The organism is Lutibacter sp., from assembly GCF_041562875.1.
Classification (GTDB): Bacteria; Bacteroidota; Bacteroidia; order Flavobacteriales; family Flavobacteriaceae; genus Lutibacter.
Genome location: NZ_JBFFOE010000015.1, coordinates 1 through 42,809, shown reverse-complemented (window position 1 = coordinate 42,809; position 42,809 = coordinate 1). Strand labels below are relative to the sequence as shown.

At 29.1% G+C, this 42,809-nt stretch carries 39 protein-coding genes; 17 read left to right on the top strand and 22 right to left on the bottom strand.

Annotated elements, in window-relative coordinates; all coding sequences use genetic code 11:
- On the top strand, nt 1–463 hold a 463-nt coding region (locus ABY863_RS03860), incomplete at its 5' end, for a hypothetical protein (RefSeq protein WP_372792949.1).
- Between the two features lie 96 nt (nt 464–559).
- Here ABY863_RS03860 and ABY863_RS03855 read toward each other — a convergent pair.
- The 7 genes from ABY863_RS03855 to ABY863_RS03825 form a co-directional block, all read right to left on the bottom strand.
- Nucleotides 560–919 (bottom strand): hypothetical protein, encoded by a 360-nt coding sequence (locus ABY863_RS03855; RefSeq protein WP_372792948.1) that lies wholly within the window; start codon nt 917–919, stop codon nt 560–562.
- A 303-nt stretch (nt 920–1,222) separates the two neighbouring features.
- Nucleotides 1,223–2,371 carry a hypothetical protein gene (locus ABY863_RS03850; protein ID WP_372792947.1) on the bottom strand — a complete coding sequence of 383 codons (1,149 nt, stop codon included), beginning with the start codon at nt 2,369–2,371 and terminating at the stop codon, nt 1,223–1,225.
- 5 nt (nt 2,372–2,376) lie between these two features.
- Nucleotides 2,377–3,075 carry an ABC transporter ATP-binding protein gene (locus ABY863_RS03845; RefSeq protein ID WP_372792946.1) on the bottom strand — a complete coding sequence of 233 codons (699 nt, stop codon included), beginning with the start codon at nt 3,073–3,075 and terminating at the stop codon, nt 2,377–2,379.
- Between the two features lie 4 nt (nt 3,076–3,079).
- A complete protein-coding gene (locus ABY863_RS03840) occupies nt 3,080–4,297 on the bottom strand; it encodes an ABC transporter permease (protein WP_372792945.1) in 1,218 nt (405 codons plus the stop codon).
- Between the two features lie 2 nt (nt 4,298–4,299).
- Nucleotides 4,300–5,520 (bottom strand): ABC transporter permease, encoded by a 1,221-nt coding sequence (locus ABY863_RS03835; protein WP_372792944.1) that lies wholly within the window; start codon nt 5,518–5,520, stop codon nt 4,300–4,302.
- Nucleotides 5,520–6,290 carry an outer membrane lipoprotein-sorting protein gene (locus tag ABY863_RS03830; RefSeq protein ID WP_372792943.1) on the bottom strand — a complete coding sequence of 257 codons (771 nt, stop codon included), beginning with the start codon at nt 6,288–6,290 and terminating at the stop codon, nt 5,520–5,522. Before ABY863_RS03830 ends, ABY863_RS03835 begins: the two co-directional genes overlap by 1 nt.
- Before the next feature lie 362 nt (nt 6,291–6,652).
- Nucleotides 6,653–7,723, bottom strand: a complete 1,071-nt coding sequence (locus tag ABY863_RS03825) for a DUF3667 domain-containing protein (protein ID WP_372792942.1) — start codon at nt 7,721–7,723, stop codon at nt 6,653–6,655.
- A gap of 305 nt (nt 7,724–8,028) precedes the next feature.
- Between ABY863_RS03825 and ABY863_RS03820 the strand changes: the two genes are divergently transcribed.
- Entirely contained in the window at nt 8,029–8,214 is a 186-nt protein-coding gene (locus tag ABY863_RS03820) for a hypothetical protein (protein ID WP_372792941.1), read from the top strand.
- A 151-nt stretch (nt 8,215–8,365) separates the two neighbouring features.
- Complete coding sequence (locus tag ABY863_RS03815) at nt 8,366–8,935, top strand: acetate uptake transporter (RefSeq protein ID WP_372792940.1); 570 nt, start codon at nt 8,366–8,368, stop codon at nt 8,933–8,935.
- A 142-nt stretch (nt 8,936–9,077) separates the two neighbouring features.
- On the opposite strand, the gene ABY863_RS03810 is transcribed toward ABY863_RS03815, so the two are convergent.
- Together ABY863_RS03810 and ABY863_RS03805 are read right to left on the bottom strand one after the other, a co-directional pair.
- A complete protein-coding gene (locus tag ABY863_RS03810; RefSeq protein WP_372792939.1) occupies nt 9,078–9,923 on the bottom strand; it encodes a DMT family transporter in 846 nt (281 codons plus the stop codon).
- A gap of 502 nt (nt 9,924–10,425) precedes the next feature.
- Entirely contained in the window at nt 10,426–10,866 is a 441-nt protein-coding gene (locus tag ABY863_RS03805; RefSeq protein ID WP_372792938.1) for a cold-shock protein, read from the bottom strand.
- A 504-nt stretch (nt 10,867–11,370) separates the two neighbouring features.
- Between ABY863_RS03805 and ABY863_RS03800 the strand changes: the two genes are divergently transcribed.
- Together ABY863_RS03800 and ABY863_RS03795 are read left to right on the top strand one after the other, a co-directional pair.
- On the top strand, nt 11,371–11,799 hold the full coding sequence (locus tag ABY863_RS03800) for a hypothetical protein (RefSeq protein ID WP_372792937.1): 429 nt from the start codon (nt 11,371–11,373) through the stop codon (nt 11,797–11,799).
- A 96-nt stretch (nt 11,800–11,895) separates the two neighbouring features.
- Complete coding sequence (locus tag ABY863_RS03795) at nt 11,896–13,125, top strand: glycosyltransferase family 4 protein (RefSeq protein WP_372792936.1); 1,230 nt, start codon at nt 11,896–11,898, stop codon at nt 13,123–13,125.
- Between the two features lie 24 nt (nt 13,126–13,149).
- Here the strand turns inward: ABY863_RS03795 and ABY863_RS03790 are convergent, their stop codons facing one another.
- From ABY863_RS03790 to ABY863_RS03780, 3 genes are all read right to left on the bottom strand, one after another.
- On the bottom strand, nt 13,150–13,554 hold the full coding sequence (locus tag ABY863_RS03790; protein WP_372792935.1) for an acyl-CoA thioesterase: 405 nt from the start codon (nt 13,552–13,554) through the stop codon (nt 13,150–13,152).
- Nucleotides 13,555–14,087: 533 nt separating this feature from the next.
- A complete protein-coding gene (locus tag ABY863_RS03785; RefSeq protein WP_372792934.1) occupies nt 14,088–14,582 on the bottom strand; it encodes a CAP domain-containing protein in 495 nt (164 codons plus the stop codon).
- A 734-nt stretch (nt 14,583–15,316) separates the two neighbouring features.
- Nucleotides 15,317–15,763: a MarR family winged helix-turn-helix transcriptional regulator gene (locus ABY863_RS03780; RefSeq protein ID WP_372792933.1), complete on the bottom strand. Its 447-nt coding sequence runs from the start codon at nt 15,761–15,763 to the stop codon at nt 15,317–15,319.
- A gap of 450 nt (nt 15,764–16,213) precedes the next feature.
- Here ABY863_RS03780 and ABY863_RS03775 point away from each other — a divergent pair, with 450 nt between their 5' ends.
- Nucleotides 16,214–16,618: a NifB/NifX family molybdenum-iron cluster-binding protein gene (locus ABY863_RS03775; RefSeq protein ID WP_372792932.1), complete on the top strand. Its 405-nt coding sequence runs from the start codon at nt 16,214–16,216 to the stop codon at nt 16,616–16,618.
- 253 nt (nt 16,619–16,871) lie between these two features.
- On the opposite strand, the gene ABY863_RS03770 is transcribed toward ABY863_RS03775, so the two are convergent.
- The 4 genes from ABY863_RS03770 to ABY863_RS03755 all read right to left on the bottom strand — a co-directional run bounded on the left by ABY863_RS03770 (nt 16,872) and on the right by ABY863_RS03755 (nt 21,198).
- Nucleotides 16,872–17,075 carry a hypothetical protein gene (locus ABY863_RS03770; RefSeq protein ID WP_372792931.1) on the bottom strand — a complete coding sequence of 68 codons (204 nt, stop codon included), beginning with the start codon at nt 17,073–17,075 and terminating at the stop codon, nt 16,872–16,874.
- A 16-nt stretch (nt 17,076–17,091) separates the two neighbouring features.
- The gene (locus ABY863_RS03765; protein WP_372792930.1) at nt 17,092–17,736 is read right to left on the bottom strand and encodes a DUF2202 domain-containing protein; all 645 of its coding nucleotides are present in this window, start codon (nt 17,734–17,736) and stop codon (nt 17,092–17,094) included.
- Between the two features lie 182 nt (nt 17,737–17,918).
- Nucleotides 17,919–19,688 (bottom strand): translational GTPase TypA, encoded by a 1,770-nt coding sequence (gene typA, locus ABY863_RS03760; RefSeq protein WP_372792929.1) that lies wholly within the window; start codon nt 19,686–19,688, stop codon nt 17,919–17,921.
- A gap of 343 nt (nt 19,689–20,031) precedes the next feature.
- Entirely contained in the window at nt 20,032–21,198 is a 1,167-nt protein-coding gene (locus ABY863_RS03755; protein WP_372792928.1) for a proline dehydrogenase family protein, read from the bottom strand.
- Nucleotides 21,199–21,285: 87 nt separating this feature from the next.
- Here ABY863_RS03755 and aroB point away from each other — a divergent pair, with 87 nt between their 5' ends.
- Complete coding sequence (gene aroB / locus ABY863_RS03750) at nt 21,286–22,353, top strand: 3-dehydroquinate synthase (protein WP_372792927.1); 1,068 nt, start codon at nt 21,286–21,288, stop codon at nt 22,351–22,353.
- On the opposite strand, the gene bshA is transcribed toward aroB, so the two are convergent.
- From bshA to dnaB, 4 genes are all read right to left on the bottom strand, one after another.
- The gene (gene bshA / locus ABY863_RS03745) at nt 22,350–23,483 is read right to left on the bottom strand and encodes an N-acetyl-alpha-D-glucosaminyl L-malate synthase BshA (RefSeq protein WP_372792926.1); all 1,134 of its coding nucleotides are present in this window, start codon (nt 23,481–23,483) and stop codon (nt 22,350–22,352) included. The two genes, aroB and bshA, sit on opposite strands and share 4 nt — an antisense overlap.
- Nucleotides 23,484–23,667: 184 nt before the next feature.
- Entirely contained in the window at nt 23,668–24,513 is an 846-nt protein-coding gene (locus ABY863_RS03740; RefSeq protein ID WP_372792925.1) for a transketolase, read from the bottom strand.
- 94 nt (nt 24,514–24,607) lie between these two features.
- Complete coding sequence (locus ABY863_RS03735) at nt 24,608–25,822, bottom strand: asparagine synthetase B (protein ID WP_372792950.1); 1,215 nt, start codon at nt 25,820–25,822, stop codon at nt 24,608–24,610.
- A gap of 73 nt (nt 25,823–25,895) precedes the next feature.
- A complete protein-coding gene (gene dnaB, locus ABY863_RS03730) occupies nt 25,896–27,413 on the bottom strand; it encodes a replicative DNA helicase (protein ID WP_372792924.1) in 1,518 nt (505 codons plus the stop codon).
- A 221-nt stretch (nt 27,414–27,634) separates the two neighbouring features.
- Between dnaB and ABY863_RS03725 the strand changes: the two genes are divergently transcribed.
- From ABY863_RS03725 to ABY863_RS03700, 6 genes are all read left to right on the top strand, one after another.
- Nucleotides 27,635–28,708 (top strand): DUF3810 domain-containing protein, encoded by a 1,074-nt coding sequence (locus tag ABY863_RS03725; protein WP_372792923.1) that lies wholly within the window; start codon nt 27,635–27,637, stop codon nt 28,706–28,708.
- 24 nt (nt 28,709–28,732) lie between these two features.
- Nucleotides 28,733–29,536: a TrmH family RNA methyltransferase gene (locus ABY863_RS03720; RefSeq protein ID WP_372792922.1), complete on the top strand. Its 804-nt coding sequence runs from the start codon at nt 28,733–28,735 to the stop codon at nt 29,534–29,536.
- A gap of 11 nt (nt 29,537–29,547) precedes the next feature.
- A complete protein-coding gene (locus ABY863_RS03715; RefSeq protein ID WP_372792921.1) occupies nt 29,548–30,780 on the top strand; it encodes a M48 family metallopeptidase in 1,233 nt (410 codons plus the stop codon).
- 45 nt (nt 30,781–30,825) lie between these two features.
- Nucleotides 30,826–33,042 (top strand): bifunctional (p)ppGpp synthetase/guanosine-3',5'-bis(diphosphate) 3'-pyrophosphohydrolase, encoded by a 2,217-nt coding sequence (locus ABY863_RS03710; protein WP_372792920.1) that lies wholly within the window; start codon nt 30,826–30,828, stop codon nt 33,040–33,042.
- 104 nt (nt 33,043–33,146) lie between these two features.
- Nucleotides 33,147–33,590: a Fur family transcriptional regulator gene (locus tag ABY863_RS03705; RefSeq protein WP_372792919.1), complete on the top strand. Its 444-nt coding sequence runs from the start codon at nt 33,147–33,149 to the stop codon at nt 33,588–33,590.
- Between the two features lie 18 nt (nt 33,591–33,608).
- Entirely contained in the window at nt 33,609–34,880 is a 1,272-nt protein-coding gene (locus ABY863_RS03700; RefSeq protein ID WP_372792918.1) for an adenylosuccinate synthase, read from the top strand.
- A 121-nt stretch (nt 34,881–35,001) separates the two neighbouring features.
- Here the strand turns inward: ABY863_RS03700 and ABY863_RS03695 are convergent, their stop codons facing one another.
- Nucleotides 35,002–35,751 (bottom strand): phosphatidylcholine/phosphatidylserine synthase, encoded by a 750-nt coding sequence (locus ABY863_RS03695; RefSeq protein ID WP_372792917.1) that lies wholly within the window; start codon nt 35,749–35,751, stop codon nt 35,002–35,004.
- A gap of 77 nt (nt 35,752–35,828) precedes the next feature.
- Here ABY863_RS03695 and ABY863_RS03690 point away from each other — a divergent pair, with 77 nt between their 5' ends.
- From ABY863_RS03690 to ABY863_RS03680, 3 genes are read left to right on the top strand one after another with little or no spacing between them, the layout of a single operon-like run.
- Nucleotides 35,829–36,797, top strand: a complete 969-nt coding sequence (locus ABY863_RS03690; protein WP_372792916.1) for a YheT family hydrolase — start codon at nt 35,829–35,831, stop codon at nt 36,795–36,797.
- Between the two features lie 55 nt (nt 36,798–36,852).
- Nucleotides 36,853–37,917: a PorV/PorQ family protein gene (locus tag ABY863_RS03685; protein WP_372792915.1), complete on the top strand. Its 1,065-nt coding sequence runs from the start codon at nt 36,853–36,855 to the stop codon at nt 37,915–37,917.
- A 2-nt stretch (nt 37,918–37,919) separates the two neighbouring features.
- On the top strand, nt 37,920–39,092 hold the full coding sequence (locus tag ABY863_RS03680; protein ID WP_372792914.1) for a DUF4105 domain-containing protein: 1,173 nt from the start codon (nt 37,920–37,922) through the stop codon (nt 39,090–39,092).
- Between the two features lie 35 nt (nt 39,093–39,127).
- On the opposite strand, the gene recG is transcribed toward ABY863_RS03680, so the two are convergent.
- Nucleotides 39,128–41,227: an ATP-dependent DNA helicase RecG gene (gene recG, locus ABY863_RS03675; RefSeq protein WP_372792913.1), complete on the bottom strand. Its 2,100-nt coding sequence runs from the start codon at nt 41,225–41,227 to the stop codon at nt 39,128–39,130.
- A 170-nt stretch (nt 41,228–41,397) separates the two neighbouring features.
- Between recG and ABY863_RS03670 the strand changes: the two genes are divergently transcribed.
- On the top strand, nt 41,398–42,606 hold the full coding sequence (locus ABY863_RS03670; RefSeq protein WP_372792912.1) for an RsmB/NOP family class I SAM-dependent RNA methyltransferase: 1,209 nt from the start codon (nt 41,398–41,400) through the stop codon (nt 42,604–42,606).
- Nucleotides 42,607–42,809: the final 203 nt, after the last annotated feature.

Sequence of the window (42,809 nt, the reverse complement as noted above, 5' to 3'; positions counted from 1 at the left end):
TCCTATAACGGATGATTTAACCTATAGAATTGCAAGAAGAGAAGCACACCGGGCAGATAATGCGTTGGTTATGGCTTGGCAAAATATGCAATTAGATCCTCAAAAACATCAGAAACTAAAAGAAACAGCTTTTACACTAACCTACTTAAACCACGCTTTACTTTCATACTTATCAGCATTGGGAGCACATAGAAATGAACATACAAAACAAACTTTAAATGTAGTAGTATTTGAAAACCATATTTTAAAAGCTTTAGATGAAGCATTCGATTGGTTAACAACTCAAAATAATAGCAAAATAGAAAATATTGAAAGTAGCCTAGAAGAAATAAGCACGCAATTACTTATTACAAATAATGAAGCTACACAAATACAATATATTTTATTGTACAATATTACTGAAGTCACCTTACAAATACTTGAACAAGCAAAACTATTTAAGCCAACTAAAAATAATGGCTAAACGTTGGATTCATGGATTATTAAAATTTTAAATATAGAATTCTAAATAAACAGCATTCAACTGAATTTGTAATTATACTAAATTATTTTAGGTAGTTTATTCATTTTTATTTTCTTCAACGTGTAAAAAATGTAATAAACGATGTGCTATTGGAGCAAAAATTACGGCAACAGTACTTAAAAAAACGATTCCGCTAAAAAGCGCATAAAACGAAGAAAATAATTTTGCAGTTGTTGTAACCATTTCATCTACAGGTCCCATTCCTGTTAAAATCATAGAGGCATTATAAAAAGCATCTATCCAAGATGTTTCGGCAAAATAATGGTATCCAAAAGTTCCAATTCCCAATGAAAAAATTATTAAAAGCATTGAAAATAAGAAGTACTTAATGACTCTTATAATAAATTTATTAAAAGGTAGAATTTGATGATTTTTATGTTCAAAACGATGTCTCATTATTTGCTGTTTTTAACAATTTAAACTAAAGTTTTTAAAATGAATTCCCTAAGATTTCTCTTACTTTTAAGAGTAAAAATTCAATGATTAGTAAAAGTATCAATTTATTTCCATTCTACACGCATTGAACTTTTCTCCTTTCAATAGCCCATATAATTACTTCATAAGTGCCACTAAATAAAGGTTTTAATTGTTTTATGAAAAAGCTCCTTTGAAAAAAAAATAAGTAACGGTACTTATTTAATAAGTAACTGAGCTTTTTTAATAAGTAACGGTGCTTTTTTTAAAAGTAACTGAGCTTTTTTAGAAACTCCACCGTACTCTAAAAAAAAGCCTATTCTCTATTGCTTGATACTTTTCAAATTCAAAAAATGATTGTGCTGTAAAATTAAATTCCCAATCTGTAGCAATGGAATAATTGAAACTTGGAATTGTGATGAGAGAATGTTTTGTGGGTGAATAAATAGTGCTCATACTTACAAAAAAAATGGGAGAAATTTCTTTTGACAATTGCACAAATCCTGAATATTTAAAGGGCATTAGATTTTTCGCATTTAAATTGGAATACATTAAATTATCTAACCTGTTTGTTGTAGCATTAGCATTGCTGTTATATAAAAGAGAGCCATTGATATAGAGCCCTTTTTTAAAACCATAATCTACAGCTATAGAACTGCTTACTATATTTTTAGCGTTTAAATACGTTTTATAAGGAACAAAATAAGAAATTTCGCCTTTAAAACCAGCATTTTTTAAATTTCCAGCCCAGCCAGTGCCAATCACCCAATCCTTTTGATAAACACCCGTAATTAATTGAATATCATACAACCATTTATTAAATTTATACATTGTTGCCACAATATAATCATCTTTACCTCTCCCCTTTTTTGCTGAAAATTCTAGTTTGCTGAAGTCATCCAAATAATATTGTATGCGAGCAGCATCACTTCCCGGGCGTTCTTCGTAATCAAAATCCAAAATATTGTAGGTATTAAAAATGTCATTGGGATTCCAAACTAAATTCATTCCCCAATTTACACGTTGTCTCCCTAATGTGATATCCCAATTACCTTTGGTATAATTCACCAAAGCCCTATCAATAGTTGTATTAAAAAGAATGTCTTTGTTGTCAACAATATTCCAAGACAGATCTGTAATACCATTATCAATTGAAATCATTTGAGAAAAACCGAATATGTTTTTAACATTATCACCATAAAACAATCTATTTCTAAGTTCAATTCTAACGGTAATAGCTTCTGAAGGAAGATATTTAAAATTTAATCTGTTGTGTAACAAAGTAGTCCATTGTAATTGATCTAACTTGTCAATAAAACTAAATTCATGAAGATTCTTTACATAACCTGATAAAAATAATTTTTGTTCCTTTTCTTGGGCATTTATAGCCGTTAAAGTAAATAGTAGCAGGTATGTTAAAAACAGCTTTTTCATTTGGTTTACGTAGGTGTTTGTTCAACATCTGAAGCTATTTTTCCATCTACCAAAGTTATAACGCGTCGTGCTTTTTTTATAACACGTTGGTCGTGTGTTGAGAATAAAAAAGTAATCTTCTCTTCTTTATTCAATTTTGCCATAATATCCAATAAATTGGCCGCTGATTTAGAGTCTAAATTTGCTGTGGGTTCATCAGCTAATATTATTTTTGGCTTAGACGCTAAAGCTCTAGCAACCGCCACACGCTGTTGTTGCCCACCAGAAAGCTGACCGGGTTTACTATCAATTTTATCTTCAAGATCTACTTCTTTTAATAAAGTAAGTACCCGTTTTTCACGTTCCTTTTTTTGCATATGTTGTAACTGCAATACAAAACCAATATTCTCTTTTGCTGTAAGCACAGGAATTAAATTAAAGGACTGAAATACAAACCCAATATTGTGCAATCTGAAATCTATCAATTTGTTTTCTGAAAGCTTTGTTATTTCAATACCATCTACAATTACGCTTCCTGTTGTTGGTTCATCCAATCCGCCTATCATATTCAATAGTGTAGATTTCCCAGAACCAGATGGTCCAACTAAAGCAACAAACTCCCCTTCTTCTATGTGAAGATGTACATTTTGAACCGCATAAACCGGAACTGTTTTTGGGTTGAATGTTTTACTCACATTATGTGCATCTATAATTGTTTTTGCCATCACTTTAAATTTTACGTATTGCTTCTGAAGGGTTTAATTGCAGTGCTTTATAAGCGGGATAAATAGCTGATAATACGGCTGTTATTAAACACATAGTTACAATAATTATATATTTTTCCTGATCTAATGCAGGATAAATCATGGAACTGAATCCGTAGGATGCTAATCCTTCAGAAAACATAGAAATATTAATTCCTGTTTTTCCTAATATAGCAACAGTTAGCCATCCTACTAACAAGCCCATTGGACAACCTAGTGCCGATAAATAAATGGTTTCCAGCATAATCATTATAAATATTTTACGCTTGTTTAACCCAATTGCCATCAGCATTCCGAGTTCTCTAATACGCTCTAAAACAGACATTAACATTGTGTTAATTATACCAAAAGTTAATGCTAATAAAATGATGCCGCTAATGATGTAGGTATAAAGGTTAAACGATTCTATAATCATTCCCAATTCGGGAGACAATTCTTTCCAATCTTCAATTTTACCTTCAGAAACTATCGTTCTACTATCATTTTTAATACTATCCAGTTGTACTTCATCTTTTACCAATATGGCAATTTCATGACTCTCAGAAGACTTTAATTCTAACAATTCCCTAAGGTGTTCTTGTTGAACATAGACATTCACTTCATCCAACGAAATGTTTTTAGATTTGTAAATTCCCCCAACTCTAAAAGCTCCCGAAACAATTTCTGAATTAACAGTGGTAAAGGTTAATACTACTTTACTTTTAAGCTTTATTTTAAGTTTTTTGGCCAGTTTTTTGCCAATAAGAATCTCATTAGCTTTTCCCGAATCAAAATATGAGCCTTCTCTTACACTTTTGTTTAAAGCTATCTGGGAAATTTCTGAAGCGGGATTGATTCCGTAAATCTTCACACCACTTGCGGTTGTTGGTGACGTTATCATGCCTGTTGCAATAACACGTGAACTTACGGATGCAATACGGTTATCAGATTGAAATTGCTTTACAATCTTATTAGTATTCTGTATGGTAAATTTAGAATCCTTTTCTTCTCCAAAAGTTGGGTGATGTATTTGAATATGTGATAATTGTTTATACACAGACTCATTAATATTATTTTTATATAAACCCCAAGAAAAAGACAGAATAAAAATTCCTGCCCATACACCAATAATGATAGAGCTTATGACCACTAAGCTTCTGGATTTATTCCTCCAAATATTCCGCCAAGCAATTTGAAACAACATAACTAACTATTTATAGCTTCAATAGGTTTTAATTTCATCACCTTATAACCTGGATAAAAGGCTAACAGGATAGATAATGCTAAAACAATTAAAGTTTGAATTATAAAAATTTTCTCTTGACTAGAAAAGTATATAATAGATTCTATGCCATAATCTTCATAAACTTGCTTTAGTTCACCCGTTAAATGAATGGGATGAATTGTAAACCATTTTACAACCAGAATACCTGCAATAATACCTGAAAAACACCCAATTAAGGAAATTAGTATAGATTCTAATAAAAGAATAATGGCAAGTAAACGCTTTTTCATTCCTATGGCTATCAAGATTCCCAGTTCATGTTTTCTTTCAAAAATCATCATCAATAACGTACCAAATAACCCAAATGAAATGATAAAATATAGCACACCAATAATAATATAATGTCCTGTACTGTCTGCTTCAATAAACTGGTCCATTTCGGGCATCATTTCTTTCCAAGTCATCACTTCATATTTATCAGGATTTATAGACTCTTGTAAGGAATATTTTAAGCTTTCTAAATTGGTTGTTTTATCTAACATTACTGAAACCGATGTTAAACGATTCTTAGCTCCATGCATATATTGAGATTGATTTATTGGTATATATACCACATTGTTATTCAATTCAATAGCTCCTAATTTTATGAGTCCTTTCACTTTAAATTTTGCTGCGGCACTGCTTGCGTGATAGCCCTGACCTAACAGCACCAAAGTATCATTTACCCTTAATTTTAGCTGAGATGCTAAACCTTCACCTAAAACAACAGCATTTTCATCACTTGTTTCTATGTATTTACCATCTGTAATTTTTTCGTGAAGATTGTTTACCGCTTTTTCTTTAGCAGGATCTATTCCTAAAATAAGTACACCTTTTGTTTTGTCGGCGTAGGATGCCAGTGCAAATGTTTGTAAACGAGGCATTAAGTGTGTTACATTCGGATTTTTGAGCAATTTTAGATATAGTTGTTCATCTTCCTCAAACGTATTGTCAATAGATTGCTCATCCCAATAGCCTTTTTGATGAATTTGTAGATAACCGGATGAATAACTAACTACATTATGAATCATATTATCATAAATACCATCAGTTAGCGAACGGAAAATTATTGCCAGCAACACTGCAAAAAACACAGAGGTAGCTGTGATGATTGTTCTGCGTTTATTACGCCATATATTTAACCAAGCTAATTTTAACAGCATCATTTTAATTGTTTCATATTTCTTGTGGTGAAGAAGTTATCATTAATAGGAATATCAAAAACAATATCATTATAAAGTATAACAGTACTGTTTCCTTTTTTATCAACTGGGAACATTTCAATTTTTGAAGTTATTTTTCTACCGCCCATTTCCTTAATGGCACTAGAATTCATACTATTCACCAATTCGCCATCTTCATCATAGAATTCGGCTTTTAATTGCAAAAAATCTTTCGTATCAATCCAAACAATCACCTTTTCCCATACAATAGCTGCTGAAGGTTTAGGAATCATTTCAATTTTATAACAGTCTTTCTCTAAAACAATTTCTTTTCCTAACAATGTATGATCATAATCAACTACAGAAGAGGCTTCTTTCACTAAATCGTCATTAGTAAAGTCGGTTCCCATCCAACTTTGTGACATCATTGAAGGTGGCAATTTTATAGTACGCTCAATAGACGGAATCCAGTTCCAAACCTCTTTTATACGTTTTAAAAAAACAGTACCTTTTTCTTTGGCTGGTGAAGTGACTAAAATCATAGAATAATCATCGCCCTTAGACCAGGCTTTCATATTCATTTCTCTGCTCCAGGTAGGTCTGATAATTTTAATTGTAATATCTGCTTGTGAAGTTTTACCTCGCATGTTATCATCTGCTTTCTTAACAATATCCTTTGCTGAAAGGTTATTTTGACTGAATGCTGTTATTAATGGCATTATGAAAATGATAATACCAATAGTAAATTTCAAGAATTGTGTATGTTTCATAAACTCTAAGTTAATTCACCTTATTGTTATAAAAAATGATGTACATCAGTCAAAAAGGAAAGGGCTTTTTAAGGGCTAACTATATAGTAATCATTGAAAATAATCAATTCCACACATATGATGCTTCCCTCCTACGTCATCGCATAAAAAGTGTTTACTCGCTACTCTTTTATTTTACAAATAACAGCTCGTGAACCTCGTACCTCGGTTTCATTAACATTGTAGAAGAAGTTTCCTAGAATAATTTTTTGAAAAAAGTTTTTCGTTTTATCCCAAGCAAAATTACATAATGCGATATACTATAATACTTTTTGTATTGTTGGTTTAGCCATTGATTATGCAACTAAGAGTTTTAGTTAAAATTACTGGATATTCATATAAGTATATAAGGCAAAAGTTATTGTTAATAGCATGATTAATAATAGATTAATAATGATTATTGCACTACTTTTAAAGAAGGATTTCATAATTGGCTGCCCATATAAACGGCGGTGTGCAGGAAAATAGTAATAAATCATCCATAAAACTCCTATGGATTTAAAACCAAATTTAGCCCAATCTACAAAAGGAGAATTGCCTAACAATGGAATCATTTTATCTATGAAAAATAAGATTAAAATTAATAAAAGTAAAAATGAAAAATAGTGAAGTGTAAAGATACTATGATCAAAATAATACCATTTTTTCTTATCATGAAACATCCATAATATGAGAGCAAAAATAGGCATGTACATAAACAATACTTTTGGTAAATTACCAGTAAAGGAAGACATGAACTTTTCAATAATTTGCTCATTCGTGTTCTCTTGCTTAACAGTAAGCCATTTTTTAAGAAACCAATATTCGGTGGCACTTACTTTTTTTTCTTCACTACTTTGTTTTTGAATCGAGTCTAATTCTGAGATAGATTCATAACCGAAATCGGCAACTTCTTTTTTATCAATTCCTTTTATTTGTTTTAATATTTTTATAATAGTATCATTATTTTGTTGGGAAAGTATTCCCACCTTGGTTAAACCATCTATACTTTTTTCTTTAATATGTAAAGAATCAATAGAAGGTATAACTACTTCATTTTTAGATTTTTCTAAAGGTATTTTTTTAACTTCAACAGTTTCATTTGAAAATAAGGATATTAAAAAAAAGGTGATGAAACTTATAAAAATATACAAACGTACTGGTGGCAAAAAGGATAATCGCTTTCCTAATAAATATTCTTTAGTTAATGCAGCAGGCTTAAAGAATAAATTAAAAATAGTTTTCCAGAAAGAACTATCATAGTGCGTTAAGTCTTCAAAAAAATGTTTAAACAGATGATAAAATGATTTTGTTATTTCTGAATTTTCCTGCCCACAGTGTGGACAATAGCGATGCTCTACCTTCTGTTGGCAGTTTAAGCAATTCTTATCTTTTCGTAATTTTTCTTTAGACATCTGAAACAGATCCTAAAAATAAAATTACATTTCCAGCTTTAATTTGATCTAATAAAGTCTTTGAAATAACTGTTTTGCTCATATTTTACAATTCAAAATTTAAAGATCAAACTTAATGATTTAAATTTAAATAAATAATTTCATTTCACCACATTCTACTTCCCTCCTTTTTATCTGTCAGCATAAATAAGTGTTACTTTACTTTTCTAAGAAGTTTTAAAGATAAAAAAATTGCTTTTCAAAAGCGAAGTAACCCTTCGGCTAAAAGCTCAGAAAATATTGTTGAGCAAATTTCATTTTATAATTTGATTGAAACGAATTCAAAACAGACCGATTTAACGATTATAGGAGTTCCTAATTATAAAATCGATAAACAAGCTGAATATGTTTTAAAAACAAGTCATTTGTTTGAAACCATTGGCTCTGCTCTTTTGGTAAAAGCCGCCAATAACTTCAATGAATTAGATTTAGATTTTACTAAATATAAATAGGATTTATTTATGTACTGATGCATTCATTATTTTATAAATGTGAAGCTTATAACCCTTCGAAAACGCTATCGTAATTAATTAAATTAAGTGACAAATATCACTAATTATTTAAAGGGATTGTAAGTATTTTGCGCATCTTTAAAAAAAATTTATGAGTACAGTAAAATTAGGAAATCCAGCTGTTGTTGGATTGGCAGGATTTGGTTTAACTACTTTATTATTACAATTTCATAATTTAGGTTTGTGCGGTTTAGGTCCTGTGGTTTCTATGGGATTTATCTTTGGTGGATTAGCACAGATGATTGCTGGTTTTATGGAACAAAAAACAGGTAATAATTTTGGATTCGCTGCATTTTCAAGTTTTGGTGCCTTTTGGATTGGACTTGGTGTAATTTGGATTTTAAATTATTTTCAAATTTATACATCTTCAGGAACTGATGTTGGTTTTTACCTAGTTGCTTGGACGCTTTTAACACTAATTTTTTGGATAGGTTCTTTATTTATCCATACAGCAATGGCATTTACATTTACAGCACTTCTTATAGGATTTATTCTCTTAGACTTGGCTCATTTTGGATTTCCACAATTAACAACCGTTGCTGCGTATGTACTAATAATTTGTGCTTTAGGTGCTTGGTATATGATGGGAGCCATAATTATTAATGATGTTGCTGGAAAAAATATTTTAAAGGTAGGTAAGCCTTGGATAAAAATTAAATAGTTAACTATAACTATATTTTATATTTGGCATTGTTCTAAATAGAGCAATGCTTTTTTTTAAAGTAATTTACGAATTTAACAGTTTTAAATAAGTCAATTAATATGAAGGTTTCATGAAATACTTTATATATAATTCAAAATAATTATTTTTCCATATGACCTTTATAAAATACATTTAATATTAAAGATCCTATAATCATAGCGATACCTAATAAACTCCAAAATGTATAAACTTCATTAAATAAGAATAAACCAAATAATACTGTAAAAATTACTTCAACATATTTAACGGGTGCCACTTGGTTGGTTTTGCCAGTTTGAAAAGCCTTTGTCATGTTTAATTGTCCATAATAACCAAAAACACCTAGGCTAAATAACAAGAGCCATTCAATTCCTTCAGGATTCACCCAGTTTTTAATAGATAAAACACCACCTACTAAAGTTGCAATTACCATAAAATAATTAACAACAACAACGGGATGTTCACTTTTTCCAATTTTAGTAATAATGATGTATACCAATCCACTTGTTACGGAAGCAATTAACACCAATATAAGACCAAAAGTATTTATTTGGGAATCTAAACCTTTTAATATGAGCACGCCTACAAATGCCATTATAAAAAACAACCATTGCAAAGGCCATATTTTTTCCTTCATAAAAATTACAGCAAAAATACCTGCAAAAATGGGTGCTAAATATCTCAAAGAAACTGCAGTACCAACAGATAAATATTTTATTGACATAAAAAAAAGTGTCATAGAAATTACGCCTGCCAAACCTCTAATTATCAATATTTTTTTATTATTTCCAAGAATTGGAATACCTTCTTTTAAAAGAAACCCAAAGGTAAAAAACAAGGAGCTTGCAGATCTGAAAAATACAATTTGAAATGCATTTACATGTACTAAGTATTTTACTATAACATTCATACATGCAAAAGCTAGAGTGCTAATAAGCATGTGTTTTATGGCTTTTTTAAGAGCCATAATATTGCTTGTATGAAATTGTCATTATAATTTTAAATATTTAGAAGATAGGTCTAACAGAATTATAGTTATTTTGTAAAAATATTTTAACCTGTGAAAATTTATTCAAAAGTAATACTTATTCTAAGTAATAAGGCCTTTTATGACAAATAAAACACTCTAATAATTGTTAGATTTCAATACAAATATAAACGTCTTCCCCACTTTTATTAATAAATATAATAAGTACTTAATTAACATTACGGAAGAATTTTTTATGTTAAAATTTTCATGAAATAAAAAATTAAACTTTGCTTTTAGTCTAATGAAGACTTACAGAATTCTCAAACTCTAAAATAAAAAAACAGAAGTAAAGAATTTTAACAAATTTCAGCTTTACTTACGGTAAAATCTTGATATGTATTTATGCAAAAAAAACCAGAGAATTAACTTCTCTGGTTTTTTGTGAATTTATAATGACTTTAAACTATTTAAGGATGAGTCATTAAAGAAAGGTTTAAAATTAAACTTTCTTTACTCTAACTGCATTCATACCTTTTAAACCACGCTCTAATTCAAAAGTTACTTTGTCATTTTCTTTTACATCTTCTAATAATCCACTAACGTGAACAAAATATTTTTCTTGAGAAGTGGTATCGATAATAAAACCAAAACCTTTAGAAGTGTCAAAGAAAGAAACTTTTCCTACCTTATCTGCTACTTCTTCTACTTCTCTATCTTCTTTTTTAGGTATTCCTATTTCAATAGTTGAAGCATCCACTTTAATTTTTTTAGAAGGATCCATTGGGGTATCAGTAAGCTGTCCAAATTCATCAACATAAATAAACTCATTCTCCTGTCCACTAGCTTTACGCTCTTCTTTCTTTAACAGTTTATCTTGTTTTTTCTTTAGACGTTTTTTTTCTCTTTCTTTTTTACCAAAGGTTTCTTGTGATCCAGCCATTAACTATTATATATTTTAAATTGTTTATTTTTTTGCAAATATAACATTTCAATTTCAATTTTTTAAAACTATTTAATTAAAATAGTTGTTTTTAATTGTTTAGAGCTAAAAAAGCCTATTTTTAATAGGACTTTTGTACCATTTACCGACAAATTAAAAGAAAAAGCTATAGCACTGTTAATATATTTAACATCTATACTTTGTATGTTAAAATAATACTTAACATTTCTTGTATGTAAAAAACAAGAAAGATGCATCTAAATTTTGTATGTATTTCATTAAAATAAATTTACAGCAATCAAAAACTTTAGCCTCTTTTCTTATCGCTTATAGATTTTTATTAAATGAATTTCAGATGAAAAATATATATAATCACAAAAATTACAACCCTGTTAAACTATTTTAGTAGTAAAGATGTTAATTTGCATAAATTCAAATATTTACTTAATTTTTGTTAAATTCTTTAATTTGAACAAAACTATATATTAATTTTAAATTCTAATTATGACAAATTCAATTAACAAACCAACACCAACTTTTTGGATTATTGGCATTGCCGCATTAATTTGGAATATTATGGGAGTTGCCGCTTATTTAGGACAAGCCTATATGACTGATGAAATTTTAGGAGCCTTACCTGAAAATGAACAAATATACTATAACAATATACCCGCTTGGGTTACTGCTGCTTTTGCAATTGCTGTTTTTGCAGGCTTAATTGGATGTTTTGCTCTTTTATTAAGAAAAAAATGGGCGGTAACTTTATTTGTTTTATCGTTATTAGCTGTTCTAATTCAGTTTATTTACAACTTTTTTATCCAAGATTATATGGAAGTTACAGCCTCTAAATTAATAATGCCAATAGTAGTTATTGGAATTGCTGTATTTTTAATTTGGTATTCTAAAAAATCAGAAGAAAAAGGGTGGATTTAATTTGTATTGAATTATAATAAACTATAAAAAACCTGAATTTAAAAATTCAGGTTTTTTATGCAGTAACTTTAATAACTTTATTATTTTTGAAGTCCTATGAAAAATTTACTAATTATTGGATTTGTTTGGCCAGAGCCCACATCTACTGCAGCGGGTTCTAGAATGCTTCAGCTTATTGAATTATTTCAACATGAAAATTATAAAATAACTTTTGTTTGTGCTGCATCAAAAACTAATAATTCTTATAATTTAGATAAATTAAATATTCAAACCATTGAAATTAAGCTAAATGACTCTAGCTTTGACTCCCTTATAGTGGACTTAAATCCAAACATTGTTTTATTTGACAGGTTCTTAATAGAAGAACAATTTGGATGGAGAATTGCTGAAAATTGTCCAAATGCGATACGAATATTAGATACTGAAGATTTGCATTTTTTAAGAAATGCTAGACAAATAGCTTATAAAAATAACACAGAAGTATCATTAGACTTGTTAATAAATGATTTAACAAAGCGTGAATTAGCAAGCATTTATCGCTGTGATTTAACACTTATTATTTCAAAATATGAAATGAATTTGTTGAAAAAAACATTTAAAGTTGATAAATCGCTTTTACAATATCTCCCTTTTTTATTGGATAGTTTAAATGTAGAATTGTTAAACTCCTATCCTACTTTCCACGATCGAAATCATTTTATGACTATTGGAAATTTTAAACACGAACCTAATTGGAATGCTGCTATCCATTTAAAAACAAACATCTGGCCTTTAATTAAACAAAAGTTACCTAACTCAAAAATGCTTGTTTATGGTGCTTATGCAACTGAAAAAGTATATCAATTAAACAATGAGAAAGAAGGCTTTTTAATAAAAGGTTGGGTTAAAAACTCAAGTGAAGTATTTAAGAGTGCTAAAGTATGCTTGGCTCCTCTTCAATTTGGAGCTGGATTAAAAGGTAAATTAATTGAAGCAATGCAGTGTGGAACTCCCAGTATTACTTCAACTATTGGATCTGAAGCAATGCACAATAAATTACCCTGGAATGGTTTTATAACGGATGATCCTAAAGAATTTGCTCTAAACGCAATTGAACTATACACAAATGAAAATCTATGGTTAAATGCTCAGCAAAATGGAATTAAAATTATAAACAATTGTTTTTTAAAAGAAAAACACCGGGAAAAATTACTTTGTAAAATTGAATTTCTCAATAAAAATATTGAAAAACATAGACTAAATAATTTTATAGGCACAATATTTATGCATCACACATTAAAAAGCACAAAATATATGGCCAAATGGATTGAAGAAAAAAATAAGTAATTACACTAAATTAGCGTTCATATTTTAGTCGTTTTTTAACTCTAAAACTTTTATTATTTCTAAAGGAATTCTTGAAGGTTTCATTGTCTTTTTATCTAATAAGCACCAAATAGTTTTAGCTTTTGCTATTACTTTTGAATCTTTTTTAATCTCAACAAAACGTTCAGATTTAACGCCATAAGAATTTCCAATCCAAGTATTTACAGTTATATTGTCATGTAATTTTGCCGATGAAATATAATCTATTTCATGTCTTAAAACTACCCATACATATAAAGCGTCTAAATTAGGATTACTCAATATACTCCAATGTTTTTGGGCCGCTTCTTGGACCCATTTAATATAATGAATGTTATTCACATGATTTAAATCATCAATCTCACTTTCATTCACAGTTAATGTGAAAGTAAATTTATTTAAATTTTCCATTTTAAAATTTAATGTATTAATAATAGTTGTAGAATTTAAAGAAACATCATAAAAATGAATTAAATTTAAGTAAAAAATAATTGGAATTATAATTCTTATAAATTACATTTACAAAACCTAAAAATAATTCAAGAATATTTAATCTTTTAACATTATTTACTAAATAAGGTTAAAAGATTTACAGTCGTGATAGATTGATTTTAAAGAAATTATCGTGGGGACGACAGTTTTTCAAGTATATTACGGCTGTTTTTTATGAAATTTATTTAAAGAAAAACAGTTGTAAACTAAATTCTTATTATACTACCGTTGTGGGGACGACAATTATAAGATTTTACAGCTGTTTTTTATTGTGGGGACAACAGTTTCTCTACTTTTAGAGTTTAATGCAATTTCTCATTGGCATAATTATTTTTCCGTATTTATTTTTAAATTGAAAATTTGGAGTTAATGTGTTTATGTAAATTCTTTCAATAATTATTTTTTTCCGAGGAATTTTTTCTATTAAAATCATAATTAATAAGTTTTACAGATTATTGTTTGATAAATATTTGTGTAAAATAATTTTTACCTTCATTATTTTGTTCAATAGAAATTCCAAAGTGTGTATAATCACTATTTTCTATAATTGCCCTATGAGCATCACTATTTAGCCAACCGTTTACAACACCACTTGAAGTGTTAAATCCATATGCTACATTTTCACCAACTGATAAAGCATTGGCTTTTAAAACTAAGTTTTCTTGTCTTTCAGCAAAATTATTGTGATTTACCAAATGTGTTTCCGCCATGTAAGTTGTATGTGATAATGCTACAGAAGATATGATGTTTAAGTTGGTTAAAGCTTGCAAGCCCAATTCTTCTCTATGAGCATTAACAAGGTCTAGTATTTCTAATTCCATAGTGGAATATTCTACTTTTACTTCATTTATTTCATTAAAATAAATTCCATCTTCTTCTTTAGAACAAGAAGTAATAAAAGTGCATACGAATGCAAATAATAGTAAATTAATTTTTAAAGATTTCATGATAATTGGGGTTAAGTTTGGATTTTTATTTTGGGATTTTAAAGTTTAAAAGACAGCCGCAATTATTATCGTACAAAACACCGTTGTGGGAAAGGTTTTCAGATTGATAAATATGTTGCGGCTGGTTTTAGTATTGTATTTATTTTTACTTAATTCTAAAAAGAATAATAAATTTTTAAAACCAATTAAAACAGAAGTAAATATATGTTTTAATAAGGAAGTTTTATTAAAACTAATTTCAAACACAATGCTATTGAATATAGCAAATACAGCTATTTTTTTAAAAAAAGTTAATGATTTTGAAATCATAATCTTTTGGGGTTTTGGGGGTTGATTTATTTATTGTTTTCTTAAAATTAAAGAGGCAGAAACAAAGTTCTTACTAACCATCTAACTATATAAAGCACTTTTCGGACTGCTTTTTTAGTATGTGACTACAGTGAGACCACCTCTTTGGATTGATTTATTTTTTACAAATTCTTACTAATTAATTTGTTCTTACTTTTTCAATCATGCTTATTAAAATATTTTGTTTTTTTAGATTTTGATATATCAAGGGTAATGATTTCAAATATTCAAAAAAACAATTTCATTTAGGGTTGATTTATTTATTCTTATATTTTTACTTTTTATTTTAATGTTAATAATCAATTTACTTTTTGACTTTTATGATATAATGTTTATGGGGTGATAAACATTATATCATATAAAAATCACTCGTGTTTGGGGTTGATTTATTTATTCCTAATTTTTTCCAATAATTTGTTTAGAGTTGAAATTTCATCGTTTGTTAAATTACCAACAATGTTATTTTGAAAATCTGTATGCAAAGTTTCAATCTCTTCCAATAAGCTTAAACCAGCATCTGTAATTCTGATTTCCACTTTCCTCCTATTTTCTTCACTTTGAACTCTTGTAATTAAACCTTTCAATCGTAATTTTTCAACTAAACGAGTTGTATTACTATTCTTACTTACCATTTCGGCTTGCAAGGTTAAAAGATTTGCAGGTTCACCTTTCAATACTCTTAAAGAACTTAATACTTGAAATTGTTGAATAGATAACGCATATTGCTTTAAATGATCTGAAAATTTTTCATTCATCCAATTACCTGTATGCAAAATATTTGCAATTGTTAAGTCAGGTAAATTTAGCTCATCATTTTTATTATTAATATTCAACTTCGGGGGGACAACAATTATCTATACTACTATTGTATATACATCAAATGTATATACAATTATTAAAATAAACAAATTTTTTTGTTAAAAACTTTTACTTTAGCCTGAATAAAAAGCTAAAAAAACAAATTTACCTTTCTTACATCATATAATTATTAAATAATATATTAGACCCATGATTATCAACATACTCAATTAAAATAGGGCTTTACTCTTCATTTTACACTCAAATTATTTCTTAAATTACACGAAAACTGATGAAGTTTAGTAATCTTAAAAAATATTTAAAAGATTAAACTATTTTTTTTTAAATTGTTAATAACTTTGAATTTTGTTAATAATAACAATATAAATATGAGTAAAATAATGGTCTAAATATGATTTAATGTAGTAACCTAAGTTGCAAAATACTCAAGTTATTAGAATTAAGTTTGTGTAAAACAAAATAATATGAAAACAATAGTTGCTGTTGCATCACAGAATAAAAAAATAATATTTGAACATGCAGGTAAGTGTAGAAATTTTTTAATATACACAATCAATGACACAAATATTGAAAGTAAAAATGTTTTAGAGCTTGCTAAAAATGAAACTTTGCATCATACTTCTCATAATGAAAATGGTATTTTTAATAGTTTCTTATCAGGCGTTGATATTTTATTGACACGAGGTATTGGTGAGGGTTTAGTTCAAAAATTAGCTAGAAATAATGTTGCATGCTATAAAATTGAAGAAATAGATCCTGATACTGCAATTGAAAAACTAATTAATGGAACATTAGAAGCTGTAGCGCCAGTTTCACATAATAAATCTGGATGCAATTGTAATTGCGAAGGTGGGCATGATCATTATTAATATTAAAAATTAATTTTATAAAAAAAGTTTTGCAGTAAAATTATTCTTCTTTGTTATTTATGATTTAATAAAAAATAGCTTCAGTTATTCCAAATTATTTTTTAAACTCACACAGTTTATAAGATGCTTCTTAAATAACAAAGATGAAGTTACTAGTTATTTAACTTTATATTTCCCATTCCTCTACCCTGCCCATTTCCCATACCATTTGCATGCTCATCATCAAAATTACTTTCAAACCATGCAGGTTTTTCTATTTCATTTTCAAAACATATTCTGCAATTTTAATTATCTCATCTTTATTAAAAGGTTGCTTAGGCATAACGTTAAACTGGTGTATAGTTCCACTCATTAAAGCGTTTTGTTCTATAGGGTTTAAAGCACAATTAGTTATTGCATCAACAAATTCTTCTTTTGTCTTATACGAAATCTTGTATCTTCTTTTTACTGCTTCCATAGGAGGAGCAATAATATTATTGTGTGATTGGGTAGTTATAGTAAGCTCCACAAAACTCAAAAGGACTGCTTATAATTTCGTTATATTCTTCTAATGATATATAAATAGGTGTATAAAGAGTATTATTAAGTTCTAATTGGTTTGTGAAATTTCGCATATGATTTCTAGATCCACATTCTAAAATTTCACATACTTCAATAATATCATCCTTATTTGATGTTAAACGAAGTTCTTTCAAATCCTTAATATCTAAATCTTCTATAATAGCTCCTACTATTAAAGCATCAACTAATGATTGGTCAGATTGCGCTATTAAACTATCATATAGATTTTGTAAAAGTTCATCTGTAAAAACACCTCTTTCTGTTGATGCTGGGTCGGCAATCTCATATTCATTTAACAATGTTAAAACATTATCCATATGTAGCTGCTCACTTTGTGAAATACCACTAAAAATGGGATCTTCATATTTATCAAATGAAAATAAATATACATCTCTTGCTAATTTTTCTTCTTCTCTTAAAAATTTTAAATCATCTATTTCTTGTTGAGATAGCTTTGTTTCTTGGGTAGTTACATTAATTTCATCAATGTCATCATTTTCTGAACAACTAATTAGTACAAAAAAAAACACTATGGTAAATAAAGTTAAATTTCTCATTATTTGTTTTTAATTTTTTATTTAACACTTTGACCATTTATAATTATAAAAGTTTGAAGTAATAGTGGTAACAAAAGTTACCCTACAACTTTTATGTGTATTTTAGATAAGTTACTGATTGTAAAGCATAAAAAAAGCTTCCACATTAATGGAAGCTTTTAAATAATTTATATGTTAAAAATTTACTTATACAAAATTTTACGCATTCTTAAACTAAGCGGAGTTACTTCTAAATATTCATCATCTTTAATATACTCCATACATTCTTCTAAAGAAAATTCTTTCTTTGGAGCAATATTAACGGCAGTATCTGTTCCTGATTTACGAACGTTTGTTAATTTTTTACCTTTCGTTAAATTAATAGACATATCATCTTGTCTATTATTTTCACCAACAATTTGTCCTTTGTAAATTTCCTGGTTTATATCAATAAAGAAAATACCTCTATCTCCCAGTTTATCAATTGAATAAGCTGTTGCTTTACCTGCATCTCCTGAAATTAAAGCTCCATTATTAGAAGTTGAAATTTCTCCTTTATATACATCAAAACCACGTAATCTATGATTGATAATAGCTTCTCCTTGTGTAGCTGTTAATATTTTATTACGTAAACCTATTAAACCACGTGAAGGAATATCAAATTCTAAATGTTGCATATCTCCTTTTGGTTCCATAACTAACATATCTCCTTTTCTAAGACTTACCAAGTTAATTGCTTTACTTGATAGTTCTTCAGGAACATTAATTACTAAAGTTTCATAAGGCTCACATTTAACACCATCAATTTCTTTTATAATAACTTGTGGACGACCAACTTGCATTTCATATCCTTCTCTACGCATTGTTTCAATTAACACTGATAAATGCAAAATTCCACGTCCAAACACATTAAATTTATCTTCTGTATCCGTATCTTCAACTCTAAGCGCTAAATTCTTTTCAGTTTCTTTGTACAATCTATCACGTAAGTGACGAGAGGTAACATATTTTCCTTCTTTTCCATAAAAAGGAGAATTATTAATTGTAAACAACATACTCATTGTAGGTTCATCTACTTTTAACCTTGGCAATGCTTCTGGGTTTTCTAAATCGGCAATAGTATCACCTATTTCAAATCCTTCAATACCAGTTATTGCACAAATATCTCCACTTCTTACTTTTGAAGCTCTATCTTTACCTAAGCCTTCAAAAGTATGTAATTCTTTAATTCTAACTTTTTTAAAGCTACCATCAGCTTTACATAACATATAATCTTTTCCTTCTTCTAAATCACCTCTAAAAACACGGCCAATTGCAATACGACCAACAAAAGATGTAAAATCTAATGACGTAATTTGCATTTGAGCTGTTCCTTCATAGTATGGAGATGCAGGAATATTTTCAATAATTGAATCTAATAAAGGAATAATATTATCTGTTTCATCTTTCCAGTCATAACTCATCCAACCTTGTTTAGCTGAACCATAAACTGAAGCGAAATTTAACTGTTCTTCAGTTGCATCTAAAGCAAACATTAAATCAAATACTTTATCATGAACTAAATCTGGTGTACAGTTTTGTTTGTCAACTTTATTGATAACAACAATAGGAGTTAATCCAAGTTCTAAAGCTTTTCCTAAAACAAAACGAGTTTGAGGCATTGGGCCTTCAAATGCATCAACTAATAATAATACACCATCAGCCATTTTTAAAACACGTTCAACTTCACCACCAAAATCAGCGTGACCAGGTGTGTCAATAACATTAATTTTTACACCTTTATATACGATAGAAACGTTTTTAGATAAAATTGTAATCCCTCTTTCACGTTCTAAATCATTATTATCTAATAATAATTCTGTTCTCACCTTGCGCTCATCTAGGATATGAGCTTGGTCAATAATTTTATCAACCAAAGTTGTTTTACCGTGGTCAACGTGAGCTATAATAGCTATGTTTCTGATAGATTGCATTTTCTTATTTTTTTTAGAGGCTGCAAAAGTAGTTGTTTTATTTCGTATAATATCACAAAAGTTAAAGAATGATAGATCTCATAAGAATTTAATTTTTAACTTGTTATGTTTATTCTTAAACTTTCTAATTATAAATCTATCAAAAGCATTGCAATATTAAACTGAAATTGGGTAATTATTAGGTGCAACCTTTCTATTTTAAGAATTTTTAGATCTTTTTGTTGTATAGATTTTTATATTAATGAGAACTTTTCAAAAAGGAATAATTCTATTTAGTTTATTTTATTAAAAAAGAAAAAGAGCTGGTAAATCAGCTCTTTTTCTTTTTTAATTTCTAATAAATTTATATTTTACGTCTAACTCGCTCACGTTTTAACAGTTCAAGTTCGCGATTTGTTTGACCTGCAACCGACGTATTTTCTTCGGCACGTCTAATTAAATAAGGCATCACATCTCTAACAGGTCCAAAAGGTAAATATTTAGCTACATTATAACCTTCTTTAGCTGAATTAAAACTTATATGATCACTCATTCCAAATAATTGACCAAACCAAATTCTCTTGTCGTCTTTTTCTAAATTATATTTTTCAATTAAATCCATTAATGAATATGAACTCTCTTCATTATGAGTTCCAGAAAAAACAGCCATTTCTTCAATGTTGTTAATCATGTATTCTTGAACATCATTGTACATTTTATCTGTAGCTGCTTTATTAGCACAAATTGGATCTTTATAACCATATTCTTCAGCTCGTTCACGCTCTTTTTCCATGTAAGCTCCACGAACTAATTTCATGCCAATTTTAAATCCTTGTTCTTTAGAACGTTCATGTAATTTCTTTAAATAATCAAAACGATCCCAACGATATAACTGTAAGGTACCAAAAACAATAACTTTTTCTTTATTGTATTTTACCATCATTTCTTCAATTAAGTCATCAGCTGCAGCTTGCATCCATGTTTCTTCTGCGTCAATTAGAAGTGGTATACCAGCTTCAAATGCCGCTTTGCTTACGGTATCATATCTTTCTTTTATACGCTTCCACTCTACTTCTTCGTGAGCATCTAATTTTTCTCCTTCAGTTATTTTCTGATAAATTTTTAACCTTCCAAAACCTGTTGGCTTAAATACAGCAAATGGTAAACTTACTTTTTCTTTGCCAAATTTAATGGTGTTAAGTGTTTTTTCCATTGCCAAATCAAAATGCTCTTCAACTTCTTTTCCTTCGGCTGAATAATCTAAGACAGAATGTACGTTTTTAGTGTACATTTTATCAATAATTGGCATACAATCAGTCTCTGTTACACCACCACAAAAATGGTCAAAAACAGTAGCTCGAATAATACCTTCAACAGGTAAATAAGCTTTTAATGCAAACTTAGTTAAGGTAGTTCCAATTTTAACTAATGGTTGTCTTTTTATCATTTCAAACAAATAATAAGCTCTATCAAGCTCAGAATTTGATTTTATAGCAAATGCTACTTCAGTATTATCAAATAATTTTCTCATTATCTATTATAATTTATACAAAGATACTTGGTAACAGTTTATTTTTTCATTTTTTTACCCTTAATTTGCACTAAAATATTATCCGAAATGACACCTATTCTATCCAATAATTATTACGTGAATTTTAAAGAAGATGCTTATACTAAACTGAATAAATATATTTCAGATTATAAGCCTTCAACTATTTTTATTTTAGTTGATGAAAACACAGGTAATGATTGCCTTCCTTTATTGCTTGAACAAATTGAAACGGAACAAACCATTGAAATAATAGAAATAGAGTCGGGCGAAGAAAATAAAAACCTTGATACTTGTTCTGGTGTTTGGAATGCTTTAACTGAGCTTGGTGCTGATAGAAAAAGTTTACTTTTAAACTTAGGTGGTGGTGTAATTACAGATTTGGGCGGATTTGTAGCTTCAACTTACAAACGCGGCATCTCTTTTATAAATATTCCTACAACTTTATTAAGTATGGTTGACGCTTCAGTTGGTGGTAAAACAGGTGTTGATTTAGGTGTTTTAAAAAATCAAATTGGATTATTTTCAGATCCAGAAATGGTTATTATTGATTCTCATTATTTAGAAACTGTTTCAAAGCGTGAACTGCGTTCAGGTTTAGCTGAAATAATTAAGTATGGAATAACTTATGATGCTAAAATTTGGGACGAAATCAATAATTTTCAAGATTTAAGTATCCCTAATTTAAGTAGTTTAATACATCGTTCTATTGAAATTAAAAACGAAGTAGTTACCCAAGACCCAAAAGAAGCAGGGATACGCAAAGTATTAAATTTTGGACATACATTGGGACATGCAATTGAATCGTATTTTTTAGAATCTGAAGACAAAGAAAACTTAACTCACGGTGAAGCTATTGCTATTGGAATGATTACCGAATCTTATATTTCAGAAATTTTACTAGGTTTCCCTTCTGAAGGATTGAAAAATATAAAAAAATCAATTATTAATATCTTTGGAAAAGTGTTAATTGAATCCTCAGATTATGAAGCAATTATAGAACTTTTAATTCACGATAAAAAGAATGTTGCAGGACAAGTGAATTTTGTGCTATTAACTAATTTTGAGAATTACAAATTAGATTGCAAAGTTGAAAAATCACTAATAATTGAAGCGTTAAATTATTATAATTCTTAACAACAATTTTTAATTAATTCTCTATAAACTTCTTTATAGGCAGGTAAAACATTTTCTAAACTAAATTGTTTTGCTTGGTTTAAGGCATTTTGTTTAAATTGTTGAAGTCTCTCTAAATCTTTTAATATATAGATACCATTTTTAGCCATATCATCCGTATCTCCAACATTACTCAAAAAACCTGTAACACCATTTATATTTACTTCTGGCAAACCTCCTGAATTTGTTGAGATAACAGGTGTTCTTGCTGCCATAGCCTCTAAAGCTGCCAAACCAAAACTCTCTGTTTCTGAAGGTAATAAAAACAAATCCGAATAACAAAGTAGCTTATTAACTTCGTTACTATTACCCATAAAAAGAACTTTGTCTAATATTCCTAAATTTTTAGCTTGAAACTCAATATGCTCTCTATCAGGCCCTTCACCAACCAGTAGTAATTTTGAAGGAATTTCTTTTTGAATTTTATAAAAAATATCAATAACATCGGCAGCTCTTTTCACTGGACGCAAGTTACTAATATGCGTAATAATTCGCTCATTTTCATTGGCTATTGTATGTCTTTTACAATCATCCGAACCAATTTCAGGGTATTGCTCAAAATCAATAAAATTATGAATCACTTTTATATCTTTCCTAATTTTGAATAGTCGCAAAGTATCTTTCTTTAAACTTTCTGATACTGTGGTTACTACATCAGAATTATTAATACTAAACTCCACAGCTGTTTTATAATTTGGATGACTTCCTACCAGCGTAATATCAGTTCCGTGCAAAGTAGTAACTACTTTAATATCAATTCCTTTTTCTTTCAACATTTGTTTTGCCATATACGCTGCGTATGCGTGAGGAATTGCATAATGAACATGTAAAATTTCTAAGCCATACATTTCTACAACTTCAACCATTTTACTAGACAACGCTAATTCATAAGGTTGAAAATGGAATAAAGGATATTCTTCAACGAAAACTTCATGAAAGTGAATGTCATTTGCAATTAAATCTAACCTTACAGGTTGTTTATACGTTATAAAATGTACTTGGTGTCCTCTTTCTGCTAAAGCCATTCCTAATTCGGTTGCTACTACTCCACTTCCTCCAAATGTTGGATAACAAACAATTCCTATTTTCATAAATATTAATTCAAAAATTATTGTTGAAAAATTGAAAAACAATTCCAATTATCATAAAAACTAAACCAGTCGTAAATATAAAAGTATTCTTACAAAATTATGATTTGAGACTTATAAATATATCATAAAAAAACCTCCTTCAACAATAATGAAAGAGGTTTTATAATTTATAACTAAAATATTACTAATAATCTCCTAAAGTTTCCGGATTTTGGTTTAAAGCATTTTCTAGTTGAGCATCACTAGGCGCTTTTCCGTGCCAAGCATGTGTATGCATCATAAAATCAATCCCATTACCCATTTCAGTATGTAATAAAATACACACTGGTTTCCCTTTTCCTGTTAGCAATTTAGCTTCTGCTAAACCTTTTTTAATACTTTCAACATCATTTCCTTTTTCTACATCTAAAACTAACCAGCCAAAAGCTTCAAATTTAGCTCTTAAATCTCCCAATGGCATTACGTCATTTGTTGCACCATCAATTTGTTGTTTATTATAATCTACAGTTGCAATGTAATTATCCACATTTTTACCTGCAGCATACATGATTGCTTCCCAATTTTGACCTTCTTGCAATTCACCATCTCCGTGTAAAGAATACACTAATTTGGTATCTCCATTTAGTTTTTTTGCTTGGGCAGCACCTAAAGAAACACTCATTCCTTGTCCCAATGAACCTGAAGCAATTCTTACTCCTGGCAAACCTTCGTGTGTTGTTGGATGCCCTTGTAAACGTGTGTTTAATTTTCTAAAAGTTGCTAATTCAGCAACTGGAAAAAAACCACTTCTTGCTAAAACACTATAATAAACAGGAGAAATATGACCGTTTGATAAAAAGAATAAATCTTCATTTTTACCGTCCATTGTAAAATCAGTAGAGTACTCCATTACTTCTTGAAACAGTACCGTTAAAAATTCATTACACCCTAATGAACCACCTGGATGCCCAGATTGTACAGCGTGTACCATTCTAACTATATCTCTTCTTGTTTGTTGTGCGAAATCTTGCAGTTCTTGTGTAGTTGCCATTGTTTATTATTTAATTTAAAGCAGCAAAAATAGTGTTTTTGAAGCTTGAAATACTAAAATTATAAAATAAAGTTATTGCTGCATTATCAACAAATTATGTTTTTTGTTTTTTCTTTTTAGCAGCTGGAAATAACACGTTGTTTAAAATTAAACGATATCCCGGAGAATTTGGATGCAAATCTAGTTCTGTTTTAGGATCACCAACTCTATGCTGGTAATCTTCAGGATCGTGACCGCCGTAAAAAGTAAACATTCCTTTTCCTTTTACTCCATGAATATAACGCGCTTCCCTATTTGATTTATTTTCGCCTAATACCAATACATTTGACTTTACAGATTCCCTTTCAAACGATGTTGTTTGTCCCATAAAACCTTTAATAAGTTGTGTGTGATTTTGGCATAACATGGTTGGAATTGGATCCCATTTTGCTGAAAAGTCTTGTAACGAGAAATAATCTGAAGTACGTTTAATCTCAGATCTTTTCCGGGTCATATCAATTGATGAAAACTCGTATTCCATTGGATTCCTAACTAAAGTAAAGTCTTTAAAAGCCAATGTTTTAGTGAAATCAATTTTATTTTGATAGTCTATTTCAGAAGGATCTCCGTCAAACATAGTTTCACAAATATCCACGCCTTCCGCAGCTAAAGCAATATCAAAACTATCGGTTGCTGAACACATTGCAAACATAAAACCACCACCAATTACAAAATCTCTAATTTTAAAAGCAACGGCTAATTTTTCTTCCGAAACTTTAGAATATCCTAATTTACTTGCTAATTCTTCAGCATCTTTTTTTTGTTCAATATACCAAGGCGCTGTTTTATAAGCTCCATAAAATCGACCAAATTGACCTGTGAAATCTTCATGATGCAAATGCAACCATTCATATAATAGCAGTTTTTCTTCTAAAACTTCTTCATCATAAATTACATCAAAAGGAATTTCTGCGTATGTTAAAACCAGCGTAACTGCATCATCCCAAGGAAAATTACCTTTAGGAGAATACACTGCAATTTTGGGTGCTTTTTCTAACAATACAGCATCCATATTTTTTGATGGACTACTTATTTCTTCTAAAATTTGTGCTGCTTGCGTATCAGAAATTACATGATAAGTAACTCCTCTAATTTTGCATTCATTCCTTGTTGCCTCATTATCTTCTAGCAAAAAAGAACCTCCTTCATAATTTAACAACCATTTTGCAGTATTTCCCTGCTGTAAAGACCAAAAAGTAATTCCATAAGCCTTTAAATGATTGGTTTGTGTTACTTCATCCATAGGAATGAGGATGAATGACGCAAACATGGAATGCGAAATAAAAAGAAAAAAGAGTACTAAGGTTTTTATGAATTTTTTGTTATTCAATGTTACTTTTTTTTTAAAAAGGAAGACCACTATCATTTAAATCATCATGGACTCCAAATGCATCTGCCGGACTTGTCATATTATTTGATGAAATTGCATCATTCATTTTTGAATGAAATTCATTTCCAAAATCATCATCTAAATTGCTAAACTGTGCTAAATGCCCAGTAAATTTTAGTTTTATGTTTTCTAAACCACCATTTCTATGTTTTGCAACAATAAATTCAGCCTGTCCTTCACAAGGTGTTCTCTCTTCATCATCCCATTCTGTAAGTCCATAATATTCAGGACGATAAATAAATGAAACAATATCTGCATCTTGTTCAATAGCACCAGATTCACGTAAATCGGATAATAGCGGACGTTTATTTCCTCCACGAGTTTCAACGGCACGAGATAATTGAGAAAGTGCAATTACAGGAATTGCTAATTCTTTGGCTAGGGCTTTTAAATTTCGTGATATCATAGAAATTTCCTGCTCACGATTTCCAGAACTTGAAGTTCCAGCTGTCATTAATTGTAAATAATCAATTACAATTACTTTAATTCCATGTTGTGACGCTAAACGACGTGCTTTTGCTCTTAAATCGAAGATAGATAAAGAAGGTGTATCATCAATAAAAATTGGCGCATTTGATAAATTTTTAACTTTTACGTTTAACTGTTCCCATTCGTGTGGTTCTAAATTTCCTTTTCTTAATTTTCCTGAAGAAATTCCTGTTTCACTAGAAATCATACGCGTAATTAATTGAACTGAAGACATCTCTAATGAAAATATAGCTACAGGTGTATCAAAATCTATAGCCATATTTTTTGCCATAGACATTACAAATGCAGTTTTTCCCATACCAGGACGTGCAGCTAAAATAACTAAATCTGAAGGTTGCCAACCCGATGTTAACTCATCTAAACGAGTAAAACCAGTGGCAACACCACTCATCCCCTTTTTATTAGATATTTCTTGTATTTTTTTAATTGCCTGATTTACAAGTCCCTCGGCGCTTTCAGATCCTTTTTTAAGATTCCCTTGAGTTACTTCAAATAATTTTGATTCGGCATCATCTAGTAAATCAAAAACATCAACGGTTTCATCGTAAGCTTCTTCAATTATTTCAGCAGAAATAGAAATTAATTTTCGTTGTATGTATTTTTGAAGAATGATACGCGCATGAAATTCAATATGTGCCGATGAAGATACTTTTTGAGTAAGTCCTACTAAATAAAAATCACCACCTGCAGCGTCTAAATTATTTGTTTTTCGTAACTGATTTGCAACCGTTAATAAATCTGTAGGTTCTGAATTTTTGAATAAAGTAAAAATAGCGCCATAAATTAATTTATGTGATTCTTTATAGAAAACGTCGTCATGTAAAATATCAATTACATCATCAACTCCTTTTTTATCTATCATCATTGCGCCTAATACAGCCTCCTCTAAATCAAGTGCTTGTGGTGGAATTTTCCCTTTTTCAAGGTTAATTACAGTACTCTTTTTAAACTTATTAGATGGTATTGGTTGCAAATTTTTCACGCTAGTACTCGTTTATTAATTTATTAAATGAATTATTTTTGGGGAAATGAAACTATTAAATTTCACATTTTTTTTTTGATCAAAGCAAATGTAATTTTTATAACACAGTTTCACACCTAATTTTTAATTTTATTTGTGCACATATTTTGTTGACAAGTAACTATTTTGTTAATAACTTAACAAACATAACATTCTGAATATTTATTTCCTATTTTTGATTTATGGAACTAAAAAAAACATATAAAATACTTACCATATTGCTTGTAATGCAGTGGGCTTTTATTCAAATTATAACTGAATCTCCCAATTTTATTGAACACTATTACTCCAATGGATTGTATTTATACATTTCAAAATTCCTTCGTATTATTTTTGGCTGGTTGCCATTTTCAATAGGTGATATTTTATATACAATACTAGGTATCATTATTTTAAAAGGTATTTACACTACCATAAAAACTAAGAAATTTCATTTTAAAAATACTTTATATAAAACAGGTGCATTTTTATCAATTCTATTCTTCTTCTTTAATTTTAATTGGGGACTTAATTATTTTAGACAACCGATAACTAAAATCTTAGATTTTGAAAAAACCGAATATACTTCCAAAGAATTAATTTCATTCACAAAACAACTTATTTTAAAAAGTAATGAAATTCACTTATTTATAGCAAAAAACGATACTGTTTTAATTGAAAATAACTTGAATAAAGAGCAAATAAAAGAAATGTCTCCTGCAGCATACCAACAGTTAGCATTAAAACATCCTCAAATTAAATTTGAGAGCACATCTATAAAACATTCATTGTTTAGTATTCCATTAACTTATATGGGGTTTGCGGGTTATATTAACCCAATTACAAATGAAGCTCAAGTAAATTCTCTAATTCCAAAAAATAGTTATCCAGCTACTGTTTGCCACGAAATAGCACATCAGGTTGGAATTGGTTCAGAAAGTGAAGCAAATTTTGTTGGATATTTAGCAGCAATTCATTCCAAAAATTCTTATTATAATTATTCAGGATATTTAATGGCTACACGTTATTGTTTAGGAGAAATATATAGAACAGAACCTGAACAATTTGATGTTTTGGTAGCTTCATTAAATAAAGGAATACGCAAAGACCTACAGAACAGTCAAGATTTTTGGGCATCCTATCAAAATTGGTCTGAAAAATATTTTAAGATTTTTTATGATTCTTTTCTAAAAGCAAATATGCAAAAAGACGGGATTAAAGGATACAGTAAAATGGTGTCACTTTTAATAAATTACTACAAAACAGAAGAATTATAGATAATTAACAGCTATTTTTGCAAAATGTATAAACAGATTACAAGTCCACAAAATTCTTATATAAAAGAGCTTGTTCAATTAAAAGAAAAATCACGTATTCGAAAAAATACACAAACTTTTTTAATTGAAGGGTTACGTGAAGTTTCATTGGCAATTCAAGGAAATTATCAAATTCAAACCATTTTAATTGTTATTAATATTATTAATGAAGAAAAACTTGAAAAGTTATTAAAAAAAGCAAATCCACCTATTGATATTATTGAAATTTCCAAAGAAGTTTACAATAAATTAGCATTGAGAGAATCTACCGAAGGTATTTTAGCTATTGCAAAAAGCAAAGATTTATCATTAAAAAATATTACTCTTAAATCTAGAAACCCTCTTGTTTTAGTTGCCGAAGCTCCTGAAAAACCAGGAAATATTGGAGCCCTGTTACGTACTGCAGATGCTGCAGGTGTTGATGCGGTACTTATTGCAAACCCAAAAACAGATATCTACAATCCAAACATTATTCGATCAAGTGTGGGGTGTGTTTTTTCTACAGCAATTGCAACAGGAACAACTTCTGAAATTATTTCATTTTTAAAGGAAAATAATATAAATATATATGGCGCAGCTTTAACAGCTTCAGTTGAATATCAAACGATTGATTATACACTTCCAAGTGCTATTGTTGTTGGTACTGAAGCCACTGGTTTATCTGATGAATGGCTTCAAAATACTACACAAAATATTATAATTCCAATGCGTGGCGCTATAGATTCTATGAATGTATCTGTAAGTGCAGCTATCCTAATTTTTGAAGCAGTTAGGCAAAGAAATTCATAAAACATCCACAAATGACTCCACAAATAGTATTTTATATATTAATAGGAATAATAATAGTCAAATTTATAGTTGACACATTTTTAGATTCTTTAAATGCAAAACATTTTAATGATTCTATACCAAAAGAACTTGAGGGTGTTTACAACCCCGAAGAATACTTAAAATCTCAAGCTTACAAAAAAGAAAATTATCAATTTTCATTGCTTACAAGTTTATTTTCAATTATAACTACACTTTTATTTTTTGCTTTTGATGGATTTGCTGTTGTTGATTCTATGGCTAAATCTTTCACCAATAATACCATCCTAATTACATTAATTTTCTTTGGTGTTATTGCATTTGCAAGCGATATTTTAACTTTACCATTTTCTTATTACAAAACCTTTGTAATAGAAGAAAGATTTGGTTTTAATAAAATGTCAATAAAAACATTTGTTTTCGATAAAATTAAAGGCTGGCTAATGCTATTAATTGTTGGAGGTGGAATATTGGCTTTAATAACTTGGTTTTATCAATTAACTACTTCTTATTTTTGGTTATATGCTTGGACCTTTATTAGTTTTTTTACGCTGTTCATGAATCTTTTCTATTCAAAATTAATTGTTCCTTTATTCAATAAACAAACTCCCTTAGAAGAAGGTGAATTAAAAGAAACCATTGAGAGTTTTGCAACTAAAATAGGATTTAAACTTCATAATATCTTTGTGATTGACGGTTCTAAACGCTCTACAAAAGCAAATGCCTATTTTTCTGGTTTTGGGTCTCAAAAAAGAATTACCCTATTTGATACCTTGATTAACGATTTAGAAACCAATGAAATTGTGGCTGTATTGGCTCATGAAGTTGGACATTATAAAAGAAAGCACATCATATATAACTTGCTATTATCCATTATCTTAACTGGTTTTACGCTTTTTATTTTATCCTTATTAGTTGGTAATGCAACATTATCTCAGGCATTAAATGTAGCAACTCCAAGTTTTCATATTGGAATGATTGCTTTTGGGGTATTATATAGCCCAATTTCTGAAATTACAAGTTTATTTATGAATGCTTTATCAAGAAAATTTGAATATCAGGCAGATAATTATGCTAAAGAGAATTTTGAGGCTGAATCATTAATTTCGTCCTTAAAAAAATTATCCAAAAATAGTTTGAGTAATTTAACTCCACATCCGTTATATGTTAAAATTCATTACTCTCATCCAACATTGTATCAAAGAGTATTAAACTTAAAAAAATAAACTTTTTCTATTTGGTAGTATATTTTAAAATAGTATTTTTAAGCGATGGCATATAATTTAAGCATAGAGGACGAAAACAAAGAAATCGCAAGAAGGTATAAAGACCTTTTGAAGGGTGCTTATCAATCTTTTACAGATGCTGACAAAAAAGAAATAAGGAAGGCTTTTGATATTGCTTTGGAAGCTCATAAAACTCAGCGGCGTAGAACAGGTGAACCTTATATTTTTCATCCAATTGCTGTAGCTAAAATTGTAGCTTATGAAATTGGCCTAGATACCACCTCTATAGTTGCAGCTTTATTACATGACGTAGTTGAAGATACAGAGTATACTCTAGAGGATATTGAACGTTTATTTGGAGAAAATGTGTCTAGAATTGTAAATGGTTTAACAAAAATTTCTCACTTAAAAAAAGAGCCAACTGCATCTGTGCAAGCTGAGAATTTTAGAAAAATGTTACTCACTTTAAATGATGACGTTCGTGTTATTTTAATAAAAATTGCTGATAGGTTGCATAATATGCAAACTATGGATGCAATGCCACAAGATAAACAAGTTAAAATAGCCTCTGAAACTTTATATATTTATGCGCCATTAGCTCACCGGTTGGGTTTATTTAATGTTAAATCTGAACTTGAAAACCTTGGTTTAAAATATACCGAACCTGAAGTTTATAACGATATTTTAGATAAAATAACCCAAAGTAAAGAAGAGCAAAAAATATATATAGAAGCATTTTCTGATATCATTAGAGAATCTTTAAATGCCGAAGGATTTAAATATGAAATAAAAGGTAGAAGAAAATCTATCTATTCTATTCGTAAAAAAATGCTTTCGCAAGGTGTAACTTATGAAGAAATTTATGACAAATTTGCCATTAGGATTGTTTATAATTCAACCTTAAAAAATGAAAAATTTGACGCTTGGAAAATATATTCCATTGTAACTGATCACTTTATACCAAACCCAAGCAGATTAAGAGATTGGATAAGTCAACCTAAATCTACAGGATATGAATCACTTCATATTACGGTCATGGGGCCCCAAGGAAAATGGGTTGAAGTGCAAATTCGTTCAGAAAGAATGAATGAAATAGCTGAAAAAGGATATGCAGCGCATTATAAATATAAAAATAACAATGAACGTGAAAGTGGTTTAGATGATTGGTTAAATAAAATTAAAGACTCATTAGAAAATCCAGATGGTAATGCCATAGATTTTGTTGAAGATTTTAAGTTAAATTTATATGCAAAAGAAATTTTTGTATTCACTCCAGGAGGAGATTTAATAGCGCTTCCAAAAAATGCTACTGCCTTAGATTTTGCGTTTTCAATTCATACTCAAGTAGGTATGAACTGCAGAGGTGCTAAAATTAATGGAAAATTAAAACCAATAAGTCACGAACTATTTAGTGGAGACCAAGTAGAAATTATTACATCAAGTAACCAAAAACCGAATATAGGTTGGTTAGATTTTGTAGTAACTGCAAGAGCAAGAACTAGAATAAAAAATGCACTAAAAGAAGATCAAAAGAAAATTGCTGAAGAAGGTAAAGAAATTTTAACAAGAAAACTCCGTCACTTAAAAATTACCCTTTCAGAAAGTGTTGTAAATGATCTTGTTAATTTCTTCAAACTTAAAACAAGCCTAGATTTATTTTATAGAGTGGGTAGTGGCTCTATTGAAAGCTCTCAACTTAAAGATTTTATTTCACAACGTAATAATTCGTTTGTGAATTTCTTCAAAAAGAGAATTCATCGTACAGCCAAAAGCACAATACCCGAAAAGGATGAGGTAGTGGATAATTATGATTCTCTTGTATTTGGGAAAGAAGAGGAACGCTTAGATTTTAAATTGTCTCCATGTTGCAATCCAATTCCAGGTGATAAAGTATTTGGATTTGTAACCATAAATGATGGTATTAAAGTTCATAAAAAAGACTGTCCAAATGCCATAAGCTTACAATCCAATTATGCCTATAGAATTATGAGTGCAAAATGGATTGATTCTACAAAACAAGAATTTAAAGCAATTATTAAAATTCATGGAACTGACCACGTTGGATTGGTAAATGAAATTACTGAAATTATATCAAAAAATATGAATGTGAATATCCATGGCTTAAACATATCTGGTCATGATGGTATTTTTGAAGGAAGTATTACTGTAAGCGTAAAAAATAAATCTCAACTTCAAAAATTAAGTGATAGTATCAAAAAAATTGAAGGAATTAATTCTGTAGACAGAATTTACAAGCATTAATTTTATTCACAATGAAAGTTAATAAATAAGATTGCAACAAAGAATTTATTAACTAATTCCGATTAACTTTGTTGTATAACAAAATACAACTCAAATTAAATTATATGAGTAATGAAAATCAAAAAATTGTAAAAAATGTTTTCGTGAATTTTCTGGAATCAAACAACCACAGAAAAACACCTGAACGATTTGCTATTTTACAAGAAATTTACGATTTAGAGGAGCATTTTGATATTGAATCTCTTTATATTCAAATGAAAATCAAAAATTACAGAGTTAGTAGAGCTACACTTTATAATACCATTGAATTGCTTTTAGATTCAGGCTTGGTTAGAAAACATCAGTTTGGGCAAAATCAAGCACATTATGAAAAATGCTACTTTGACAAACAGCATGACCATATTATAATAACGGATACTGGTGAAGTTATTGAATTTTGTGATCCAAGAATTCAAATTATTAAAAAAACGATTGAAGATACCTTTAATATTGATATCAACAATCATTCATTATATTTTTACGGAACAAAAAAACAAACAAAAAATTAACTTATTTATTTAAACAAAATGGCTGTTAACTTATTATTAGGATTGCAATGGGGAGATGAAGGAAAAGGGAAAATTGTAGATGTACTTACTTCAAATTACGACATTATTGCTCGTTTTCAAGGAGGACCAAATGCTGGGCACACTTTAATATTTGATGGTAGAAAACATGTTCTACATACAATTCCTTCAGGTATTTTTCACGAAAATGCAATAAATCTTGTTGGAAATGGTGTGGTAATTGACCCTGTAATATTTAGGAAAGAGTTAGAAAACTTAGCCGATTATAATTTAGATTTTAAATCTAAATTATTAATATCCCGAAAAGCGCATTTAATTTTACCAACACACCGCTTACTTGATGCTGCAAGTGAAACCTCTAAAGGAAAATCCAAAATTGGATCTACTTTGAAGGGGATTGGACCAACTTATATGGACAAAACCGGAAGAAATGGGATGCGGGTTGGAGATTTAGAATTAGAAAACTGGAAAGATAAATACCAAGCACTTGTTGAAAAACATTTAAGAATGCTTCAGTTTTTTGAAGTTGATATTGAATATAATTTAAAAGAACTAGAAACTGAGTTTTTTAATGCTATTAATGTATTAAAAGAATTAACTTTTATTGATAGTGAAGAATACTTAAGCAATGCTATTAAAAATAAAAAAACAATTTTAGCTGAAGGAGCACAAGGTTCATTACTAGATATTGATTTTGGAACCTACCCTTATGTAACATCTTCAACTACTACTGCTGCAGGTGCTTGTACAGGTTTAGGAGTTGCTCCAAACAAAATTGGAGAGGTTTTTGGAATTTTTAAAGCATATACTACACGTGTAGGATCAGGTCCTTTCCCAACTGAATTATTTGATGAAGATGGAAAAGAAATGGGAAGAATTGGAATGGAGTTTGGTGCTACTACAGGTCGTCCTCGTCGCTGTGGTTGGTTAGATTTAGTTGCTTTAAAATATGCTGTTGAAATAAATGGTGTTACTCAATTAATGATGATGAAAGGTGATGTACTTTCAGGTTTTAAAACACTAAAAGCATGTACTTCCTACAATTATAAAGGGACTGAAATAACTCATTTTCCTTATAATATTGAAGAGCATAACGTTACTCCTATTTATACAGAGTTTAAAGGATGGAAAGAAGATTTAACTTCAATGTCAACTAATAACACGCTTCCAAAAGAATTAAATGATTACATTAAATTTATTGAAGATTTTGTTGAAGTTCCTGTGAAAATAGTTTCTGTAGGCCCTGATAGAAAACAAACAATTATGAGATAATATTTATAGAATAATATATAAATAACTTATTATAATTTAAAAAGAGAGCCTTATAGCTCTCTTTTTTTATGTCAAATACTTTGTTTGATATTCCTTTTAATTAGAAGTTTCAATACTTCATTTATTTTTTAGTGACCAATGAAATTAAAATATACATTGCAATTACTAAAGGTATTGCAACAAATTGAAGCAAAACACTCAAAACAACTGTAAGTGCAATAAAAATAAATTTCACTTTATTACTTTTCCAACTATAATCTTTAAACTTTAATGAAAATAAGGGAATTTCAGCATTCATTAAATAACTGATAAGTACCGTTATTGCGATTAAAAACCACACATTACTAATCATAGAATTTGCAAACCCATTCGAACTAAACGTTAAAATTAAAGGCAACGATAAAACTACCAATGCGGCAGCAGGTGTTGGCAAACCTATAAAAGAACTTGTTTGTCTTTCATCAATATTAAATTTAGCTAATCTATATGCGGCAGCCAAAGTAATTATTAAACCAACAAAAGGAATCCAATGTAAATGATATTGGTCAAAAGTAATCCAATTTCCAATTTCACAAGATAAATTATCTAACCATTGCTTATGCACAGCATTAAAAAGTAGCTGATACATTACAATTCCAGGTACTACTCCACTTGTAACAACATCAGCTAAAGAATCTAATTGTTTTCCTAATTCACCCTGAACATTTAAAATTCTAGCTGCAAAGCCGTCAAAAAAATCTAATATTATTCCAAGAAATACTAAATAGGCTGCCATCACTAATTCATTATGAACAGCAAATAAAACCGCTATAGTGCCTGACAATAAGTTAAGTAGCGTAATTAAATTGGGTATATGTTTTTTAAAAGTCATTTTAGAAAATTTTGTTAAATTTAGTGAATTGTTTTTCACTATTTAAAATTCTATTTTAATTTTTATAATTTATTGCTATGTCACTAATTAAATCAACTTACAAACCACCAATTCTATTTAAAAATGCACATTTTAATACGATTTATAAGACATTATTTTATAAAAATAATATCTCATACCAAAGAAAACGAATTTCAACTCCTGATGCTGACTTTTTAGATTTAGATTTTTCAACGGTAGGCTCAAATACAATAGTTATATGCTTACACGGATTAGAAGGTAGCTCTCAATCAAAGTATCTTGTTTCTGCTATTACTTATTTAAACAGTAAAAAAATTGATTGTGTAGCACCTAATTTCAGAGGATGCAGTGGCGAGGATAATAATCATTTATACTCCTATAATAGTGGGAAAACTGATGATTTAGAAATTACTATAAATTATATTTTAGAAAATTTCTCCTATAAAAACATTTTGCTTTTAGGTTATAGTATGGGTGGAAATATCACTTTGAAATATTTGGGAGAAACCAATTCTATAGCTTCTGAAATAAAAGGAGCAATTGCAATATCTGTTCCTTGTGATTTAAAAGGTTCGTCTCATGCTTTAGCAACATGGCAAAATTCAATTTATATGAATCGATTTTTAAAAACATTAAAAGAGAAAACAGTGCTGAAAATGAAAAAATTTCCAAAAAACAACATTAATATAGAATCCGTTTTAACAGCTAAATCATTTGAAGATTTTGACAATGCTGTTACAGCTCCATTATTTGGATATGATAATGCAGAAGATTATTGGGAAAAATGTAGTAGCAAACAATTTATATCAACTATTACAACACCCACATTATTAATAAATGCATTAGACGATTCTTTCCTTTCTGAAAGTTGTTTTCCAATTAAAGAAACTGAAAATCATTCATATATCAATTTAGAAATACCAAAATATGGTGGTCATGTTGGATTTAATACTTCAATCTTTGGAAAAGATTTATTTTGGAGCGAAAAACGAATTTTAGAAGCTATTCATCATTTTATTTCCTAATTATTCCATATTAACTTCTAAAGTTTTTTTACATTCGCTTTTTAAATATGATACATTGAAAAAAACCTTATTCATCCTATTTTTTGTTAGTTCTGTCGTCTCAAGTCAATCTGTTCGAAAATATTCGAATGAATTTTTAAATATTGGAGTTGACGCTGCAGCTTTTGGAATGGGAAAAGCAGTTGTAGCAACAAGTAATGATGTAAATGCCATTTATTGGAATCCAGCAGGTTTAACAGCTGTTGAAGAATATCAAGGTGCTATCATGCACGCTGAATATTTTGCAGGAATTGCGAAATACGATTATGCAGGTTTTGCAATGCCCATTGATAATTATAGTGCTCTAGGGATTTCATTAATCCGTTTTGGTGTTGATGACATCTTAAATACCACTGAACTTATTGACAATGAAGGAAATATAGATTACAATAGAATCAGTTTATTTTCAGCAGCAGATTATGCATTAACCATTGGATATGCACGAAAATTACGTATTGAAGAATTAACTATTGGTGGAAATGTTAAAATTGTACGAAGAATTATTGGTGATTTTGCAACTTCATGGGGTTTTGGTATTGATGCTGCACTTCAATACGAAAGAAACAATTGGAAATTTGGTTTAATGCTTCGCGATATTACCACTACCTTTAATTCATGGAGTATTGATGAAAATGAATTTGAAAAAATTAAAAATGCCATTCCAGATCAAAATCAAGAATTACCTGAGAGTACTGAAATAACCTTACCAAAAGCACAATTAGGAATTGCAAAACAATTTGAATTTTCAAGAGATTTCAATTTATTGACTGAAGTAGATTTAAATTTGCGATTTACTAAAACAAACGACTTAATTTCAAGTGATATTGTGAGTATTGATCCAGCTTTTGGTTTTCAAGTAGGATATATGAATACTGTTTTTTTACGTGGTGGAATTGGAAATATTCAAAATGAATTACAATTTGATAACAGTAAAGAATTGGTGTTTCAACCTAATTTTGGAATTGGATTTAAATATAAAGGAATTCAACTAGATTATGCGCTAACTAATATTGCTAACACCGGAAATGCTTTGTATTCAAATGTGTTTTCAATTAAAATAGCCTTTGATAATTTTAGATAACTATGAATAAAATTTATTTCTTTTTTACATTAATTTTCTTAAGTTATTTTCAAATAACAGCACAACAATTAACGCAAAAAGCTACCATTAGTGTTGTAACCTGTGGACCAGGAAATGAATTGTATTCAACCTTTGGGCATAGTGCATTTAGAGTTTATGATCCAAATTTAGGTTTGGATAGAATATACAATTATGGAACTTTTGATTTTAATGCTCCTAACTTTTATTTAAATTTTGCAAAAGGAAAACTTACCTACCAACTGTCAACTTCAACTTTTAGTCGTTTTTTAAGAGAATATCAATATGAAAATCGTTGGGTAAAAACACAAGAGTTAGCTATAGATAGAAATGAAGCTCAATTAATTTTCAATTTTTTAGAAAATAATGCCAAACCAGAAAATAAAGCCTATCAATACGATTTCTTTTATGATAACTGTTCCACCAAAATTGAAGATGTTATAAAAACTGTTTTAAAAGAAAAGGTTCATTTTAATAATTCACATATAAATTCAAACAAAACACATAGAGATTTAATAGCCGATTATACAAAAAATCAGAAATGGGCAAAATTTGGAATAGATTTAGCTTTAGGATCTGTAATTGACAAAAAAGCAAGCAAAGACGATTATAAATTTTTACCCGATTATATTTATGAAGCTTTTGATAATGCGACTATAACTACTCAAAATAGTATAACAGCATTGGTTAAAAAAAGAATCACAATTTTGAAAGAACGTAAACTTGAAGAACCTTTTTCACTACTCATACCTTTTACCACTTTTTTATGTTTAGCATTATTGATACTCTTTATTACCTACAAAAACTTCAAATCAAATAAAAGATCTAAATGGTTAGATTTTACACTTTACTTTAGTACTGGATTGGTAGGTATTGTAGTGCTTTTATTATGGTTTGCAACCTCACATACAGCTACTTATAAAAATTTTAATTTCTTATGGGCTTTTGCACCAAATTTAATAGTTGCATTTTTATTATTAAAATCTAAATTACCAACATGGCTTAGGTTTTACAATTTATTTTTAATCACTTTATTAGTTATGATGATTATTTTATGGTTATTAAAAATTCAAGTATTTAATTTGGCATTACTACCATTTATATTTGCATTAGCCGTGAGATATTGGTTTGTAATAAAAACACAAATGAACCCTTAGTTTTACTTGAAACAATGTGCATTAAACTTGATAACTTAACTAATATTTGACCAAATAGTACTATTCTTGCTAACTTCTTGATATGCTATCCTAATAGGAATATTTTCAGGAGATTTTAAAGTTGAATCTATTGTTAAAACATCAATAGCTATACTTCTTGCAGTTTTTAATAATTGAGCATCTTTTATAATATCCGCAATTCTTAAATTTAAAACGCCACTCTGCTGTGTTCCCATTAAATTTCCAGGGCCACGTAATTTTAAATCCACTTCTGCAATTTTAAAACCATCGCTAGTACTTACCATGGTTTCTAATCGCACTTTGGCATCACTAGATAATTTAAAACTAGTCATTAATATACAAAAACTTTGGGATGCTCCTCTCCCAACTCTGCCTCGTAATTGATGTAGCTGTGACAATCCAAAACGCTCAGCACTTTCAATAACCATGACACTTGCATTTGGAATATTTACACCAACCTCAATCACTGTAGTAGCTACCATAATATGTGTTTCTCCTTTTATAAAACGCTGCATTTCATATTCTTTATCCGCAGGTTTCATTTTACCATGAACAATACTAATCTGATAATTTGGTTTCTGAAATTCACGTGAAATACTTTCGAAACCATCCATTAAATCTTTATAATCCATTGCTTCAGATTCATTTATTAATGGGTAAACCACATAAACCTGACGGCCTTTAGCAATTTCTTCTTTTAAAAATTTAAAAACCGACAGTCGGTTAGAATCATATCTGTGTGCCGTTTTTACTTCTTTTCTTCCAGGTGGTAATTCATCAATAACTGAAATGTCTAAATCACCATAAGCGCTCATTGCCAATGTACGTGGTATTGGTGTGGCTGTCATCACTAAAATATGAGGCGGTAATTCATTCTTTTCCCACAATTTTGAACGTTGAGCAACTCCAAACCTATGCTGCTCATCTATAATTGCAATTCCTAAATTTTTGAACTTTACTTTATCTTCAATAAGCGCGTGTGTGCCAATTAATATATTTAATTCTCCAGATTCTAATTGTTCGTGTATTATTCTTCGTTCTTTCGTTTTAACCGAGCCTGTTAATAATTTTACAGAAATGTTCATACCATTTAATAGTTCAACAAGGGAATTAAAATGTTGTGTAGCTAAAATTTCGGTGGGAGCCATCAATGCTGCCTGATAGCCATTATCCAATGCAATTAACATGGTTAATAAAGCAACAATAGTTTTACCAGAACCTACATCACCTTGTAACAGCCTATTCATTTGCGCATTAGATCCTAAATCTTTTCTAATTTCCTTTAAAACACTTTTTTGTGCATTTGTTAAATCAAATGGTAGCTTATTATTGTAGAAATTATTAAAATTAGCACCTACTTTTTCAAAATTAAATCCTTTTATTTTTGCTTTTCTAACAATCTTTTTTCTAATTAATTGCAATTGAATAAAAAAGAGTTCTTCAAATTTTAATCTATTTTGTGCTTTGGTTAATAAACCCTGGCTTTTTGGGAAATGAATATTAAAAAGTGCTTCATTCTTTGAAATTAAATCTAATTTTTCTAAAATTGAAGTTGATAAAGTTTCTTGAAATTTACCATTTAATTCTTCAAACAAATTTTGAATCATTGTTGAAACAATTCTATTTGTCACTCCTTTATTTGTTAATTTTTCAGTTGAAGGGTAAACAGGCTGCATAACAGATTGCAATTTTTTCTGATAAATTGAAACCAATTCCATTTCAGGATGTGGCATGGTAAATAACCTATTAAAATAGTTTGTTTTACCAAATATAACATAAGGAATATTGGTTTTAAGAGCATCTTTTATCCATTTTACACCACGAAACCAAACCAATTCCATAGAGCCAGTTTCATCAACAAAAGTGGCTACTAGCCTACTACCTTTTTTTTGCTGAACTGTTTTAATACTTGTAATTTTTCCAATAATTTGAATTTCAGAAGAATTTTCCTGCAATTGATTTATCTTCAAAAATTGAGATCTATCAATATACCGATTTGGGAAAAAATTAAGCAAATCACTAAACGTATAAATCCCCAATTCAGTCTTTAACAAGTCTGCTCTACTAGGTCCAACACCTTTTAAATATGAAATAGAAGTATTTAAATTGTACAATGCTATTTTTTTAAAGCACGAAGATAATAATTCAAACAGCAATAAACAATTCCAAATTACATCTCATAACTATTGTTAATATGATACCATAAATATCTTGTACATTGTAATTTATTCAAGGTAAATTTTCTATCAACTAATTTTGTATCTTTGCAACCTTAAATTTTAATATGAGATTACACAGAAACCTAGTATATACAGTAATTGCTTCAATGAGGCTTATTTTTAATGATGAAGAATATGCTGATAAAGTTGTTGAAAAAGCTTTAAAAAAAGATAAACGTTGGGGAGCAAGAGATAGAAAGTTTGTTGCTGAAACTATTTATGAAATGGTTCGTTGGAAGCGTTTATACAATGAAATTGCTGGCACAAAAAATCATTATACCAATGAAAATGTATGGAAAAACTTTGCTGTTTTTGCTATATTAAGAGGTTATAAGCTACCTGATTGGAATCAATTACAAGGCGTTCCAGAAAGAAGAATTAAAGGTAAATTTGATGAACTTCAAAAACAACGCGTTTTTAAAGAATCTATTCCAGATTGGTTAGATGAATTAGCAGTAAAAGAACTAGGAGAAAAACAATGGACAAAAGAAATTGAGGCTTTAAACATCCAAGCAAGTGTTATTTTACGTACTAACACACTTAATACCAATAAATTATCCTTAAGAAAAAAATTATCTGAAGAAGGAATTGAAACTGAATTTATTCCTGGTCATCCTGATGCCTTAAAATTAGTGGAGCGTGCAAATGTTTTTGTAACTCAGTGTTTTAAAGATGGTTTATTTGAAGTTCAAGATGCCTCTTCTCAATTGGTTGCTGAATATTTAGATGTAAAACCTGGCATGAAAGTGATTGATACTTGTGCTGGTGCTGGTGGGAAAACATTACATTTAGCAGCTTTAATGGAAAATAAAGGTCAGTTGATAGCAACCGATATTTATGAAAGTAAACTAAGAAAGCTAAAAATACGAACTCGTAGAGCTGGTGTTTTCAACGTAACTACAAAAGCTTTAGATACTACCAAAGTATTAAAGAAAATGAAAGGAACAGCAGATAGAGTTTTAATTGATGCTCCTTGTAGTGGTATAGGAGTTTTAAGACGTAATCCTGATAGTAAATGGAAATTACAACCTGAATTTATTGAGACTATTAAGGCTACACAAGCCGAAATTTTAGAAAATTATTCTCAGCTAGTTAAAGTTGGTGGAAAACTAGTATATGCAACTTGTTCAATTTTACCTTCGGAAAACGAAAATCAAGTACAACTATTTTTAAAAAATCATCCTGAATTTAAATTTGTGAAAGAAAATAAGGTTTCTGCACATAAATCTGGTTTTGATGGATTTTATATGGCTTTGTTGGAAAAGATTAGTTAAGTATTTTTATAATTAAAATTTCACTATTTTTATCATACTATAAACCCCCACATTTATATGAAAAAAATAATACTCCTATTTTACTTTGTTACATTTACAATTTACAGCCAAATCCCAGCAGGCTATTATGACACCGCTACGGGTACCAATTATACGCTAAAAACCCAACTTTACAATATTATTAAAGGACATACCGATAATGG

Coding starts and splice junctions, on each gene's coding strand:
- ABY863_RS03855 (WP_372792948.1), bottom strand. CDS start 919: ATGAGACATCGTTTTGAACATAAAAATCATCAAATTCTACCTTTTAAT.
- ABY863_RS03850 (WP_372792947.1), bottom strand. CDS start 2,371: ATGAAAAAGCTGTTTTTAACATACCTGCTACTATTTACTTTAACGGCT.
- ABY863_RS03845 (WP_372792946.1), bottom strand. CDS start 3,075: ATGGCAAAAACAATTATAGATGCACATAATGTGAGTAAAACATTCAAC.
- ABY863_RS03840 (WP_372792945.1), bottom strand. CDS start 4,297: ATGTTGTTTCAAATTGCTTGGCGGAATATTTGGAGGAATAAATCCAGA.
- ABY863_RS03835 (WP_372792944.1), bottom strand. CDS start 5,520: ATGCTGTTAAAATTAGCTTGGTTAAATATATGGCGTAATAAACGCAGA.
- ABY863_RS03830 (WP_372792943.1), bottom strand. CDS start 6,290: ATGAAACATACACAATTCTTGAAATTTACTATTGGTATTATCATTTTC.
- ABY863_RS03825 (WP_372792942.1), bottom strand. CDS start 7,723: ATGTCTAAAGAAAAATTACGAAAAGATAAGAATTGCTTAAACTGCCAA.
- ABY863_RS03815 (WP_372792940.1), top strand. CDS start 8,366: ATGAGTACAGTAAAATTAGGAAATCCAGCTGTTGTTGGATTGGCAGGA.
- ABY863_RS03810 (WP_372792939.1), bottom strand. CDS start 9,923: ATGGCTCTTAAAAAAGCCATAAAACACATGCTTATTAGCACTCTAGCT.
- ABY863_RS03805 (WP_372792938.1), bottom strand. CDS start 10,866: ATGGCTGGATCACAAGAAACCTTTGGTAAAAAAGAAAGAGAAAAAAAA.
- ABY863_RS03800 (WP_372792937.1), top strand. CDS start 11,371: ATGACAAATTCAATTAACAAACCAACACCAACTTTTTGGATTATTGGC.
- ABY863_RS03795 (WP_372792936.1), top strand. CDS start 11,896: ATGAAAAATTTACTAATTATTGGATTTGTTTGGCCAGAGCCCACATCT.
- ABY863_RS03790 (WP_372792935.1), bottom strand. CDS start 13,554: ATGGAAAATTTAAATAAATTTACTTTCACATTAACTGTGAATGAAAGT.
- ABY863_RS03785 (WP_372792934.1), bottom strand. CDS start 14,582: ATGAAATCTTTAAAAATTAATTTACTATTATTTGCATTCGTATGCACT.
- ABY863_RS03775 (WP_372792932.1), top strand. CDS start 16,214: ATGAAAACAATAGTTGCTGTTGCATCACAGAATAAAAAAATAATATTT.
- ABY863_RS03770 (WP_372792931.1), bottom strand. CDS start 17,075: ATGGAAGCAGTAAAAAGAAGATACAAGATTTCGTATAAGACAAAAGAA.
- ABY863_RS03765 (WP_372792930.1), bottom strand. CDS start 17,736: ATGAGAAATTTAACTTTATTTACCATAGTGTTTTTTTTTGTACTAATT.
- typA (WP_372792929.1), bottom strand. CDS start 19,688: ATGCAATCTATCAGAAACATAGCTATTATAGCTCACGTTGACCACGGT.
- ABY863_RS03755 (WP_372792928.1), bottom strand. CDS start 21,198: ATGAGAAAATTATTTGATAATACTGAAGTAGCATTTGCTATAAAATCA.
- aroB (WP_372792927.1), top strand. CDS start 21,286: ATGACACCTATTCTATCCAATAATTATTACGTGAATTTTAAAGAAGAT.
- bshA (WP_372792926.1), bottom strand. CDS start 23,483: ATGAAAATAGGAATTGTTTGTTATCCAACATTTGGAGGAAGTGGAGTA.
- ABY863_RS03740 (WP_372792925.1), bottom strand. CDS start 24,513: ATGGCAACTACACAAGAACTGCAAGATTTCGCACAACAAACAAGAAGA.
- ABY863_RS03735 (WP_372792950.1), bottom strand. CDS start 25,822: ATGTTTGCGTCATTCATCCTCATTCCTATGGATGAAGTAACACAAACC.
- ABY863_RS03725 (WP_372792923.1), top strand. CDS start 27,635: ATGGAACTAAAAAAAACATATAAAATACTTACCATATTGCTTGTAATG.
- ABY863_RS03720 (WP_372792922.1), top strand. CDS start 28,733: ATGTATAAACAGATTACAAGTCCACAAAATTCTTATATAAAAGAGCTT.
- ABY863_RS03715 (WP_372792921.1), top strand. CDS start 29,548: ATGACTCCACAAATAGTATTTTATATATTAATAGGAATAATAATAGTC.
- ABY863_RS03710 (WP_372792920.1), top strand. CDS start 30,826: ATGGCATATAATTTAAGCATAGAGGACGAAAACAAAGAAATCGCAAGA.
- ABY863_RS03705 (WP_372792919.1), top strand. CDS start 33,147: ATGAGTAATGAAAATCAAAAAATTGTAAAAAATGTTTTCGTGAATTTT.
- ABY863_RS03700 (WP_372792918.1), top strand. CDS start 33,609: ATGGCTGTTAACTTATTATTAGGATTGCAATGGGGAGATGAAGGAAAA.
- ABY863_RS03695 (WP_372792917.1), bottom strand. CDS start 35,751: ATGACTTTTAAAAAACATATACCCAATTTAATTACGCTACTTAACTTA.
- ABY863_RS03690 (WP_372792916.1), top strand. CDS start 35,829: ATGTCACTAATTAAATCAACTTACAAACCACCAATTCTATTTAAAAAT.
- ABY863_RS03680 (WP_372792914.1), top strand. CDS start 37,920: ATGAATAAAATTTATTTCTTTTTTACATTAATTTTCTTAAGTTATTTT.
- ABY863_RS03670 (WP_372792912.1), top strand. CDS start 41,398: ATGAGATTACACAGAAACCTAGTATATACAGTAATTGCTTCAATGAGG.